The sequence below is a fragment of the Enterobacter sp. ENT02 genome (assembly GCF_019219165.1).
Lineage (GTDB): Bacteria > Pseudomonadota > Gammaproteobacteria > Enterobacterales > Enterobacteriaceae > Enterobacter > Enterobacter mori.
Genome location: NZ_JAHUWD010000002.1, coordinates 403234 through 460904 on the forward strand (window position 1 = coordinate 403234; position 57671 = coordinate 460904).

46 protein-coding genes (2 of these 46 only partly in view) are annotated in these 57671 nt (G+C 54.5%); 32 read left to right on the forward strand and 14 right to left on the reverse strand.

The features are described 5' to 3' along the window. The 9 genes from KW829_RS07845 to KW829_RS07885 form a co-directional block, all read left to right on the forward strand. Positions 1–211: the end of a DNA translocase FtsK 4TM domain-containing protein gene (locus KW829_RS07845; protein ID WP_218307968.1), read on the forward strand. The gene continues 3428 nt to the left of window position 1, outside the view; only the last 211 of its 3639 coding nucleotides appear in the window; its start codon lies beyond the left edge, outside the window; it ends in the stop codon at positions 209–211. Between the two features lie 128 nt (positions 212–339). Continuing rightward, positions 340–954 carry an outer membrane lipoprotein chaperone LolA gene (lolA, locus tag KW829_RS07850; protein ID WP_010429202.1) on the forward strand — a complete coding sequence of 205 codons (615 nt, stop codon included), beginning with the start codon at positions 340–342 and terminating at the stop codon, positions 952–954. Between the two features lie 9 nt (positions 955–963). Continuing rightward, entirely contained in the window at positions 964–2307 is a 1344-nt protein-coding gene (gene rarA / locus KW829_RS07855; protein WP_042717436.1) for a replication-associated recombination protein RarA, read from the forward strand. Positions 2308–2398: 91 nt separating this feature from the next. Continuing rightward, positions 2399–3691: a serine--tRNA ligase gene (gene serS, locus KW829_RS07860; RefSeq protein ID WP_010429208.1), complete on the forward strand. Its 1293-nt coding sequence runs from the start codon at positions 2399–2401 to the stop codon at positions 3689–3691. Positions 3692–3902: 211 nt separating this feature from the next. Continuing rightward, the gene (gene dmsA / locus KW829_RS07865) at positions 3903–6347 is read left to right on the forward strand and encodes a dimethylsulfoxide reductase subunit A (protein ID WP_218307969.1); all 2445 of its coding nucleotides are present in this window, start codon (positions 3903–3905) and stop codon (positions 6345–6347) included. 10 nt (positions 6348–6357) lie between these two features. Beyond that, on the forward strand, positions 6358–6975 hold the full coding sequence (gene dmsB / locus KW829_RS07870) for a dimethylsulfoxide reductase iron-sulfur subunit DmsB (protein WP_089597769.1): 618 nt from the start codon (positions 6358–6360) through the stop codon (positions 6973–6975). A gap of 1 nt (position 6976) precedes the next feature. After that, a complete protein-coding gene (locus KW829_RS07875) occupies positions 6977–7840 on the forward strand; it encodes a dimethyl sulfoxide reductase anchor subunit family protein (protein ID WP_218307970.1) in 864 nt (287 codons plus the stop codon). A gap of 274 nt (positions 7841–8114) precedes the next feature. Beyond that, positions 8115–9263: an MFS transporter gene (locus KW829_RS07880; RefSeq protein ID WP_089597767.1), complete on the forward strand. Its 1149-nt coding sequence runs from the start codon at positions 8115–8117 to the stop codon at positions 9261–9263. A 123-nt stretch (positions 9264–9386) separates the two neighbouring features. After that, positions 9387–9908, forward strand: coding sequence for an anti-virulence regulator CigR family protein (locus KW829_RS07885; protein WP_120158466.1), 522 nt, complete (start codon positions 9387–9389; stop codon positions 9906–9908). 37 nt (positions 9909–9945) lie between these two features. Here the strand turns inward: KW829_RS07885 and pflA are convergent, their stop codons facing one another. The 4 genes from pflA to ycaO all read right to left on the reverse strand — a co-directional run bounded on the left by pflA (position 9946) and on the right by ycaO (position 16394). Beyond that, positions 9946–10686 carry a pyruvate formate lyase 1-activating protein gene (gene pflA, locus KW829_RS07890; protein WP_010429226.1) on the reverse strand — a complete coding sequence of 247 codons (741 nt, stop codon included), beginning with the start codon at positions 10684–10686 and terminating at the stop codon, positions 9946–9948. Positions 10687–11036: 350 nt separating this feature from the next. Further along, positions 11037–13319: a formate C-acetyltransferase gene (gene pflB / locus KW829_RS07895; protein WP_089597765.1), complete on the reverse strand. Its 2283-nt coding sequence runs from the start codon at positions 13317–13319 to the stop codon at positions 11037–11039. Between the two features lie 51 nt (positions 13320–13370). After that, positions 13371–14228, reverse strand: coding sequence for a formate transporter FocA (gene focA / locus KW829_RS07900; RefSeq protein WP_126543592.1), 858 nt, complete (start codon positions 14226–14228; stop codon positions 13371–13373). Positions 14229–14633: 405 nt separating this feature from the next. Then, a complete protein-coding gene (ycaO, locus tag KW829_RS07905) occupies positions 14634–16394 on the reverse strand; it encodes a 30S ribosomal protein S12 methylthiotransferase accessory factor YcaO (RefSeq protein ID WP_218307971.1) in 1761 nt (586 codons plus the stop codon). Between the two features lie 127 nt (positions 16395–16521). Here ycaO and KW829_RS07910 point away from each other — a divergent pair, with 127 nt between their 5' ends. From KW829_RS07910 to KW829_RS07970, 13 genes are all read left to right on the forward strand, one after another. Beyond that, a complete protein-coding gene (locus tag KW829_RS07910) occupies positions 16522–17214 on the forward strand; it encodes a DUF421 domain-containing protein (protein ID WP_023310994.1) in 693 nt (230 codons plus the stop codon). Between the two features lie 162 nt (positions 17215–17376). Next, positions 17377–18465, forward strand: a complete 1089-nt coding sequence (gene serC / locus KW829_RS07915; RefSeq protein WP_218307972.1) for a 3-phosphoserine/phosphohydroxythreonine transaminase — start codon at positions 17377–17379, stop codon at positions 18463–18465. Between the two features lie 69 nt (positions 18466–18534). Beyond that, positions 18535–19818 carry a 3-phosphoshikimate 1-carboxyvinyltransferase gene (gene aroA, locus KW829_RS07920; protein WP_010429243.1) on the forward strand — a complete coding sequence of 428 codons (1284 nt, stop codon included), beginning with the start codon at positions 18535–18537 and terminating at the stop codon, positions 19816–19818. Between the two features lie 185 nt (positions 19819–20003). Continuing rightward, positions 20004–20687, forward strand: a complete 684-nt coding sequence (gene cmk, locus KW829_RS07925; RefSeq protein WP_010429248.1) for a (d)CMP kinase — start codon at positions 20004–20006, stop codon at positions 20685–20687. Positions 20688–20797: 110 nt separating this feature from the next. Further along, the gene (gene rpsA / locus KW829_RS07930) at positions 20798–22471 is read left to right on the forward strand and encodes a 30S ribosomal protein S1 (RefSeq protein WP_010429251.1); all 1674 of its coding nucleotides are present in this window, start codon (positions 20798–20800) and stop codon (positions 22469–22471) included. A gap of 170 nt (positions 22472–22641) precedes the next feature. Beyond that, positions 22642–22929 (forward strand): integration host factor subunit beta, encoded by a 288-nt coding sequence (gene ihfB / locus KW829_RS07935; RefSeq protein WP_003858233.1) that lies wholly within the window; start codon positions 22642–22644, stop codon positions 22927–22929. A 213-nt stretch (positions 22930–23142) separates the two neighbouring features. After that, entirely contained in the window at positions 23143–25407 is a 2265-nt protein-coding gene (locus KW829_RS07940; protein ID WP_218307973.1) for a ComEC family protein, read from the forward strand. Positions 25408–25443: 36 nt separating this feature from the next. Next, positions 25444–27195, forward strand: a complete 1752-nt coding sequence (gene msbA / locus KW829_RS07945; protein WP_089598356.1) for a lipid A ABC transporter ATP-binding protein/permease MsbA — start codon at positions 25444–25446, stop codon at positions 27193–27195. Continuing rightward, the gene (lpxK, locus tag KW829_RS07950) at positions 27192–28169 is read left to right on the forward strand and encodes a tetraacyldisaccharide 4'-kinase (protein WP_218307974.1); all 978 of its coding nucleotides are present in this window, start codon (positions 27192–27194) and stop codon (positions 28167–28169) included. Before msbA ends, lpxK begins: the two co-directional genes overlap by 4 nt. 44 nt (positions 28170–28213) lie before the next feature. Then, positions 28214–29443 (forward strand): winged helix-turn-helix domain-containing protein, encoded by a 1230-nt coding sequence (locus KW829_RS07955; protein ID WP_218307975.1) that lies wholly within the window; start codon positions 28214–28216, stop codon positions 29441–29443. Positions 29444–29488: 45 nt separating this feature from the next. Then, positions 29489–29671: a protein YcaR gene (ycaR, locus tag KW829_RS07960; protein WP_006174474.1), complete on the forward strand. Its 183-nt coding sequence runs from the start codon at positions 29489–29491 to the stop codon at positions 29669–29671. Then, positions 29668–30414: a 3-deoxy-manno-octulosonate cytidylyltransferase gene (gene kdsB / locus KW829_RS07965; protein ID WP_182402769.1), complete on the forward strand. Its 747-nt coding sequence runs from the start codon at positions 29668–29670 to the stop codon at positions 30412–30414. Before ycaR ends, kdsB begins: the two co-directional genes overlap by 4 nt. A 141-nt stretch (positions 30415–30555) precedes the next feature. Further along, entirely contained in the window at positions 30556–31449 is an 894-nt protein-coding gene (locus KW829_RS07970) for a YcbJ family phosphotransferase (protein ID WP_218307976.1), read from the forward strand. Here KW829_RS07970 and elyC read toward each other — a convergent pair. Further along, the gene (gene elyC, locus KW829_RS07975; RefSeq protein ID WP_218307977.1) at positions 31426–32205 is read right to left on the reverse strand and encodes an envelope biogenesis factor ElyC; all 780 of its coding nucleotides are present in this window, start codon (positions 32203–32205) and stop codon (positions 31426–31428) included. The genes KW829_RS07970 and elyC overlap by 24 nt on opposite strands. Positions 32206–32329: 124 nt before the next feature. On the opposite strand from elyC, the gene cmoM reads away from it, so the two are divergent. The 7 genes from cmoM to KW829_RS08010 all read left to right on the forward strand — a co-directional run bounded on the left by cmoM (position 32330) and on the right by KW829_RS08010 (position 42965). Beyond that, positions 32330–33109, forward strand: a complete 780-nt coding sequence (gene cmoM / locus KW829_RS07980) for a tRNA uridine 5-oxyacetic acid(34) methyltransferase CmoM (protein WP_010429276.1) — start codon at positions 32330–32332, stop codon at positions 33107–33109. Between the two features lie 3 nt (positions 33110–33112). Beyond that, complete coding sequence (mukF, locus tag KW829_RS07985) at positions 33113–34435, forward strand: chromosome partition protein MukF (RefSeq protein WP_010429279.1); 1323 nt, start codon at positions 33113–33115, stop codon at positions 34433–34435. After that, positions 34416–35120, forward strand: a complete 705-nt coding sequence (mukE, locus tag KW829_RS07990) for a chromosome partition protein MukE (RefSeq protein WP_216357088.1) — start codon at positions 34416–34418, stop codon at positions 35118–35120. Before mukF ends, mukE begins: the two co-directional genes overlap by 20 nt. Beyond that, the gene (gene mukB / locus KW829_RS07995) at positions 35120–39568 is read left to right on the forward strand and encodes a chromosome partition protein MukB (protein WP_089598362.1); all 4449 of its coding nucleotides are present in this window, start codon (positions 35120–35122) and stop codon (positions 39566–39568) included. Before mukE ends, mukB begins: the two co-directional genes overlap by 1 nt. Positions 39569–39746: 178 nt before the next feature. Continuing rightward, the gene (gene ldtD, locus KW829_RS08000; protein WP_218307978.1) at positions 39747–41570 is read left to right on the forward strand and encodes a L,D-transpeptidase; all 1824 of its coding nucleotides are present in this window, start codon (positions 39747–39749) and stop codon (positions 41568–41570) included. A 175-nt stretch (positions 41571–41745) separates the two neighbouring features. Further along, on the forward strand, positions 41746–42297 hold the full coding sequence (locus tag KW829_RS08005) for a YcbK family protein (protein ID WP_010429293.1): 552 nt from the start codon (positions 41746–41748) through the stop codon (positions 42295–42297). Positions 42298–42317: 20 nt separating this feature from the next. Beyond that, the gene (locus KW829_RS08010; protein WP_218307979.1) at positions 42318–42965 is read left to right on the forward strand and encodes an MBL fold metallo-hydrolase; all 648 of its coding nucleotides are present in this window, start codon (positions 42318–42320) and stop codon (positions 42963–42965) included. A gap of 49 nt (positions 42966–43014) precedes the next feature. Here KW829_RS08010 and KW829_RS08015 read toward each other — a convergent pair whose 3' ends face one another. The 4 genes from KW829_RS08015 to pncB form a co-directional block, all read right to left on the reverse strand. Beyond that, a complete protein-coding gene (locus tag KW829_RS08015) occupies positions 43015–44205 on the reverse strand; it encodes an amino acid aminotransferase (protein ID WP_047648166.1) in 1191 nt (396 codons plus the stop codon). 184 nt (positions 44206–44389) lie between these two features. Next, the gene (gene ompF / locus KW829_RS08020) at positions 44390–45448 is read right to left on the reverse strand and encodes a porin OmpF (RefSeq protein ID WP_305729964.1); all 1059 of its coding nucleotides are present in this window, start codon (positions 45446–45448) and stop codon (positions 44390–44392) included. A gap of 605 nt (positions 45449–46053) precedes the next feature. Further along, positions 46054–47454: an asparagine--tRNA ligase gene (asnS, locus tag KW829_RS08025; RefSeq protein WP_218307980.1), complete on the reverse strand. Its 1401-nt coding sequence runs from the start codon at positions 47452–47454 to the stop codon at positions 46054–46056. 166 nt (positions 47455–47620) lie between these two features. Continuing rightward, positions 47621–48823 carry a nicotinate phosphoribosyltransferase gene (pncB, locus tag KW829_RS08030; RefSeq protein WP_010429311.1) on the reverse strand — a complete coding sequence of 401 codons (1203 nt, stop codon included), beginning with the start codon at positions 48821–48823 and terminating at the stop codon, positions 47621–47623. Between the two features lie 254 nt (positions 48824–49077). Between pncB and pepN the strand changes: the two genes are divergently transcribed. Further along, positions 49078–51690 (forward strand): aminopeptidase N, encoded by a 2613-nt coding sequence (gene pepN / locus KW829_RS08035; protein WP_218307981.1) that lies wholly within the window; start codon positions 49078–49080, stop codon positions 51688–51690. Between the two features lie 51 nt (positions 51691–51741). Here pepN and ssuB read toward each other — a convergent pair whose 3' ends face one another. The 5 genes from ssuB to ssuE are packed head-to-tail and all read right to left on the reverse strand — an operon-like array spanning position 51742 to position 55982. Then, positions 51742–52512 (reverse strand): aliphatic sulfonates ABC transporter ATP-binding protein, encoded by a 771-nt coding sequence (gene ssuB, locus KW829_RS08040; RefSeq protein WP_042716755.1) that lies wholly within the window; start codon positions 52510–52512, stop codon positions 51742–51744. Continuing rightward, positions 52509–53300 (reverse strand): aliphatic sulfonate ABC transporter permease SsuC, encoded by a 792-nt coding sequence (gene ssuC, locus KW829_RS08045; protein ID WP_023311016.1) that lies wholly within the window; start codon positions 53298–53300, stop codon positions 52509–52511. Before ssuC ends, ssuB begins: the two co-directional genes overlap by 4 nt. Positions 53301–53309: 9 nt before the next feature. Next, positions 53310–54455 (reverse strand): FMNH2-dependent alkanesulfonate monooxygenase, encoded by a 1146-nt coding sequence (ssuD, locus tag KW829_RS08050; protein WP_010429320.1) that lies wholly within the window; start codon positions 54453–54455, stop codon positions 53310–53312. Beyond that, positions 54452–55414 (reverse strand): sulfonate ABC transporter substrate-binding protein, encoded by a 963-nt coding sequence (locus tag KW829_RS08055; protein WP_218307982.1) that lies wholly within the window; start codon positions 55412–55414, stop codon positions 54452–54454. Before KW829_RS08055 ends, ssuD begins: the two co-directional genes overlap by 4 nt. Next, positions 55407–55982, reverse strand: coding sequence for an NADPH-dependent FMN reductase (ssuE, locus tag KW829_RS08060; protein WP_010429323.1), 576 nt, complete (start codon positions 55980–55982; stop codon positions 55407–55409). Before ssuE ends, KW829_RS08055 begins: the two co-directional genes overlap by 8 nt. Positions 55983–56230: 248 nt before the next feature. Here ssuE and pyrD point away from each other — a divergent pair, with 248 nt between their 5' ends. Together pyrD and zapC are read left to right on the forward strand one after the other, a co-directional pair. Next, positions 56231–57241 carry a quinone-dependent dihydroorotate dehydrogenase gene (gene pyrD, locus KW829_RS08065; RefSeq protein WP_010429325.1) on the forward strand — a complete coding sequence of 337 codons (1011 nt, stop codon included), beginning with the start codon at positions 56231–56233 and terminating at the stop codon, positions 57239–57241. A gap of 165 nt (positions 57242–57406) precedes the next feature. Continuing rightward, positions 57407–57671 carry the 5' portion of a cell division protein ZapC gene (gene zapC, locus KW829_RS08070; protein ID WP_042716264.1) on the forward strand. It continues 278 nt past the right edge of the window, so 265 of the gene's 543 nt are visible here — the first part of the coding sequence; it begins with the start codon at positions 57407–57409; its stop codon lies beyond the right edge, outside the window.

The following is a 57671-nucleotide window of genomic DNA, read 5'->3' on the forward strand; positions in this document are numbered from 1 at the left end:
CGGCGGTGAAGAGTTGGATCCGTTATTCGATCAGGCGGTTAACTTCGTGACCGAAAAACGCAAAGCGTCCATCTCTGGCGTGCAGCGTCAGTTCCGTATCGGCTACAACCGCGCGGCGCGTATCATCGAGCAGATGGAAGCGCAGGGGATTGTGAGCGAGCAGGGGCATAACGGTAACCGCGAGGTGCTGGCTCCGCCGCCGTTTGATTAACCTTCAGCGATTGCAAAGAAGGGTAAATCAGCCAAAATTAAGCCTTTTCTTCTGTCGCCTGCCTTCGGGCAGGGCCAGAATAGAAGACGGAAACCCCATATCGGGAAGACGTATTTTAAGGAATAACAATGAAAAAAATCGCTATCGCCTGTGCTTTACTCACCAGTTTTGTTGCCAGCAGCGTCTGGGCTGATGCAGCCAGCGACCTTAAAAGCCGACTGGATAAAGTAAGCAGCTTCCACGCCAGCTTCACGCAAAAAGTGACTGACGGCAGCGGCAACGCGGTGCAGGAAGGCCAGGGAGATTTGTGGGTAAAACGCCCAAATCTCTTCAACTGGCACATGACCCAGCCGGATGAGAGTATCCTGGTGTCTGACGGTAAAACCCTGTGGTTCTTCAACCCGTTTGTTGAACAAGCCACGGCGACCTGGCTGAAAGATGCGACCAGCAATACGCCGTTTATGCTGATTGCCCGCAACCAGTCCAGCGACTGGCAGCAGTACAACATCAAACAAAACGGTGATGAGTTTGTCCTGACGCCGAAAGGCAGCAACGGCAACCTGAAGCAGTTCACCATTAACGTGAGCAGCAACGGCACGATCAATCAGTTCGGTGCGGTTGAGCAAGATGACCAGCGCAGCAGCTACCAGCTGAAAACGCAGCAAAACGGCGCTGTTGATGCATCAAAATTCACCTTTACCCCGCCGCAGGGCGTAACGGTGGATGACCAACGTAATAAGTAAGAGGCATGAGTGGGCAATCTGTCGCTCGATTTTTCAGATAATGCGTTTCAACCTCTGGCCGCTCGTATGCGGCCAGAAAATTTAGCGCAGTACATCGGCCAACAGCATCTGCTGGCTGCCGGGAAACCGTTGCCACGCGCCATTGAGGCCGGGCATCTGCACTCGATGATCCTCTGGGGGCCACCAGGCACCGGTAAAACGACCCTCGCTGAAGTGATCGCCCGATATGCAAACGCGGACGTTGAGCGGATTTCTGCCGTGACCTCCGGCGTGAAGGAGATCCGCGAAGCGATCGAGCGTGCGCGGCAGAACCGCAATGCAGGACGCCGGACTATCCTCTTCGTGGACGAAGTTCACCGCTTCAACAAGAGCCAGCAGGATGCCTTCCTGCCACATATTGAAGACGGCACGATCTTCTTCATCGGTGCCACCACGGAAAACCCATCCTTTGAACTTAACTCAGCACTTCTTTCCCGTGCACGCGTTTACCTGCTCAAATCGCTGACTACAGACGATATCGAAAAGGTGCTCACCCAGGCGATGGATGACAAAGCGCGGGGCTACGGCGGACAAGACATCGTTCTACCGGATGAGACGCGCCTCGCGATTGCTCAGTTGGTTAACGGTGATGCGCGTCGGGCATTGAACACGCTGGAAATGATGGCCGATATGGCCGAAATGGATGATTCCGGCAAGCGGGTGCTGAAGCCTGAATTGCTCACTGAAATAGCCGGTGAACGCAGCGCGCGTTTTGATAATAAAGGCGATCGTTTTTACGACCTGATCTCGGCGCTGCATAAGTCTGTGCGCGGTAGTGCCCCCGATGCGGCGCTCTACTGGTACGCGCGCATTATTACCGCAGGTGGCGATCCGCTGTATGTCGCACGTCGCTGTCTGGCGATTGCATCAGAAGATGTCGGTAATGCGGACCCGCGCGCCATGCAGGTGGCTATCTCCGCCTGGGATTGTTTCACCCGCGTCGGCCCTGCGGAAGGCGAGCGTGCGATTGCGCAGGCGATTGTCTATCTGGCCTGCGCGCCGAAAAGTAATGCGGTTTATACCGCCTTCAAAGCAGCAATGTCTGATGCGCGCGAGCGGCCGGACTATGATGTGCCGGTTCATCTGCGTAACGCACCAACAAAGTTGATGAAAGAGATGGGGTACGGTCAGGAGTATCGTTACGCCCACGACGAACCCAATGCCTATGCCGCCGGAGAGGACTATTTCCCGCAGGAGATGGCACAAACCCGCTATTATCACCCCACAAACAGAGGTCTTGAGGGTAAGATTGGCGAAAAGCTCGCCTGGCTTGCCGGACAGGATCAAAATAGCCCTATAAAACGCTACCGTTAGCGCTATCGTTGCGGTAATGTTGGCGTTGTATCCCTGTGACCGCAGGCTGTGGTCACTTTTCCTATTTTAATTCGATAAGCACAGGATAAGCATGCTCGATCCCAATCTGCTGCGTAATGAGCCAGACGCAGTCGCTGAAAAACTGGCACGCCGGGGCTTTAAGCTGGATGTAGATAAGCTGCGCGCTCTTGAAGAGCGTCGTAAAGTTCTGCAGGTACAAACTGAAAATCTGCAGGCAGAGCGTAATTCTCGATCGAAATCCATCGGCCAGGCGAAAGCGCGCGGGGAAGATATTGAGCCATTACGCCTGGAAGTGAACAAACTGGGTGAAGAGCTGGATCAGGCGAAAGCTGAACTGGACGTTCTTCAGACCGAAATTCGTGATATCGCCCTGGCTATCCCGAACATTCCTGACGACAGCGTGCCTGTCGGCAAAGATGAAAACGACAACGTTGAAGTGAAACGCTGGGGCACGCCTCGCGAGTTCGACTTCGAGGTTCGCGATCATGTGACCTTGGGCGAAATGCACGCGGGCCTGGACTTTGCGGCGGCGGTTAAGCTGACCGGTTCTCGCTTCGTGGTCATGAAAGGCCAGATTGCTCATCTGCACCGTGCGCTGGCACAGTTTATGCTGGATCTGCACACCGAGCAGCACGGTTACAGCGAAACCTACGTACCGTATTTGGTTAACCACGATACGCTGTACGGTACGGGTCAGCTGCCGAAATTTGCCGGCGATCTGTTCCACACCCGTCCGCTGGACGAGGAAGCAGACAGCAGCAACTATGCGCTGATCCCAACCGCGGAAGTGCCGCTGACTAACCTCGTGCGTGATGAGATCATCGACGAAGACGACCTGCCAATCAAACTGACCGCACACTCTCCGTGCTTCCGTTCTGAAGCAGGATCTTACGGTCGCGACACGCGCGGTCTGATCCGTATGCACCAGTTCGACAAAGTTGAGATGGTGCAGATCGTCCGTCCGGAAGAGTCTATGGACGCGCTGGAAGAGATGACCGGCCACGCTGAGAAAGTGCTGGAGCTGCTGGGTCTGCCGTACCGCCGTATGGCGCTGTGCACCGGCGACATGGGCTTTGGTGCCTGCAAAACCTTCGACCTGGAAGTTTGGGTACCTGCGCAGAACACCTACCGTGAAATCTCCTCTTGCTCTAACGTCTGGGATTTCCAGGCGCGCCGCATGCAGGCTCGCTGCCGCAGCAAGTCCGACAAGAAAACCCGTCTGGTGCACACCCTGAACGGTTCTGGTCTGGCTGTGGGTCGTACGCTGGTTGCCGTGCTGGAAAACTATCAGCAGGCAGACGGACGTATTGAGATCCCGGAAGTGCTGCGTCCCTACATGAAGGGCCAGCAGTTCATCGGCTAATAATATGTCTTAAAACAAGAAAGCGCCTCAGGGCGCTTTTTTTATGCCTGCTAATTGATACGACTCAATAATCTCTCCCTCTAAAGTAGTAATACTCCTCCGAATGAAAGCCAGCATAAAAAGCTGATAACGAAGAAATTCGTTCTATATAAAACTATATAGCGGTCTGTGCCGCCTCTCTTTTCTTTGTGAGCAACCAAAGTGAGTCTTTATGAAAATCAAAGCGCCTGAAGCGTTAATGGCTGCCGAGGTCACTCGCCGTGGGTTGATGAAAACCACGGCAATTGGCGGCCTGGCTGTAGCCAGCAGCGCCTTCACGCTCCCTTTTACCCGACTAGCATCGGCGGCGGATGCATTATCCCCAGCCTCAGCGCCGGAAAAAGTGGTGTGGAGTGCATGTACCGTTAACTGCGGTAGCCGTTGTCCACTGCGCATGCATGTGGTGGATGGTGAAATTAAATATGTCGAAACCGATAACACCGGGGACGATAACTATGAAGGGTTGCATCAGGTTCGCGCCTGCCTGCGCGGGCGCTCCATGCGTCGCCGCGTCTATAACCCGGATCGTCTTAAATACCCGATGAAGCGTGTCGGTAAGCGTGGGGAAGGGAAGTTCGAGCGCATTAGCTGGAACGAAGCCTACGATATTATCGCGACCAACATGCAGCGTCTGATCAAAGAGTATGGCAACGAGTCCATCTACCTGAACTACGGCACCGGGACGCTCGGCGGCACGATGACGCGATCCTGGCCGCCGGGAAAAACGCTGGTAGCACGCTTGATGAACTGCTGCGGCGGTTATCTCAACCACTACGGCGACTACTCTTCCGCGCAGATTGCGGCAGGTCTCAACTACACCTACGGTGGCTGGGCCGACGGTAACAGCCCGTCTGATATCGAAAACAGTAAGCTGGTCGTACTCTTCGGTAACAACCCGGGTGAAACGCGCATGAGCGGCGGCGGGGTGACCTACTACCTCGAACAGGCCCGCGCCAAATCCAACGCCCGCATGATCATCATCGATCCGCGCTACACCGACACCGGTGCCGGACGTGAAGACGAGTGGATCCCAATCCGTCCGGGTACCGATGCGGCGCTGGTCTCAGCGCTGGCATGGGTGATGATCACCGAAAACCTCGTCGATCAGCCTTTCCTGGATAAATACTGCGTCGGCTATGACGAGAAAACGCTGCCCGCCAGCGCGCCTGCCAATGGCCACTATAAGGCGTATATTCTCGGTCAGGGCAGTGACGGCGTGGCGAAAACACCTGAGTGGGCGTCCACCATTACCGGGATACCGGTTGAGCGTATTGTTCAGCTTGCGCGTGAGATTGGCTCAGCCAAACCGGCTTACATCAGCCAGGGCTGGGGGCCGCAGCGTCACGCCAATGGCGAAATCGCGACCCGCGCAATCTCCATGCTCTCCATTTTGACCGGCAACGTCGGTGTTCACGGCGGGAATACCGGCGCCCGTGAAGGCTCGTATTCGCTGCCGTTTGAACGCATGCCGACGCTGGACAACCCCGTGCAGACCAGCATTTCCATGTTTATGTGGACGGATGCAATCGAACGTGGTCCTGAGATGACCGCGCTGCGCGACGGGGTGCGTGGCAAAGACAAGCTGGATGTGCCGATCAAGATGATCTGGAACTATGCCGGCAACTGTCTTATCAACCAGCACTCCGAAATCAACCGTACCCATGAAATCCTGCAGGATGACAAGAAGTGCGAAATGATTGTGGTGATTGACTGCCACATGACATCGTCGGCGAAATATGCCGATATCCTGCTGCCGGACTGTACCGCGTCAGAGCAGATGGATTTCGCCCTCGATGCCTCCTGCGGCAACATGTCCTACGTGATCTTTACCGACCAGGCGATTAAACCGCGCTTCGAGTGCAAAACCATCTATGAGATGACCTCTGAGCTGGCGAAGCGTCTTGGCGTAGAGCAGCAGTTTACCGAGGGGAGGACGCAGGAAGGTTGGATGCGCCATCTGCACGAGCTCTCTCGTAACGCTATCCCTGACCTGCCGGACTTCGACACCTTCCGCAAGCAGGGGATGTACAAACAGCGTGACCCTGAAGGGCATCACGTGGCGTACAAAGCCTTCCGCGAAGACCCGCAGGCTAACCCGCTGACCACACCGTCGGGCAAAATCGAAATTTACTCCGAAGAGCTGGCAAAAATTGCCTCCACCTGGGAGCTGCCGGAAGGGGATGTTATCGATCCACTGCCAATCTACACGCCGGGTTTCGAAAACTACAACGATCCACTTACCGCGAAATTCCCGCTGCAGCTGACCGGTTTCCATTACAAGGCCCGCGTCCACTCAACCTACGGCAACGTCGATGTACTGAAAGCCGCGTGCCGCCAGGAAATGTGGATCAACCCGATGGATGCCAAAGCACGTGGAATCAACAATGGTGACCGCGTACGCATTTTCAATGGTCGTGGTGAGGTACATATCGAAGCCAAAGTCACTCCGCGCATGATGCCTGGCGTTGTCGCGCTGGGGGAAGGGGCCTGGTATAACCCGGATGCAAACCGCATTGACCAGGCGGGCAGTATTAACGTACTGACCACACAGCGGCCGTCGCCACTGGCGAAGGGCAACCCGTCCCACACGAACCTTGTTCAGGTTGAAAAGGTGTAAGGAGTAACCGATGACAACCCAGTATGGATTTTTTATTGATTCCAGCCGCTGCACAGGGTGTAAAACCTGCGAGCTGGCCTGCAAAGATTACAAAGACCTGACGCCGGACGTGAGCTTCCGCCGTATTTACGAATACGCCGGTGGCGATTGGCAGGAAGATAACGGCGTCTGGCATCAGAACGTCTTTGCCTACTACCTGTCAATTGCATGCAACCACTGCGAAGATCCGGCTTGTACCAAAGTCTGTCCGAGCGGTGCGATGCACAAGCGTGAAGACGGCTTTGTGGTGGTGGACGAAGATGTCTGCATCGGCTGCCGCTATTGCCACATGGCGTGTCCGTACGGTGCGCCGCAGTACAACGAAGCAAAAGGCCATATGACCAAGTGCGACGGCTGCCACTCCCGCGTGGCCGACGGTAAAAAACCGATCTGCGTGGAATCCTGCCCGCTGCGCGCGCTGGACTTTGGCCCAATTGAAGAGCTGCGTAAAAAACATGGCCAGCTTGCTGCCGTTGCGCCGCTGCCGTCCGCGCACTTCACGAAGCCGAGCATTGTGATTAAACCTAACGCCAACAGCCGTCCTACAGGTGATACCACCGGCTATCTGGCAAACCCGAAGGAGGTGTGAGATGGGAAGTGGATGGCATGAATGGCCGCTGATGATCTTCACGGTCTTTGGGCAGTGCGTGGCGGGTGGCTTCATTGTGCTCGCGCTGGCGCTGTTGAAGGGTAATCTCAACGCTGAACAGCAGCAGCGTCTGGTGCTGAGCATGTTTGGCCTTTGGGTACTGATGGGGCTTGGCTTTATTGCTTCTACGCTGCACCTCGGTTCACCAATGCGCGCGTTCAACTCTCTGAACCGCGTGGGGGCATCATCTCTCAGTAACGAGATTGCCAGTGGGGCGATTTTCTTTGCTGTTGGCGGACTGGGCTGGCTGCTGGCCGCGCTGAATAAATTGCCTGCGGCTCTGCGTAGCCTGTGGCTGATTGTGACGATGGTGCTGGGCGTGGTGTTCGTGTGGATGATGGTGCGTGTCTATAACACCATTGATACTGTCCCAACCTGGTATAGCATCTGGACACCGATGAGCTTCTTCCTGACGATGTTTATTGGCGGGCCGCTGCTCGGCTACCTGCTGCTGCGCGTCGCGGGTGTGGATGGCTGGGCAATGCGTTTGCTGCCTGCCGTATCGCTGCTGGCTTTGGTCGTGAGCGCTGTGGTTGCTCTGATGCAAGGGGCGGAGCTGGCAACGATTCACAGTTCGATTCAGCAGGCATCTGCCCTGGTCCCGGATTACGGTTCGCTGATGGCCTGGCGCATCGTTCTGCTGGTCGCGGCGCTGGTATTCTGGATCGCCCCTCAGCTTAAAGGTTATCAGCCCGCGCTGCCGCTGCTGTCACTGGCCTTTGTGCTGGTACTGGCGGGTGAACTGATTGGCCGCGGAGTGTTCTACGGGTTGCATATGACCGTTGGTATGGCTATCGCCAGTTAGCGTTGTATTTAGTTCTATCAAGCCGGGCCCGAGCGCCCGGCTTCTCTTTTTTCAATCATGAAATTTTTCGACTGTCGTTTTGTTTTAATTTCGGGCATTAATAAATAAAAACAGAGACATAATTAATATCTATAGCAGGCGTGGCATTAGCAGGATAAGTTTTTTAAATCGACAGGGATCATATTGTGCGTGGCGCTTAAATCAGTGGATTGACTTTGTTTTTGCCAGTGGCATGATGCGCACGAAATCTGAACTTCCTCACGGTTTTTAATCCATGACCACCTATACCCGGCCAGTGCTTCTGTTGCTCTGTGGCCTGCTTCTGTTGACCCTGGCGATCGCAGTGTTAAATACGCTCGTCCCGCTGTGGCTCGCCCATGAAAACTTACCGACCTGGCAGGTGGGTATGGTCAGCTCGTCCTTTTTTACCGGGAATCTGCTGGGCACATTATTAACCGGTAGCCTGATTAAGCGTTTTGGCTTTAATCGCAGCTATTATCTGGCTTCGCTGATTTTTGCCGCCGGATGTGCCGGGCTGGGACTGATGGTTGGTTTCTGGAGCTGGATGGCATGGCGCTTTATCGCTGGCGTAGGCTGCGCGATGATTTGGGTGGTGGTTGAAAGTGCGCTGATGTGCAGCGGCACGTCACGTAACCGCGGACGCCTGCTTGCCGCCTATATGATGGTTTACTACGTCGGCACCGTGCTGGGGCAACTGATGGTGAGCAAGCTGCCAACCGACCTGATGAGCGTTCTGCCGTGGGTAACGGGCATGGTGCTGGCCGCAATCCTGCCTCTGCTGTTTACGCGCATTGTGAACCAGAACAGTGAGCATCAGGAAGCGACCCACATCTGGCCGATGCTGAGGCTGCGCCATGCGCGCCTGGGGATTAACGGCTGTATTATTTCCGGGATTGTGCTGGGTTCGCTCTATGGCCTGATGCCGCTCTACCTGAATCATCAGGGCGTGAGCGATTCCGGAATAGGGTTCTGGATGGCGGTGATGGTCAGCGCCGGGATTGTAGGGCAGTGGCCTGTCGGTCGTTTGGCTGACCGCTTTGGTCGCCTGCTGGTGCTGCGCGTTCAGGTCTTCGTGGTGATCATGGGATGCCTTGCGATGCTCAGCAATGCCGCCATGGCACCGGCCCTGTTTATACTTGGGGCTGCGGGCTTTACGCTCTATCCTGTTGCGATGGCCTGGGCCTGTGAGAAAGTTGAACATCACCAGCTGGTGGCGATGAATCAGGCGCTGTTACTGAGCTATACCATCGGCAGTTTATTAGGGCCGACGTTTACCGCGATGCTGATGCAGAATTATTCCGATAACCTGCTGTTTATCATGATCGCCAGCGTATCGTTTATTTATCTCTTAATGCTACTGCGCAAAGCGGGCGAGCACCCAACGCCAGTGGCACATGCCTGATTAAATAAAAGCCTGTCGATGACAGGCTTTTTTGTCCCCATCACAACTAAGAGTTTTACTTATTGTGTGTTTATCTCACCAGGCGATAATTCACAGGAGTCCTACCACAATAAGGCAGTCATCATGTCTATTCGTCGTTTTTCCACTACTGCGCTTGCCGTAGTGTTGTCTTTAACGTTTGCAACCGCTCCGGTCATGGCTAATCCTGGAAATGGGAATGGCGGTGGTCACGGAAACGGTGGTGGACAAGGTAATAGCGGCAATCATGGCAACGGGAATTCTGGTGACCATGGTAATAAGCAAAATAACGGTAAGGACAATCCGGGAAAATCGGATAAGAGCTTCAAAAACAGCAAAGATGTCAGTAATGATGTCGACGTTCGTGTGAGCTTCGATCATGCCCGCCATCTGGCACTGAATTACGGCTTAACGGGCTATGATTCTCTGCCTCCGGGGATCGCAAAAAACCTGGCGCGCGGTAAACCGCTGCCTCCGGGAATTGCGAAGAAAACTGTGCCAGCTTCTATGCTGGGCCAACTTCCTTCTTATCCGGGCTATGAATGGCGGGTGGTGGGGGATGACCTGGTCTTAATCGCATTGAGTACCGCGATTGTGACCTCCGTTATTAACGGCGTCTTCAAATAGAATATAGAAAAGGCCCGGTTTTCACCGGGCCTTTTCTTTAATACATCACCTTGTGGCCGTACTGTTCAAGAATACCTTTGACGCGTTCCATCGTCTCTTTTTTCGGCGGCTTCACGCCATCAAGCTTATATTCTTCACCCATAGCCACCCATTTGTGTTTACCGAGTTCGTGATAGGGCAGAAGCTCAATTTTCTCCACGTTGCCCATATCACGGGTAAATTCGCCCAGACGGTGCGCGGAATCATCATCATCTGACCAGCCCGGCACGACCACATAGCGGATCCAGGTTTTGATGCCTTTGTCGGCAATGTATTTGGCAAATTCCAGCGTGCGGTGGTTGGAGACGCCAACCAGGTTCTGGTGGATCTCATCATTCATCTGTTTGAGATCGAGCATGACCAGATCGGTCACTTCGAGCAGTTCATCAATAACCGGATCGTAGCGGCGTACAAAGCCATTGGTGTCGAGACAGGTATGGATACCTTCCTTGCGGCAGGCACGGAACCAGTCGCGGACAAATTCAGCCTGCAGGATGGCCTCGCCGCCGGACGCGGTGACACCGCCGCCGGACGCGTTCATAAAGTGGCGGTAGGTCACCACCTCTTTCATCAGATCTTCAACGGTTACTTCTTTACCGCCATGCGTATCCCAGGTGTCACGGTTATGGCAGTACAGGCAGCGCATCAGGCAGCCCTGGAAAAAGGTGATAAAGCGGATGCCCGGGCCATCGACGGTGCCACAGGATTCAAAGGAGTGAATGCGACCAATAATTGACATTGCGGTGATATCTCCAGCATCGGCCCGTCCGGGGCCTGTGTATGCACAGCTCAAAACCGGCTGTGTTACGAGCCAATCCCATTAGGCTATTTTACTTGCCATTTTGAACCTGGGCAGTGCTCACAATCCTCACGTACTATGTGTACGCTCCGGTTGCTGCGCGCTGTCCGTGTTCAAACTGGCTGCGACAATTACGCCTAATGGGAAAGGCTCTTAGTCTGTTTTGGCTGTTATCCATTAAGTATAGATAGCGGACAAAAGAGACTGAGATGGAGAGGGTGCTAAAAAGGCCCCACTGACGTGGAGCCTTTATTGTACGCTTTTTAACGCGTGATTTCAGTCAATTCCAGTTAGATGGACTGAGTGAAAGTACGGGTGATAACGTCCTGCTGCTGTTCTTTAGTCAGGGAGTTAAAACGTACTGCGTAGCCAGATACACGGATGGTCAGCTGAGGATATTTCTCAGGGTGTTCCATCGCGTCGAGCAGCATTTCACGGTTCATTACGTTCACGTTCAGGTGCTGACCACCTTCGATAGACGCTTCGTGGTGGAAGTAACCATCCATCAGACCCGCGAGGTTAGTTTTACGCACTTCGTCGTCTTTACCCAGCGCGTTTGGCACGATAGAGAAGGTATAAGAGATACCATCTTTCGCGTAAGCAAACGGCAGTTTAGCAACGGAGGTCAGAGAGGCAACTGCACCTTTCTGGTCACGACCATGCATTGGGTTAGCACCTGGGCCGAATGGCGCGCCAGCACGACGACCGTCTGGGGTGTTACCGGTTTTCTTACCATACACAACGTTAGAGGTGATGGTCAGAACAGACTGAGTCGGGATAGCGTTACGGTAAGTCGTCAGTTTCTGAATTTTCTTCATGAAACGTTCTACCAGGTCAACCGCCATGTCATCAACGCGAGAGTCGTTGTTACCAAACTGCGGGTATTCACCTTCGATTTCGAAGTCTACAGCCAGGCCGTCTTCGTCACGAATTGGTTTAACTTTCGCATACTTGATTGCAGACAGGGAGTCAGCGGCAACGGACAGACCCGCGATACCACATGCCATGGTGCGAACCACGTCACGGTCGTGCAGCGCCATCAGAGAGGCTTCGTAGCTGTACTTGTCGTGCATGTAGTGGATAACGTTCAGCGCTGTGACGTACTGTTTAGCCAGCCAGTCCATGAAGTGATCCATACGATCCATCACTTCGTCGAAGTTCAGAACGTCGCCTTTGATCGGCTCAGACTTAGGACCAACCTGCATTTTCAGTTTTTCATCAACGCCGCCGTTGATTGCGTACAGCATGGTTTTCGCCAGGTTTGCACGCGCACCGAAGAACTGCATTTGTTTACCAACAACCATTGGGCTTACGCAGCAAGCGATAGCGTAATCGTCGTTGTTGAAGTCCGGACGCATCAGGTCATCGTTCTCGTACTGCAGAGAAGAGGTATCGATAGACACTTTAGCGGCGAATTTCTTGAAGTTCAGAGGCAGTTTTTCTGACCACAGAACGGTGATGTTCGGCTCCGGAGAAGGACCCATGGTGTACAGGGTGTTCAGGAAGCGGAAGCTGTTTTTGGTTACCAGAGTACGGCCGTCAACGCCCATACCACCGATTGATTCTGTTGCCCAGATTGGGTCACCAGAGAACAGCTCATCGTATTCAGGGGTACGCAGGAAGCGAACCATACGCAGTTTCATGACCAGGTGGTCAATCATTTCCTGAGCGTCTTGCTCGGTGATTTTGCCTGCTTTGATATCACGTTCGATGTACGCATCCAGGAAGGTGGATACGCGACCGAAGGACATTGCTGCACCGTTCTGAGACTTAACCGCGGCCAGGTAGCCGAAGTAGGTCCACTGGATAGCTTCCTGAGCGTTGGTAGCAGGACCAGAGATATCGCAGCCATATTTAGCAGCCATCTCTTTGATCTGACCCAGTGCGCGGTGCTGTTCAGCGATTTCTTCACGCAGACGGATAGTCGCTTCCAGGTTTACGCCGTTTTCCAGGTCAGACTGCAGGGAAACGAACTGTGCGTATTTGTCTTTCAGCAGGAAGTCGATACCGTACAGCGCAACGCGACGGTAGTCACCGATGATACGGCCACGGCCATACGCATCTGGCAGACCGGTCAGAACGCCAGATTTACGGCAGTTCAGAATGTCTTTGGTGTAAACATCGAATACACCCTGGTTGTGGGTTTTGCGGTATTCGGTGAAGATTTTTTTCAGCATTGGGTCCAGCTCGCGATTATACGCTTTGCAAGAACCTTCAACCATTTTGATGCCACCGAACGGGATGATTGCGCGTTTCAGTGGTGCTTCAGTCTGCAGACCAACGATTTTCTCAAGGGCTTTGTTGATGTAGCCAGCATCGTGAGAAGTGATGGTGGATGCAACGGAGGTGTCAAAATCAACTGGCGCGTGAGTGCGGTTTTCCAGTTTAACGCCTTCCATTACGCTGTCCCACAGCTTGGTGGTCGCGTCAGTTGCGCCAGCCAGGAAGGATTCGTCACCTTCATACGGGGTATAGTTTTTCTGAATGAAGTCACGTACGTTTACTTCATTCTGCCAGTCACCTTTCGCAAAACCTTCCCAGGCTGTGGCTAACTTTTCATTAAGCTCGGACATGTAACACCTACCTTCTTAAGTGGATTTTTTATTTACTGCCTGAGACAACCATTAATGATGGTCGTCGCCACGCAGGTAAATGACCCAGTATGTCAACCCAACTAACAGACCCCCACCGATAATGTTCCCGATAGTGACAGGGATCAGGTTATCAGTAATGAAGTTCATGATAGTCAGGTGAGAGAAACTTTCCGGATTTGAACCAACTGCGGTCCAGAACTCCGGGCTCGCAAAGTTGCGGATAACAATCCCCATTGGGATCATAAACATATTCGCAATACTGTGCTCGAAGCCGCTCGCAACAAACATCGCAACCGGTAGAACCATAATCATGGCTTTGTCCATCAGGCTACGACCTGAGTAGCTCATCCAGACGGCCAGGCAGACCATCAGGTTTGCGAGGATGCCGAGGGCAACAGCTTCGATAAATGTATGGTGCATTTTGTGGTCAGCGGTTTGCAGGACGTTAAGCCCCCAGCCACCGTTGGCGGTCATGTACTCGCCAGAGAGCCACATCAACAGAACAAAGAGCAGACAGCCAATCAGGTTACCAACATAGACGTTTAGCCAGTTGCGTGCCAGTTGACCCCAGGTAATTCTTCCGCTGGCTTTCGCCACAACAATCAGCACCGTAGAGGTGAAGAGGTCGGCGCCGCAGATGACGCAAAGAATCAGACCCAGTGAGAAGCAAATGCCGCCAATCAGTTTGGCCATGCCGAAAGGCATCCCGGCAGTACCGGTGGTGGCAGTGATGTAGAAGACGAAAGCGATTGAGATGAACACACCGGCCGTGATCGCCAGATAGAACGTCTTCATCGGGTGTTTCGTTGCTTTATAGACACCCGCTTCTTCGGCAACTTTGGCCATTGCAGCTGGGAGTAAAAGATCAAAAGGGTTGTCAGCTTTCACACTAACTCTCTCTTTATTAAGTCGGCGACGAGATACTAACAAAGCATTATAGAAGAGAAATTGATATAGATCATATCTCGCCTGGCTTATAGGCCCGCAATGTGTATGGATTTACAGCGAATGCGGAGTAAGTATTTGATTATCCGTATAAAAATAAATTTTAAAAGTTATGAAAAGAGTTGAATTTTTTCGTTAGGCCTCCCGTAAAACAGTTAATTAAAATGGAGTATTTACCACAAAAAGTAACAGTCCAGCCCAGGTAAGTATTATTATATTTACCCGTAATTAACTTAATTATTACAATCAAACGTCATTACCGAAAAAATAAAAAAAGGGGCAATGAAATTGCCCCGTAATATAGCCCAGACGATTGGATACGCCTACATCTGGTAATGTTATGTGCGCTTATTTTGACCAGTAAGCGGCTTTTGCCTTCTGTAATTTTTCATACGCTTTCAGCAGCGACTGATGTGCCGGGAAGGCTTTCAGATCGCTATCAACAGCCTGCAGGCCATAGAACGGCTCTTCGCCGCTCAGCGCCGCGCTGGCTGCTTCGACGGCATCTGCACCGTACATACGAACAAAGGCATTCAAGTACTGCAGAGGTTCACGGTCCTCTTCCTGAGCGAGCAGCAACAGCGTCTGAAGACAGCGGTAGTAGTTGGTGCGCTCGGCTGAGAAGACGGACTGGTTGAATTCCATGGTCCACTCGGTCCAGGCCAGGGCCTGATCCAGATCGCCACCCGCAAGAGCCAGCATCGCTTTCAGCTCACCAATACGCAGGGTGTACCAGCCATTGTCTTTACCGGTCGCCAGACCCAGCAGTTCACGCACGCGGGTGAAGTCATCGTGGCCTTCTTCGTCCAGTTGGGCGATCAGGTTCAGATAATCTTCTTTCTCCCACTCGCTGCCCGGCAGGGCCAGCAGCGTTTCGCGCAGGTGCGCGCCCATGCTGTTATTCGCCAGCCACAGATCTTCAGCCGGGTAGATGTCGGACATGCCAGGAACGATAATGCGGCACGCGTAGACGCCAAGGTGTTCGTAGTCAGCAATATAGACGTCCTGGTCTTCCGCTTTGAAGATTGCCATCAGCGTGGCGAACTCTTCTTCCGTGGTACCGGCAAAACTCCAGTCCACGAACGGATAGTCTGCATCCTGCTTAAACATGTCCCAGGAGATCAAACCGCTGGAGTCGATGAAGTGGGTTTCGAGGTTGGTATGCTCGGCCACTTCTTCATCGTCAAAGGTTGGCGGGGTGAACACGTCGAGATCTTTCAGGCTACGGCCCTGCAGCAGCTCGGTCACGGTACGCTCCAGCGCCACGCCGAAGTCCGGGTGCGCGCCGAAGGAGGCGAAGCAGGTGCCGTTGGTCGGGTTAAACAGCACGACGCAGATAACGGGATATTTGCCGCCCAGCGAGCCGTCATAGGCAAAGATTGGGAAACCTTCTGCTTCCAGCTTAGCGATGGATTCCACCACGCCCGGATAGCGCGCCAGCACGTCTGCCGGAATTTCAGGCAGGCTAATGGATTCGGCGATGATGCGGTTTTTAATGTGGCGTTCGAAGACTTCAGACAGACCCTGCACGCGCGCTTCATTGCGGGTGTTACCAGCGGACATACCGTTAGATACATACAGGTTACCGACGATGTTCATCGGGATGTAAACGGTCTTTTCGTCAGACTGGCGGGTAAACGGCAGGGCGCAGATACCGCGATCCTCGTTACCGGACTGCAGATCGATCAGCATGCTGGCAGTCAGTTCGTTATCTGGATCGTAGAACGCACGCAGGCGCGCGTCGAGAATGCCTTCCGGCAGTTCGTCGTCTTCGGTCAGCGGGAACCATTTTTCGTTCGGATAGTGAACGAACAGGCCGTTAGCGATGGTTTCGCCCAACCAGAAGTCAGCGAAGAAATAGTTGGTGGACAGACGCTCAAAATACTCACCCAGCGCAGAGGCCAGTGCCGCTTTTTTTGTCGCGCCTTTACCGTTGGTAAAGCACAGGGCACAGTCTTTATCGCGAATATGCACGGACCAGACATGCGGCACCGGATTGAGCCAGGAGGCTTCTTCGATGTTAAAACCCAGGTCGGTCAGTTTCTGCTGGAAGCGAGCGATGGAATCTTCCAGAGCGGCGTCTTTGCCGGGGATAAACGTTTGAGTCATGGCGTTCACTTTTATCGTACGTAAAGCGCGCAATGATACGGGTTTTGCGTGACGGGTGCTATCTTCGGCGAAAATAAAAGGCTGGGCTATGCTTAGTGGCAGTAACTGACTGTTAAGGCATAGAAAAATGAAAGCATTTGATCTCCAGCGGATGGCGTTTGATAAAGTTCCTCCTGAGTTTCTGGGCGAAGTGGCGCTGCGCAGCCTGTATACCTTCGTACTCGTCTTCCTGTTTCTTAAAATCACTGGCCGTCGCGGCGTGCGGCAGATGTCGCTCTTTGAAGTGTTGATCATCCTGACGCTGGGGTCAGCGGCGGGGGACGTCGCCTTTTATGACGATGTGCCGATGGTGCCGGTGTTTATCGTTTTTGTCTCACTGGCGCTACTTTACCGTCTTGTCATGTGGCTGATGTCGAAAAGCGAAAAGCTGGAAGATCTGCTTGAAGGGAAGCCGGTCGTTATCGTCGAGGACGGACAGCTGGCCTGGGAAAACGTGCAAAGCGCCAATATGACCGAGTTTGAGTTCTTTATGGAGCTACGCCTGAACAGCGTTGAACAGCTCGGGCAGGTGCGGCTGGCGATCATGGAAACCAACGGGCAGATCAGCGTCTATTACTATTCTGACGACGAGGTGAAGCCGGGACTGTGTATCTTGCCGGATATGCTGATTGAGCGTTTCAGAACGGTACCTGAATCAGGTGAATATGCTTGCGTAAGATGTAGCCACGTTGTGGCGATGCAGCCGGGGGATCGTCAATTATGCCCCCGCTGTGCAAATCCGGAATGGACGAAGGTTAGCCGGGCCAAACGTATCACCTGACAGGCATTTTGTCGGTTTTGTCTTAGCGAGGCGGCAGATTGTTTTGTGTGACGCGGGGCACATTTCATGGGGCATAAGTTTTAGACATTGCGGCGCGTGTCACTGAATGATAAAACCGATATCCACAGTTATAACTTATGGCTTTTAGCGTGGTGAGGGGAAATGGCTCAAGTCTTTAATTTCAGTTCAGGTCCGGCAATGTTACCGGCAGACGTGCTTAAACAGGCTCAACAGGAGCTGTGTGACTGGAACGGTCTGGGTACGTCGGTGATGGAAGTTAGCCACCGTGGTAAAGAGTTTATTCAGGTGGCGGAAGAGGCAGAAAAGGATTTTCGCGATCTGCTGAACATTCCCTCGAACTACAAAGCATTGTTCTGCCACGGCGGTGGGCGAGGTCAGTTTGCCGGTATCCCGCTCAACCTGCTGGGAGACAAAACTACCGCTGATTATGTGGACGCGGGCTACTGGGCGGCCAGCGCTGTCAAAGAAGCGCATAAGTACTGCACACCGAATGTTATCGACGCCAAAGTGACCGTTGACGGCCTGCGCGGCGTTAAGCCGATGAGCGAGTGGCAAGTTTCTGATAACGCAGCCTATCTCCACTATTGTCCGAATGAAACCATTGACGGTATCGCCATCCATGAAGAGCCAAACTTTGGTGAAAACGTGGTTGTTACCGCGGACTTCTCTTCGACCATTCTTTCCACGCCGCTGGACGTTAGCCGTTACGGTGTGATCTACGCTGGCGCACAGAAAAATATCGGCCCCGCGGGGCTGACTATTGTGATTGTGCGTGAAGACCTGCTGGGCAAAGCACACAAATCCTGCCCGTCGATTCTCGATTACACCGTGTTGAACGATAACGATTCTATGTTCAACACGCCACCAACGTTTGCCTGGTACCTTTCCGGCCTGGTCTTCAAATGGCTGAAGCAAAACGGCGGCGTGGCGCAGATGGATAAGGTTAACCAGCAGAAGGCTGAACTGCTGTATGGCGTGATCGACAAGAGCGATTTCTACCGTAACGATGTGGCCATCGCTAACCGTTCCCGCATGAACGTGCCGTTCCAGCTGGCCGACAGCAACCTGGATAAAGCCTTCCTGGATGAATCCTTCGCTGCGGGTCTGCACGCGCTGAAAGGCCACCGTGTGGTGGGCGGCATGCGTGCCTCCATCTATAACGCTATGCCGCTTGAAGGCGTCAAAGCGCTGACCGATTTCATGATCGACTTCGAACGTCGTCACGGTTAATTTGCTGTTATTCACCCCCGCAGCATCCCTGCGGGGTTTTTATTATGTTGAGTTGAGAGTTTAGTTTTCATGGAATCCCTGACGTTACAACCTATCGCGCGGGTAGATGGCACCATCAATCTGCCTGGTTCAAAAAGTGTCTCGAACCGCGCTCTGCTGCTGGCAGCTCTGGCAAACGGCACCACCGTCCTCACAAACCTGCTGGACAGCGATGACGTGCGCCATATGCTCAATGCACTGAAAGCGTTGGGCGTTCATTACACTCTCTCTGACGATCGTACCCGGTGTGAAGTCACCGGCAACGGCGGCGCATTACGTTCCGCTGAAGAGCTTGAGCTGTTTCTGGGTAACGCGGGTACTGCGATGCGTCCGCTGGCGGCAGCCCTGTGTCTGGGCAGCAACAATATTGTGCTGACCGGCGAACCGCGTATGAAAGAGCGTCCGATTGGCCATCTGGTCGATGCCTTACGCCAGGGCGGCGCGCAGATTGACTATCTGGAGCAGGAAAACTATCCACCACTGCGTCTGCGCGGTGGTTTTACCGGCGGTAACGTTGAGGTGGACGGCAGCGTTTCCAGCCAGTTCCTGACGGCACTGCTGATGACCGCGCCGCTGGCACCGCAGGATACGGTGATCGCGATTAAAGGCGATCTGGTTTCTAAACCGTACATTGATATCACGCTGCACCTGATGAAAACCTTCGGCGTTGAGGTGGAAAACCAGTCTTATCAGCGCTTCGTGGTGCGCGGGGCACAGCAGTACCAGTCTCCGGGCAACTACCTGGTTGAAGGGGATGCGTCATCCGCGTCCTACTTCCTGGCCGCGGGTGCGATTAAAGGCGGCACGGTAAAAGTGACCGGTATTGGCCGTAACAGCGTACAGGGCGATATCCGTTTTGCGGACGTGCTGGAAAAAATGGGCGCGGTTGTTACCTGGGGCGATGACTTTATCTCCTGTACCCACGGCGAGCTGAATGCCATCGACATGGACATGAACCATATCCCGGATGCGGCGATGACCATCGCCACGGCGGCGCTGTTTGCCAAAGGCACTACCACGCTGCGTAATATCTACAACTGGCGCGTAAAAGAGACGGACCGCCTGTTCGCGATGGCGACCGAGCTGCGTAAGGTCGGCGCAGAGGTGGAAGAGGGCGAAGACTACATTCGCGTGACCCCGCCGGCAAAACTGCAGTTTGCGGAAATCGGCACCTATAACGATCACCGTATGGCGATGTGCTTCTCGCTGGTGGCGTTGTCAGACACGCCTGTGACCATTCTTGATCCGAAATGTACGGCGAAAACGTTTCCGGACTACTTCGAGCAGCTGGCGCGCATTAGTACGCTGGCCTGATACCCTCATGCCGCATCATCCGATGCGGCATTTCCTTACGCTTCCTGACGAACACTCTCGCTCATTTCTTCTACACTCTGCTTCTATCATTCTGTAATTTGCACGCAAAGGTAACAGTTGCGCACGTTGGCGCGTATAATGCGCGGCGTTCATGTAAACGGTATGCCTTATTTAAGGAGAAAAAGATGACGGCACTTGCCCCGGTAATCACCATTGATGGGCCTAGTGGCGCAGGGAAAGGTACTCTGTGCAAAGCGATGGCAGAAGCATTGCAATGGCATCTTTTAGATTCGGGAGCAATCTATCGCGTGCTGGCTCTGGCTGCGCTGCATCACCATGTGGATGTCGCCTCTGAAGAAGCGCTGGTACCGCTGGCTGCGCATCTGGATGTGCGTTTTGTTTCGACTGATGGCAACCTTGAAGTGATCCTGGAAGGAGAGGACGTCAGCGGGGAAATTCGTACTCAGGAAGTCGCTAACGCGGCCTCCCAGGTCGCGGCCTTCCCGCGCGTTCGCGAAGCCTTGCTGCGCCGCCAGCGTGGTTTCCGTGAAGCCCCAGGTCTGATCGCTGACGGACGCGATATGGGAACGGTGGTATTCCCTGATGCGCCAGTGAAAATTTTCCTCGACGCCTCTTCGGAAGAACGTGCGCAACGGCGCATGCTTCAGTTGCAGGAAAAGGGGTTTAGTGTTAACTTTGATCGCCTTTTATCCGAGATAAAAGAGCGCGATGACCGCGATCGTAACCGCGCCGTCGCCCCACTTGTTCCTGCAGAAGATGCATTAGTGCTGGATTCAACCAGTTTAACTATTGAGCAAGTGATTGAAAAAGCGCTACAATATGCGCGCCAGAAATTGGCACTCGCGTAATCGCGACCGATTTAGTAGTACCCCCGCTGCAATGGATTGACGGCGGGTATGTGAAACAACCCCATCCGGCATGGAGCCAGGTGGACGTTATCTTAACCTGAAGATTAAACATGACTGAATCTTTTGCTCAACTATTTGAAGAATCCTTAAAAACAATCGAAACCCGTCCGGGTTCCATCGTTCGTGGTGTTGTTGTTGCTATCGACAAAGACGTAGTACTGGTTGACGCCGGTCTGAAATCTGAGTCCGCCATTCCGGCAGAGCAGTTCAAAAACGCCCAGGGCGAGCTGGAAATCCAGGTTGGTGACGAAGTTGACGTTGCTCTGGATGCAGTGGAAGACGGCTTCGGTGAAACCCTGCTGTCCCGTGAGAAAGCTAAGCGTCACGAAGCTTGGATCACGCTGGAAAAAGCTTACGAAGAAGCTGAAACTGTGGTCGGTGTTATCAACGGCAAAGTTAAAGGCGGCTTCACTGTTGAGCTGAATGGTATTCGTGCGTTCCTGCCAGGTTCACTGGTAGACGTTCGTCCAGTCCGTGACACCCTGCACCTCGAAGGCAAAGAGCTTGAGTTCAAAGTAATCAAGCTGGACCAGAAGCGTAACAACGTTGTTGTATCCCGTCGTGCCGTTATCGAATCCGAAAACAGCGCAGAACGCGATCAGCTGCTGGAAAACCTGCAGGAAGGCATGGAAGTCAAAGGTATCGTTAAGAACCTCACTGACTACGGCGCATTCGTTGACCTGGGCGGCGTTGATGGTCTGCTGCACATCACCGACATGGCGTGGAAACGCGTTAAGCACCCAAGCGAAATCGTGAACGTTGGCGACGAAATCACTGTTAAAGTGCTGAAGTTTGACCGCGAACGTACTCGTGTATCCCTCGGCCTGAAACAGCTGGGCGAAGATCCATGGGTAGCTATCGCTAAGCGTTACCCAGAAGGTACTAAACTGACTGGTCGCGTTACCAACCTGACTGACTACGGCTGCTTCGTTGAAATCGAAGAAGGCGTTGAAGGCCTGGTGCACGTTTCCGAAATGGACTGGACCAACAAAAACATCCACCCATCCAAAGTTGTTAACGTTGGTGATGTAGTGGAAGTGATGGTTCTGGATATCGACGAAGAACGTCGTCGTATCTCCCTGGGCCTGAAACAGTGCAAAAACAACCCATGGCAGCAGTTCGCGGAAACCCACAACAAGGGCGACCGTGTTGAAGGTAAAATCAAGTCTATCACTGACTTCGGTATCTTCATCGGCCTGGACGGCGGCATCGATGGCCTGGTTCACCTGTCTGACATCTCCTGGAACGTTGCAGGCGAAGAAGCAGTACGTGAATACAAAAAAGGCGACGAAATCGCTGCAGTTGTTCTGCAGGTTGACGCAGAGCGTGAGCGTATCTCCCTGGGCGTTAAACAGCTCGCAGAAGATCCGTTCAACAACTGGGTTGCACTGAACAAGAAAGGCGCAATCGTAAACGGTAAAGTGACTGCAGTTGACGCTAAAGGCGCAACCGTAGAACTGGCTGACGGCGTTGAAGGTTACCTGCGCGCTTCCGAAGCTTCACGTGACCGCGTTGAAGATGCCACTCTGGTTCTGAGCGTTGGCGACGACGTTGAAGCTAAGTTCACCGGTGTTGACCGTAAGAACCGCGCAATCAGCCTGTCTGTTCGTGCTAAAGACGAAGCTGATGAGAAAGATGCAATCGCAACTGTTAACAAACAGGAAGATGCAAACTTCTCTAACAACGCAATGGCTGAAGCTTTCAAAGCAGCTAAAGGCGAGTAATATCAAGTTCTCACCATCATTTGAGCTGTAACGTATTTACAGCGAGAAGGATGAGGAGCAGACTTGACAGATTGCAGGATTCGTCCTGTAATCAATAACAAAGGGCGGCTACGGCCGCCCTTGTTTAATGAGCTGTCCAGCTAATTGGTTTGAAAGGAACCGGAGGAATCATGACCAAGTCAGAATTGATTGAAAGACTTGCCAGTCAGCAACCGCACATCCCTGCAAAGGCTGTGGAAGATGCTGTTAAAGAGATGCTGGAGCATATGGCCACCACTCTTGCCCAGGGCGAGCGCATTGAAATCCGCGGTTTCGGTAGTTTTTCTCTGCACTATCGTGCTCCACGTACCGGGCGTAACCCGAAGACTGGCGATAAAGTTGAGCTGGAAGGCAAGTACGTTCCGCACTTTAAGCCGGGTAAAGAACTGCGCGATCGCGCCAATATTTACGGCAACTGAGTTTTAGCCATAATGGCTAAACTGGGTTTAAAAGAAAGCACCTGCGGGTGCTTTTTTTGTGCCTCTCGTCTGCATTTCTGAATGCGTCACGCATTTCCATGCTGGCTTTTCTGCAAACCGCTAAAAACGTTGCAGCGCCCGCCGTAACGCCCCTTTTTCCTGTCTGACGACACGCTATTCTCACGGCATACTGCCCGAAACCGGGAGGTATAAATGGGGATCCACATTGTCAGTGCTTGCGCCATTCTGGCCATTATTCCGCTCTATTGGTTACCTGTTGTACCGGAGCCAGAGAGCGTCTGGATGATGATTGCCGCAGGTATCGCGTTAGCCGCGCAGCAAAGACGATGGCTAACGTTCTCAGGTATCGGGTTGCTCTTTTTTTGCTGGGGCGTATTAGCGGCGCAGGAGAGCATTTGGCCTTTGAATCATCTCACGACAGGGCCGCAGCAGGCGGAGGTGGTCATTACAGCAACCGACGGCGCAACAATGCATCAAGGAAACATTGTCAGCCTCAACGGAAAACGCTGGTGGGGCGTCACTGGGGTGACGCTGTATGGCAATTACCTGCCCCAAAAAGCGTGTGCTGGTCAACGCTGGGCCATGGTGCTGCGTCTTAGAGCGGTACATGGTGAATTAAACGATGGTGGCTACGATTCGCAGAAAAATGCTTTTGCCCGACATCAAACGCTGAGCGGGCGTTTTACGCATGCTGAGGTTGTTGACGCACGCTGTAGCCTGCGTTCACGGTACCTGGGCTCACTGCAAAACGTACTCACAGCATATCAGTGGGGGCCGGTGATCCTTGGGCTAGGGATGGGGGAGCGCCTGAATGTACCACGTGAGATAAAAAATCTCATGCGCGAGACAGGAACAATACACCTGATGGCGATTTCGGGTCTGCACATCGCGCTGGCTGCGTCCATCGTCTGGTTACTGGCAAGAGGGTTGCAATATTTCCTGCCGAGCCACGCTATCCATTGGCAATTTCCCATGCTTGCAGGTCTGTGCTTTGCGGCTTTTTATGCATGGTTAACGGGGATGCAGCCGCCCGCAATGCGCACGGTTGTCTCTCTCTCAGTGGTGGCTGTGCTGCGGATTAGCGGCCGTCAATGGTCTCCCTGGCAGATCTGGTTAGCCTGCGTGGCGGCAATTCTGATTTTTGACCCTGTGGTTGTTCTGTCGCAAAGCTTTGCGCTGTCGGCGTTTGCGGTTGCGGCATTAATTTTTTGGTACCAGTGGCTACCGCTTCCGAACGGGCTCTGGATCCGCCGAATAAAACCTCTGGCAAATCTCATACATCTGCAGACAGGGATGCTGTGCCTGCTGCTTCCGCTGCAGGTGCTGATATTTCATGGTTTCAGCCTGTCTTCATTTCTCGCGAATCTGTTTGCTGTTCCGATGGTCACGTTTATTTCCGTGCCGCTGATCCTTCTCGGTATGCTGCTCCATCTTTTTCCGCTGGCGTTACTGGAGAACGCTGTCTGGTATGCGGCCGATAAGTCTCTGGCAGGGTTATTCGGGTTGCTGACTCGTTTGCCGGACGGCTGGCGAGATGTTGATGAACGTTGGCAATACCTGACGCTGCTACCCTGGCTTGCCATTATCGGCTGGCGTTTTCGAAGCTGGAAGGTTCTACCGGCTGTATGTCTGACAGCAAGTATTATGCTCGCACTTCCTTTGTGGCGAACGGATAAAACTAACGGCTGGACGCTGCACATGCTGGATGTCGGGCAGGGGCTGGCAATGGTAATTGAACGTCAGGGGAGGGCTATTTTATACGATACCGGGCTGGCCTGGCCGGGGGGTGATAGCGGGCAGCAGTTGATCATTCCATGGTTACGCTGGCATCACCTGAAGCCAGAAGGGGTGATCCTGAGTCATGAGCATCTCGACCACGCGGGAGGACTGGCATCGCTGCAAAAAACCTGGCCCGAAATGTGGGTGAGGAGTCCGCTGCATCAGGATGGACATCTTCCTTGTTTTCGAGGGCAGCGATGGCAGTGGCAGGGACTAACGTTCAGCGTTCACTGGCCGCCTGAAGAAGAGCACGCCAAAGGTAACAACCGCTCCTGCGTGGTTAAGATCGATGACGGTGAGCAGAGCATCCTGCTGACCGGTGATATTGAAGCACAGGCTGAAATGGCAATGCTGAGCCACCGCTGGCGCAATCTTGCGTCTACACTCATTCAGGTACCTCACCACGGCAGCAACACCTCATCTTCTATGCCGTTGGTGCAGCGTGCAGAAGGGAAAATAGCGCTGGCCTCTGCAGCCCGCTATAACGCGTGGCATTTTCCATCCGCGAAAGTGGTGCGGCGCTACGGGAAAGAGGGATATACCTGGCTAGACACCCCTCATTCTGGACAAATATCGGTGACATTTTCGCAACATAACAGGCAGATCCGACGCCTGCGTGAGCACAATTTACCGCGTTGGTATCATCAGTGGTTTGGCGCGCCCGTAGATAACGGGTAGAATATGCGGCTATTTCAACAAATGCTGGTTTTTTGAATGCATAACGACAAAGATCTCTCCACGTGGCAAACGTTCCGCCGACTCTGGCCGATGATTGCCCCTTTCAAAGCAGGCTTGATCGTGGCGGGCGTAGCGTTAATCCTCAACGCAGCCAGCGATACTTTTATGCTATCGCTCCTCAAACCGTTACTGGATGACGGTTTTGGTAAAACGGATCGCTCAGTGCTGCTATGGATGCCGCTGGTGGTTATTGGGCTGATGATCTTACGCGGTATTTCCAGCTATATCTCCAGCTACTGTATCTCCTGGGTATCAGGAAAAGTGGTAATGTCCATGCGTCGCCGACTCTTCGGTCACATGATGGGCATGCCGGTCTCATTCTTTGATAAACAGTCTACGGGCACGCTGCTGTCACGTATTACCTACGATTCAGAGCAGGTGGCATCATCGTCCTCCAGCGCGCTGATTACCGTGGTCCGTGAAGGCGCATCGATCATCGGCCTGTTTATCATGATGTTCTATTACAGCTGGCAGCTGTCGCTCATCCTCATCGTGCTGGCACCGGTTGTCTCCATTGCTATCCGCGTCGTCTCAAAGCGTTTCCGCAATATCAGTAAGAATATGCAGAATACAATGGGGCAGGTCACGACCAGCGCTGAACAGATGCTGAAAGGCCACAAAGAAGTGTTGATCTTTGGTGGTCAGGAAGTCGAAACCAAGCGCTTTGATAAGGTCAGCAATAAAATGCGCCTGCAGGGAATGAAAATGGTGTCGGCCTCCTCTATCTCCGATCCTATCATTCAGCTGATTGCCTCACTGGCACTGGCATTTGTTCTGTATGCAGCGAGTTTCCCGAGCGTTATGGAGACCCTGACTGCAGGGACCATCACCGTAGTGTTCTCCTCCATGATTGCGCTGATGCGCCCGCTGAAATCCCTGACCAACGTGAACGCGCAGTTCCAGCGCGGGATGGCAGCATGCCAGACGTTGTTCAGCATTCTGGATTCCGAGCAGGAAAAAGATGAAGGTACGCGCGTGATTGAGCGTGCAAACGGAGACGTTGAATTCCGCAACGTGACCTTTACCTATCCAGGCCGCGAAGTGGCTGCACTGCGTAATATCAACCTGACGATTCCAGCAGGTAAAACCGTTGCGCTGGTGGGCCGTTCCGGCTCGGGTAAATCAACCATCGCCAGCCTGATTACGCGCTTCTACGACATTGATGAAGGCGAAATCCTGTTAGATGGCCATGACCTGCGGGAGTATACCCTGCAGTCGCTGCGTAACCAGGTTGCACTGGTTTCTCAGAACGTGCATCTGTTCAACGACACGGTTGCCAACAACATCGCCTATGCGCGTACCGAAGAGTACAGCCGCGAGCAGATCGAGAATGCCGCACGCATGGCGTATGCGATGGACTTCATCAACAAGATGGATAACGGTCTGGATACCATCATTGGTGAAAACGGCGTGCTCCTTTCCGGTGGTCAGCGTCAGCGTATCGCCATTGCGCGTGCGCTGCTGCGCGACAGCCCAATCCTGATTCTGGATGAAGCGACGTCCGCGCTGGATACTGAATCTGAACGCGCTATTCAGTCAGCGCTGGACGAACTGCAGAAGAACCGCACCTCTCTGGTGATTGCGCACCGTCTCTCGACCATCGAACAGGCTGATGAAATCGTGGTGGTAGAGGACGGCGTGATTGTCGAGCGGGGCAGCCATGCCGATCTGCTCGCCCACCGTGGCGTCTACGCTCAGCTTCATAAGATGCAGTTCGGTCAACAATGATTGCACGCATCTGGTCCGGTGAATCACCGCTGTGGCGACTGCTTCTGCCGCTCTCCTGGCTCTATGGCCTGGTGAGCGGTGCCATTCGTCTGATGTACCGCCTGGGGCTGAAGCGCGCCTGGCGCGCACCGGTTCCGGTTGTGGTGGTCGGTAACCTGACCGCTGGTGGGAACGGCAAAACGCCGGTGGTGATCTGGCTGGTGGAGCAGTTGCAAAAACGCGGTATTCGCCCAGGGGTTGTATCGCGCGGCTACGGTGGTAAAGCGACGCACTATCCGCTTCTGCTTACGGCTGATACAACAACGGCCGAAGCGGGTGATGAACCTGTCCTGATCTATCAGCGGACAGGTGTGCCGGTTGCGGTCTCACCCGTGCGCAGCGACGCCGTTCAGGCGCTTCTTGCCGGGCACGCTGTGGACATCATTATCACCGACGATGGCCTTCAGCATTACGCACTGGCGCGTGATAAAGAGATTGTGGTTATCGACGGCGTGCGCCGTTTTGGCAACGGCTGGTGGCTGCCTGCCGGCCCGATGCGTGAACGCGCGTCGCGTCTTCAGTCCGTTGATGCGGTCATTGTTAACGGTGGCCAGGCTAAGCCAGGGGAAATCCCTATGCATCTTCAGCCTGGCATGGCGGTTAACCTGTTAACGGGCGAGCGTAAGGCGGTTGAACAGCTGTCTGCACTGGTGGCGATGGCGGGTATTGGTCACCCTCCGCGCTTCTTCGCGACGCTGGAGCAGTGTGGTGCCCGGCCAGAAAAACGCGTTCCGCTGGCAGACCACCAGGCGCTGGTGGAAGGTCAGGTAGACGCCCTGACCGTACCCGGGCAGTCGCTGATCATGACCGAAAAAGATGCGGTGAAATGCCGCGCCTTTGCGAAAGAAAACTGGTGGTATCTGCCGGTTGACGCTGAATTCAGCGGCGAGCAGCCGGAACACTTGCTCAAGGAACTGATTGCGTTGGTGCGATAAACGCTTACGCGGTTCTGGTGGCGCTTTGACTGACAGGAAAACGCATGTCTTTACCGCAACTCTCGCTTTCAGCCGCACGTCATTTACACCTTGCTGCCCAGGGGCTGCTTAAAAAGCCTCGCCGTCGCGCACAACCCTCTGACATTCTCTCCACCGTACAGCGCATGTCGTTGCTGCAAATCGATACCATCAACATCGTGGCGCGAAGCCCTTACCTGGTGCTCTTCAGCCGCCTGGGAAATTATCAGCCGCATTGGCTGGACAATGCGCTTAGCCAGGGTGAGCTAATGGAATACTGGGCACATGAAGCCTGTTTCCTGCCCCGCAGTGATTTCGCGCTGATTCGTCACCGCATGCTCTCTCCGGATAAGATGGGCTGGAAATATCGTCAGGAGTGGATGCATGAACACGCCGCTGAAATTGAGCAGCTTATCGCGCATATTCAGGAAAAGGGTCCGGTGCGTTCGGCTGATTTTGAGCATCCGCGAAAAGGGGCGAGCGGATGGTGGGAGTGGAAGCCGCATAAACGTCATCTGGAGGGGCTGTTTACATCCGGTAAAGTGATGGTTGTGGAACGACGTAACTTTCAGCGCGTATACGACCTGACGCACCGCGTGATGCCGCACTGGGACGACGAGCGTGACCTGCTTACGCAGGAAGCGGCCGAAGCCATCATGCTGGAGAACAGCGCCCGCAGTCTGGGTATTTTTCGTCCGCAATGGCTGGCAGACTACTACCGACTCCGTCAGCCCGCGCTAAAACCGTTGCTGGAGATGTGGCAGCGCGAGCAGCGCGTCATACCTGTCGCTGTCGAAACGCTGGGCGAGATGTGGCTGCATGCCGATTTGCTCCCGCTTTTACCACAGGCGCTGGAAGGTAAGCTCCAGGCCACGCACAGCGCGGTACTGTCACCTTTCGACCCGGTCGTCTGGGACAGAAAACGGGCCGAGCAGCTGTTTAATTTCAGCTACCGGCTTGAGTGTTACACCCCCGCGCCAAAACGCCAGTACGGCTACTTCGTTTTGCCTATGCTGCATAAAGGGCAACTGGTGGGACGCATGGATGCCAAAATGCACCGCAAAACCGGGACGCTTGAAATCATCGCGCTGTATCTTGAAGACGGGGTTAAGGCGACGGCTACCCTGGAGAAAGGATTATCATCCGCCATTAGCGAATTTGCGCGCTGGCAAGGGGCGAGCAGCGTGACGCTGGGCCATATGCCGGACGGGCTGTTTACAACCTGCCGAAGTGGTTCGAAAACAGACACTCCCTGAAAAGGGAATGTGTTAAGCTTTAGCGATTACCCATACGGAGGAACTATGGATCACCGTTTACTTGAAATTATTGCCTGCCCGGTGTGCAACGGCAAACTCTACTACAGCCAGGATAAACAAGAGCTGATTTGCAAGCTGGACAGTCTGGCTTTCCCGTTGCGGGACGGTATTCCGGTCCTGCTTGAAAATGAAGCCCGTTCCCTGGTGGCAGAAGAGAGCAAGCCATGAGTTTCGTTGTCATTATTCCGGCGCGCTATGCATCAACGCGTCTGCCGGGTAAACCGTTGGTAGATATCAACGGTAAGCCAATGATTGTGCATGTTCTGGAGCGTGCGCGTGAATCGGGTGCAGACCGCGTCATCGTGGCAACCGATCACCCGGACGTGGCGCAAGCGGTTGAAGCGGCGGGGGGGGAAGTGTGCATGACTCGCGCCGATCACCAGTCCGGCACTGAGCGTCTGGCGGAAGTGGTTGAGAAATGCGGTTTCAGCGATGATACGGTCATCGTCAACGTGCAGGGCGACGAGCCGATGATCCCGGCGGTTATTATTCGCCAGGTAGCGGAAAATCTGGCGCAGCGACAGGTTGGCATGGCCACCCTCGCGGTACCCATTCATCATGCGGAAGAAGCATTCAACCCGAATGCGGTTAAAGTGGTTATGGATGCCGAGGGCTATGCGCTCTATTTCTCTCGCGCGACAATCCCCTGGGATCGCGATCGCTTTGCGGTATCGAAAGAGACCATCGGTGATTCATTCCTGCGCCACATTGGGATCTACGGCTATCGTGCGGGCTTCATTCGCCGCTATGTCAACTGGGCACCAAGCCCGCTGGAACATATTGAAATGCTTGAGCAGCTCCGCGTGCTCTGGTATGGCGAAAAAATCCACGTAGCCGTTGCCAAAGAAGTTCCCGGAACGGGCGTTGATACGCCGGAAGATCTTGAGCGCGTTCGCGCCGAACTGCATTAATTTTGCCTCCATCCCTCCTTTCGGGGGGATGTTCTCACCCCACAATTTTTCCTTTCTTACTCTTAATTGATCTCTTCCGGGTGACATCCGATGCTCACGCGCTCATTATAAAAGCAGTAGCCTTAATGGGGGTAATCTCATATGGAACAGCTGCGTGCCGAACTGAGCCATCTGCTTGGCGAGACGTTGAGCCGGGTCGAGTGTGTGAATGAAAAGGCGGATACCGCACTTTGGGCGCTGTATGACAGTCATGGAAACCCAATGCCTCTCATGGCCAGAAGCTTTACCTCACCCGGCGTCGCCAGACAGCTGGCATGGAAAATGTCGATGCTGGCAAGGGAAGGTACGGTGCGAATGCCGACGGTTTACGGTGTCATGACGCATGAGGAACACCCCGGCCCGGATATCCTGCTTATTGAGCGCCTGCGTGGCGTCTCTGTTGAAGCCCCGGCGCGCACGCCGGACCGCTGGGAACAGCTGAAAGATCAGATCGTCGAGGCGTTGCTGGCCTGGCACCGGCAGGATAGCCGCGGGCTCGTCGGCCCCGTCGACAGCACCCAGGAAAACCTGTGGCCGCTCTGGTATCGTCAGCGGGTGGAAGTGCTGTGGGGAACGCTTAACCAGTTCAACAACACCGGTTTAACCATGCAGGACAAACGCATTCTGTTTCGCACCCGCGAGTGCTTGCCTGCGCTGTTTGACGGCTTTAATGACAACTGCGTGCTGATACACGGCAATTTTACCCTGCGCAGTATGCTGAAAGATCCCCGCAGCGACCAGCTGTTGGCGATGGTTGGGCCGGGCATTATGCTCTGGGCACCGCGCGAGTACGAACTGTTCAGACTATGCGACAGCGCCTCTGCGGAAGGTTTGCTCTGGCATTATCTGCAACGGGCACCTGTCGCGGAGGCGTTTCTCTGGCGGCGCTGGCTCTATTTGCTCTGGGATGAAGTGGCGCAACTGGTGAATACCGGACGGTTCAATCGCGCCAACTTCGACCTGGCGACAAAATCACTCTTGCCCTGGCTCGCCTGACGCGCCTTTCAGCCATTGCCAGAGGCGTCCAAGCGTCTCGTAACCGACACGATCGCTGTGCATCAACCAGACCGGGGACGGGATTGCTCGTTCCCACGGGTTAAGCGGCGCGTTGATCGCTATCTGGTTGGCCGGTGCGGGTAGGGGGTGTAATCCCTGTTTCTCGAAGAAAATCATCGCTCTCGGTAAATGCGATGCCGATGTCACGAGCAGGAACGGCACGTCGCCGATGGCCTGCTTCACCGCGGCGGCTTCCTCTTCGGTGTCTTTTGGGCTGTCCAGGGTGACGATAGACGAACGTGGCACGCCCAGTGATTCAGCGACGCGTGCGCCAGCCTCCGCCGTACTCACCGGGTTTGTTTTGGCTGCGGCTCCGGTGAAGATCATTTTCGAACCCGGATTAGCAAGCCACAGGCGAATACCTTCGTTCAGGCGCGGCAGGCTGTTGTTGATCAGATTAGAGCTGGGTGCCCAGTTCGGATCCCAGGTATACCCGCCACCCAATACCACGATGTACTCCACTTTCTGATTACCCTGCCAGGTCGGGTACTTATTTTCGATGGGGCGTAACAGACCATCCGCGACCGGCTGCAGGCTCAGCAGCAGCATCATCAGCCAGCCGAGGGTGATAAGCGTTTTGCCACTTTTCTGAAAGCGGCTGAACCACACCAGTGCCAGCCCCAGCGCGATGAGAAGCAGCAGCAGGGGAAGGGGAAGCATCATGCCTCCGATGTATTTTTTTAGGGTAAAAAGCATCCTTTTTGGTTCCTTTTTTAACCATACAGCAGGCGATTACCCGTGATATTACACCAGAGTGGTTCATTCTCCGCGCGGGTGTGACAAAATAGCGGTTTTGCAGTTAGCGAGTGGAACCTTCCCAATGCGGGATCGCAATTTTGATGACATCGCGGAAAAGTTTTCGCGCAACATTTATGGCACCACCAAAGGTCAGCTTCGGCAGACGATCCTCTGGCAGGATCTGGACAAGCTGTTGGCGGAATTGGGTGACCGGCGGTTGCGCGTGCTCGATGCCGGTGGCGGGGAAGGTCAGACTGCAATTCTGATGGCGCAGCGGGGGCACCACGTCACGCTTTGCGATCTTTCTGCTGAGATGGTTACTCGCGCCGAACGCGCGGCAGAAGAGAAAGGTGTGAGCGACAACATGCATTTTATACATTGCGCCGCTCAGGACATTCCCCAGCATTTGGAAACGCAGGTTGATCTGATATTGTTTCATGCTGTGCTCGAATGGGTCGCCGAACCGCAAGCCATGTTAAAAACGCTGTGGTCGATGTTGCGTCCGGGCGGTGCGTTATCGCTGATGTTCTACAATGCAAACGGTCTGCTGATGCGAAACGTGCTGGTGGGCAATTTTGGCTACGTGCAGCAGGGTATGTATAAAAAGAAACGACGCACGCTATCGCCGGATTTCCCACGTGAACCGCAGCAGGTCTATGGCTGGCTGGAGGAGATAGGTTGGGAGATCACCGGTAAAACAGGCGTGAGGGTGTTTCATGATTATCTGCGTGATAAACAAAAACAGCATGACTGTTTAGACGCCTTAACAGAAATAGAAACGCGGTATTGCCGCCAGGAGCCTTATCTGAGCCTTGGCCGCTATATACACGTCACCGCGCGCAAGCCGCAGAAGCAAGGATAATCTATGAGTGAATTTTCCCAGACAGTCCCCGAACTGGTTGCCTGGGCCAGGAAAAACGATTTCTCCATCACGCTGCCGGTAGACAGACTCTCCTTCCTGCTGGCGGTTGCCACGCTGAACGGCGAACGGCTGGATGGTGAAATGAGCGAGGGTGAACTGGTGGATGCGTTCCGCCATGTCAGTGATGCGTTTGAGCAAACCAGCGAAACCATTAGCGTGCGTGCCAACAACGCAATCAACGATATGGTGCGTCAACGTCTGCTGAACCGCTTTACCAGCGAGCAGGCGGAAGGAAACGCCATTTATCGTCTGACGCCTCTGGGGATCGGCATTACCGATTACTACATTCGCCAGCGCGAGTTTTCGACGCTGCGTCTCTCCATGCAGCTCTCGATCGTGGCGGGCGAGCTTAAGCGCGCCGCCGACGCGGCAGATGAAAACGGTGACGAATTCCACTGGCACCGTAACGTCTACGCGCCGCTGAAGTACTCGGTGGCAGAGATTTTCGACAGCATTGATCTGACCCAGCGTCTGATGGATGAACAGCAGCAGCAGGTGAAAGACGATATCGCTCAATTGCTGAATAAAGACTGGCGTGCAGCCATCTCCAGCTGTGAACTTTTATTGTCAGAAACCTCCGGTACGCTGCGTGAACTGCAGGATACGCTGGAAGCCGCAGGCGACAAGCTGCAGGCCAATCTGCTCCGCATCCAGGATGCGACCATGGCGCACGACGACCTCCATTTTGTCGACCGTCTGGTCTTCGATCTGCAAAGCAAACTCGACCGTATTATTAGCTGGGGCCAGCAGTCGATCGACCTGTGGATCGGCTACGACCGACACGTGCATAAATTTATCCGTACCGCAATCGATATGGATAAAAACCGCGTCTTCGCTCAGCGTCTGCGCCAGTCGGTACAAACCTATTTCGATGCCCCATGGGCGCTGACCTACGCGAATGCCGACCGTCTGCTGGATATGCGCGACGAAGAGATGGCGCTGCGTGATGAAGAGGTGACCGGTGAATTGCCACCGGATCTGGAATACGAAGAATTTAACGAAATTCGCGAACAACTTGCGGCGATGATCGAAGAACAGCTCGCTGTCTACAAAACCAGACAAGCACCGCTGGATCTTGGTCTCGTGGTGCGCGACTATCTGGCGCAATATCCTCGCGCGCGGCACTTTGACGTTGCCCGCATCGTGGTAGATCAGGCGGTACGCCTGGGCGTCGCGCAAGCAGATTTCACCGGACTGCCGCCGAAGTGGCAGCCGATCAACGATTACGGAGCCAAGGTACAGGCGCATGTCATTGACAAATATTGAACAAGTGATGCCAGTAAAGCTGGCACAGGCGCTGGCGAATCCGTTATTTCCGGCGCTGGACAGCCAGCTGCGTGCCGGTCGTCACATTGGTCTTGACGAGCTGGATAATCACGCTTTTTTGATGGATTTCCAGGAATACCTGGAAGAGTTCTACGCGCGCTACAACGTGGAGCTGATTCGCGCGCCGGAAGGGTTTTTCTACCTGCGCCCGCGCTCAACCACGCTGATTCCGCGTTCCGTACTCTCCGAGCTGGATATGATGGTCGGCAAAATTCTCTGCTACCTCTACCTCAGCCCGGAACGTCTGGCGAACGAAGGGATTTTCACTCAGCAGGAACTCTACGACGAACTGCTGTCGCTGGCAGATGAAAGCAAACTGCTGAAGCTGGTGAACAACCGTTCGACAGGTTCCGATCTTGACCGTCAGAAATTACAGGAAAAAGTTCGCTCTTCCCTGAACCGTCTGCGTCGTTTGGGCATGGTCTGGTTTATGGGTCACGACAGCAGCAAATTCCGCATTACGGAATCTGTCTTCCGCTTCGGCGCCGACGTGCGCGCGGGTGATGACGCCCGTGAAGCGCAGCTGCGCATGATCCGCGACGGTGAAGCGATGCCGGTAGAAAACCATTTGCAGCTCAATGATGAGCATGAAGAGAATCTGCCGGATAGCGGGGAGGAAGAGTAATGATTGAACGCGGTAAATTTCGCTCACTAACGCTGATTAACTGGAACGGCTTCTTTGCCCGAACCTTCGATCTGGATGAGCTGGTTACGACGCTCTCCGGCGGTAACGGTGCGGGTAAATCCACCACCATGGCGGCATTTGTGACGGCGCTGATCCCCGATCTGACACTGCTGCACTTCCGTAACACCACCGAAGCGGGCGCGACAAGCGGCTCTCGTGATAAGGGTCTGCACGGTAAGCTGAAGGCCGGTGTCTGTTATTCGGTGCTGGACGTGATCAACTCTCGTCACCAGCGCGTGGTAGTGGGCGTGCGTCTGCAGCAGGTTGCCGGTCGCGACCGTAAAGTGGATATCAAACCGTTCGCCATCCAGGGGCTGCCAACATCCGTGCAGCCGACGGCGCTGCTGACGGAAACGCTGAACGAACGTCAGGCGCGCGTGCTGACGCTGCAGGAGCTGAAAGACAAACTCGAAACTATCGAAGGCGTGCAGTTCAAGCAGTTCAACTCCATTACCGACTACCACTCCCTGATGTTCGATCTGGGCGTGGTGGCGCGTCGTCTGCGCACGGCATCAGACCGTAGCAAATACTACCGTCTGATCGAAGCGTCCCTGTACGGCGGTATCTCCAGCGCCATTACCCGCTCCCTGCGCGACTACCTGCTGCCGGAAAACAGCGGCGTGCGTAAAGCCTTCCAGGATATGGAAGCCGCGCTGCGTGAGAACCGCATGACGCTGGAAGCCATTCGCGTGACCCAGTCTGACCGCGACCTGTTTAAACACCTTATCAGCGAAGCCACCAACTATGTGGCCGCAGACTATATGCGTCACGCCAACGAGCGCCGCATTCATCTCGATCAGGCATTAGAGTACCGCCGCGAGCTGTTTACCTCGCGTAAGCAGCTGGTGGCCGAGCAGTATAAGCACGTCGAAATGGCGCGCGAGCTGGGTGAGCACAACGGTGCCGAAGGTGACCTGGAAGCGGATTATCAGGCCGCCAGCGATCACCTCAACCTGGTGCAGACCGCGCTGCGTCAGCAGGAAAAAATCGAGCGTTATGAAGCGGACCTCGATGAGCTGCAAATTCGCCTCGAAGAGCAAAACGAAGTGGTGGCCGAAGCCGCCGACATGCAGGAAGAGAACGAAGCCCGCGCCGAAGCCGCCGAGCTGGAAGTGGATGAGCTGAAAAGCCAGCTCGCCGATTACCAGCAGGCGCTGGACGTGCAGCAGACGCGTGCTATTCAGTACACTCAGGCCCTGCAGGCGTTACAGCGTGCCAAAGAGCTGTGTCATCTGCCTGACTTAACGCCAGAAAGCGCCGACGAATGGCTGGATACCTTCCAGGCCAAAGAGCAGGAAGCCACTGAGAAACTCCTGTCACTCGATCAGAAAATGAGCGTCGCGCAAACGGCGCACAGCCAGTTTGAGCAGGCTTACCAGCTGGTCGTGGCGATTAACGGCCCGCTGGCGCGTAATGAAGCCTGGGACGTCGCCCGTGAACTGCTGCGTGACGGGGTGAACCAGCGCCATCTGGCCGAGCAGGTTCAGCCGCTGCGTATGCGTCTCAACGAGCTGGAACAGCGTCTGCGCGAGCAGCAGGAAGCCGAGCGTCTGCTGGCGGAATTCTGCAAGCGTCAGGGGAAAAATTACGATTTCGACGAGCTTGAGGCTCTGCATCAGGAGCTTGAAGCGCGTATTGCGGCACTTTCAGACAGTGTCTCTAACGCCAGCGAACAACGTATGACGCTGCGCCAGGAGATGGAGCAGCTTCAGTCCCGCTCGCAAAAACTGTTGCAGCGTGCGCCGGTCTGGCTGGCAGCTCAAAGCAGCCTGAGCCAGCTCAGCGAACAGTGCGGCGAGCAGTTTGAATCCAGTCAGGAAGTGACCGAATACCTGCAGCAGCTGCTGGAGCGCGAGCGCGAAGCGATTGTTGAGCGTGATGAAGTTGGCGCCCGCAAGCGTGAAGTCGACGACGAAATTGAGCGCTTAAGCCAGCCGGGCGGTGCGGAAGATCCGCGTCTCAATACGCTGGCAGAGCGGTTTGGCGGCGTACTGCTGTCCGAAATTTACGACGATGTTGGTCTGGACGATGCGCCGTATTTCTCCGCGCTGTACGGTCCGTCGCGTAATGCAATTGTCGTCCCGGATCTGTCGCTGATTTCTGAGCAGCTGGCAGGACTGGAAGATTGCCCGGAAGATCTCTACCTGATCGAAGGGGATCCGCAGTCGTTTGATGACAGCGTATTCAGCGTCGACGAGCTGGAAAAAGCGGTGGTGGTGAAAATCGCCGACCGGCAGTGGCGCTATTCCCGCTTCCCGGAACTGCCGCTGTTTGGCCGTGCCGCGCGTGAAAACCGTATTGAAAGCCTGCACGCCGAGCGTGAAACGCTCTCCGAACGCTTTGCGACGCTGTCGTTTGACGTTCAGAAAACCCAGCGTTTGCATCAGGCATTCAGCCGCTTTATCGGTAGCCATCTTGCCGTGGCCTTTGACGCGGATCCGGAAGCAGAGATTCGCAAGCTCAATACTCGCCGTGGTGAACTTGAGCGCGCGATTGCCAATCATGAAAGTGACAACCAGCAGAGCCGCGTCCAGTTTGAACAGGCGAAAGAGGGCGTCGCCGCCCTTAACCGCATCCTGCCGCGCCTGAATCTGCTGGCTGATGACACGCTGGCTGACCGCGTAGATGAAATCCAGGAACGCCTGGATGAAGCGCAGGAAGCCGCGCGTTTTGTGCAGCAGCACGGTAATCAGCTGGCGAAGCTGGAGCCGGTCATCTCCGTTCTTCAAAGCGACCCGGAGCAGTTCGAGCAGTTAAAAGAGGATTACGCCTGGTCACAGCAGGTGCAGCGCGAAGCGCGTCAGCAGGCGTTTGCCCTGACGGAAGTCGTACAGCGTCGCGCCCACTTCGGCTACTCCGATTCAGCAGAAATGCTGAGCGGAAACAGCGATCTGAATGAAAAGCTGCGTCAGCGCCTGGAGCAGGCTGAAGCCGAGCGTACCCGCGCTCGTGAAGCCATGCGTACGCATGCCGCACAGCTGAGCCAGTACAGTCAGGTCATGGCCTCGCTGAAAAGCTCCTTCGATACCAAGAAAGAGCTGTTGAACGATCTGCACAAAGAGCTGCAGGATATTGGCGTGCGTGCCGACAGCGGTGCGGAAGAGCGTGCGCGCATTCGTCGCGATGAACTGCACAGCCAGCTCAGCAACAACCGCGCGCGCCGCAACCAGCTGGAAAAAGCACTGACCTTCTGCGAAGCGGAGATGGACAACCTGACGCGTCGCCTGCGCAAGCTGGAGCGCGACTATCACGAAATGCGCGAGCAGGTCGTGACCGCGAAGGCGGGCTGGTGCGCGGTGATGCGCATGGTGAAAGACAATAACGTTGAGCGTCGTCTACACCGTCGCGAGCTGGCCTATCTTTCCGGGGACGAATTGCGTTCCATGTCGGATAAAGCGTTGGGTGCGCTGCGTCTGGCGGTGGCGGATAACGAACACCTGCGTGATGTGTTGCGCATGTCGGAAGATCCGAAGCGTCCAGAGCGCAAAATCCAGTTCTTCGTGGCCGTTTATCAGCACCTGCGCGAACGTATTCGTCAGGACATCATCCGTACCGACGATCCGGTCGAAGCCATCGAACAGATGGAAATCGAGCTGGGTCGCCTGACGGAAGAGTTGACCTCCCGCGAGCAGAAGCTGGCTATCAGCTCCCGCAGCGTGGCGAATATCATCCGTAAGACCATTCAGCGCGAGCAGAACCGTATCCGCCAGCTGAACCAGGGCCTGCAGAGCGTGTCGTTTGGCCAGGTTAACAGCGTACGTCTGAACGTGAACGTGCGTGAGGCTCACTCTACGCTGCTGGACGTGCTGTCTGAACAACATGAACAGCACCAGGATCTGTTCAATAGCAACCGTCTGACCTTCTCTGAAGCGCTGGCGAAGCTGTATCAGCGCCTGAACCCGCAGATCGATATGGGCCAGCGTACGCCGCAAACCATTGGTGAAGAACTGCTGGATTACCGTAACTATCTGGAGATGGAAGTTGAGGTTAACCGTGGCTCCGACGGCTGGCTGCGTGCGGAGTCTGGTGCGCTGTCGACGGGTGAGGCTATCGGTACCGGTATGTCGATTCTGGTGATGGTTGTCCAGAGTTGGGAAGATGAAGCGCGTCGCCTGCGCGGGAAAGACATCTCGCCATGTCGTCTGCTGTTCCTTGATGAAGCGGCGCGTCTTGATGCCCGTTCCATCGCCACGCTGTTTGAGCTTTGCGATCGCCTCGATATGCAGCTCATCATCGCGGCACCGGAGAACATCAGCCCGGAAAAAGGGACGACGTACAAACTGGTACGTAAAGTGTTCCAGAACAGCGAACACGTTCACGTTGTCGGGTTACGCGGTTTTGCACCGCAACCACCTGAGTCTTTACCGGGTACGGCAGACGCCTCCTGAGGTGTTTTGTTACAAAGCGCGGCGCAGTAGCGCCGCTTTTTTTTTACTCTTAGCTTGTGCTTACGGCTGCGTTATCTTTAAACTTCTTTACATAAGGTAAGCCAACAGCATGTGTGCCTACCTATAATGAAAGAAAGCCCCAATGTGATGGGCGTGTCGTGAAAACAGGGGGCAAGGGATGTTGCTAAAGAAAAATCGTGGTCGTCAGCTGTCAGCGCTGAGTTTGTGTCTGGCAGTGATGTTTGCTCCACTGTTCACCGCACAGGCTGATGAGCCTGAGGTTGTACCGACTGACAGCTCTGCAACGATGGGCGCTCAGCCGACATCGTTGTCGCAGCCGCTGGAGCAGTCGCCAGCAACGGCCATTATGGCCGGTATTACGCCGTTACCTGAAGGTATCGACACAGAGTCTGTTCGTCAGCAGCTGCAGTCCGGGCTGCCATCAGGATATACGCCTGCTTATCTCAATCAGCTCACGCTGCTCTATGCCGCGCGTGATATGAAACCGATGTGGGATAATCGTGATGCGGTGCGTGCTTTCCAGCAGCAGCTGGCAGAAGTGGCCATCGCGGGCATTCAGCCGCAGTTTACGACCTGGGTTGAGCTGTTGACCGATCCAGCCGTGACGGGGAAGGCGCGTGACGTGGTTCTCTCGGATGCCATGATGGGGTATCTCCAGTTTGTGGCGGGTATTCCGGTGAATGGCAATCGTTGGTTATACAGCGAAAAACCGTACAAACTGGCGACGCCAGCCCTGTCGGTCATAAACCAATGGCAACTGTCACTGGATAATGGCGACCTGCCGCGCTTTATCGCAAGCCTTGCGCCTGCACATCCGCAATACGCCACAATGCATCAGTCGCTGCTTGAACTGGTTACGGATTCGCGCCCGTGGCCGCAACTCCGAGCGGCGGCCACGCTGCGTCCGGGGCAGTGGAGCAGTGATGTTCCCGCACTGCGCGAAATTCTCAAACGTTCCGGCATTCTGGATAATGGGCCAAAAATTGCGCTTCCTGGCGATGACGGTCAAAGCGTGGCGGTGAGCCCGTCGGCACCGGTAAAAGAGACCAGCGCAGCTCCGCTAAGCTCGAAGCCAGCCGCGTATGATCGCGAGCTGGTTGCAGCAGTTAAGCAGTTCCAGGCTATTCAGGGGCTGGGTGCCGATGGCGTAATTGGTCCGTCAACGCGCGACTGGCTGAATGTTTCTCCGGCACAACGGGCGGGTGTACTGGCGCTGAATATCCAGCGTTTGCGCTTGCTGCCAGGCACGCTGTCTACCGGCATCATGGTAAATATACCGGCGTATTCGCTGGTCTATTACCAGAACGGGAGTGAAGTGCTGGCTTCGCGTGTGATTGTCGGGCGTCCCGATCGTAAAACGCCAATGATGAGCAGCGCGCTGAATAACGTGGTGGTTAACCCGCCGTGGAACGTCCCGCCGACGCTGGCTCGTAAGGATATCCTGCCTAAGGTCTGGAACGATCCAGGATATCTGGAGCGCCACGGGTATACCGTGATGCGCGGATGGAACAGTAAAGAGGCGATAGATCCCTGGATGGTTGACTGGTCAACGATAACGGCGTCGAATTTACCGTTCCGCTTCCAGCAGGCTCCGGGCGCCCATAACTCGCTGGGGCGCTATAAATTCAACATGCCAAGTTCAGATGCAATCTATCTGCATGATACGCCGAACCACAACCTGTTCCAGAAGGATACGCGCGCGCTCAGTTCGGGTTGCGTCCGTGTGAATAAGGCCTCCGAGCTGGCAAATATGCTGCTGCAGGATGCGGGCTGGAACGATACGCGGATTTCAGATGCGTTGAAACAAGGTGATACCCGTTACGTTAATATTCGACACAACATTCCGGTCAATCTTTACTATCTGACGGCGTTTGTCGGCGAGGACGGGCGCACCCAGTACCGTACAGATATTTACAATTATGATCTCACTGCGCGATCCGGCGCACAAATTTTGCCAAAAGCTGAACAATTAATCAGGTAAATGAAGTAGTTCGGGCAAATTGATTGTCGTAAGTTATGGTGAATACGGGGCGATCTGGCTGTAAGCCGCGTATTCACTGGGGTTGGGCGCCTTGACGTAAGCTGTTTTGACAGTTAAGGTGCCCTTCGTGCGCTAAGCATATTTACGATTTCATTGACCTGTAGACCTGATTATCATGGACAAATTTGACGCTAATCGCCGCAAATTGCTGGCGTTAGGTGGTGTTGCGCTCGGCGCTGCGGCCATCCTTCCGACGCCAGCATTTGCCACCCTCTCGACACCACGTCCGCGTATTTTAACGCTCAACAATCTTCATACCGGTGAGTCGCTTAAAGCGGAGTTTTTCGATGGCAGAGGCTATATTCAGGATGAATTAGCAAGACTTAACCATTTTTTCCGTGATTTCCGCGCGAATAAAATAAAAGCCATCGATCCAGGACTGTTTGATCAGATTTTCCGCCTTCAGGGCCTGCTGGGAACCAGCAAGCCGGTGCAGCTAATTTCAGGATACCGTTCACTCGATACCAACAATGAACTGCGCGCCCACAGCCGTGGGGTAGCGAAAAAAAGCTATCACACGAAAGGGCAGGCAATGGATTTCCACATTGAAGGCGTTTCGTTAGCCAATATTCGCAAAGCCGCGTTATCTATGCGCGCAGGTGGTGTAGGATACTACCCACGTAGCAACTTTGTGCATATTGATACCGGGCCGGTTCGGCACTGGTAATAACGAAACACAGGAGCAGTATGAACTATCGTATTATTCCGGTTACCGCGTTCTCCCAGAACTGTTCATTGATCTGGTGCGAGCAAACTAAACTGGCCGCGCTTGTCGATCCCGGCGGTGACGCTGAGAAAATCAAGCAGGAAGTCGCAGCAAGCGGCGTTACGCTGATGCAGATTTTGCTCACTCATGGTCATCTTGACCATGTGGGTGCTGCGGCTGAACTGGCTGAACACTACGGTGTGCCGGTGATCGGCCCGGAAAAAGAAGATGAGTTCTGGCTGCAGGGGTTACCCGCCCAAAGCCGCATGTTTGGCCTTGATGAGTGTCTGCCATTGACGCCCGATCGTTGGTTAAACGAAGGAGATCGCGTTACCGTAGGGAATGTGACTTTACAGGTGTTGCATTGTCCTGGGCATACGCCAGGCCATATCGTCTTCTTTGATGGCCAGTCACGTCTGCTGATTTCCGGCGATGTTATTTTCAAAGGTGGCGTAGGACGCAGCGATTTCCCGCGCGGCGATCACGGTCAGCTGATTCAGTCGATTAAACAAAAGTTATTGCCGCTGGGTGATGACGTCACGTTTATCGCAGGACACGGTCCGATGTCGACGCTGGGCTATGAACGGCTCCATAACCCGTTCCTTCAGGACGAAATGCCTGTCTGGTAACCCGAATAAAAAAAAGCCTGCATAATGCAGGCTTTTTTATGGGCGCAACTTACAGTACGGCGACAATCGCTTCGCACAGTGGCGCCATGTTGTCAGGCGTCATGCCTGCAACGTTCACGCGGCCAGACGCTACGGCGTACACGCCAAACTCTTCACGCAAACGCAGAACCTGCTCTTTGGTCAGGCCGCTGAAAGAGAACATGCCGTTCTGTTTGATGATAAAGCTGAAGTCGCGGTCAGCGCCTTTCTCAGCCAGCGTGTTCACGAACAGCAGGCGCATACGCTGAATGCGCTGGCGCATATCGTTCAGCTCTTGTTCCCAGATCGCACGCAGGGCATCGTTGCTCAGGATGGTGGCAACAACAGACGCACCGTGTGCCGGTGGGTTAGAGTAGTTGGCGCGGATCACGGACTTCATCTGGCTGAACGCACGATCGACGGTCTCTTCGTTTGCCGCGACCAGCGTACAGGCACCTACGCGCTCATTGTACAGGCCGAAGTTCTTGGAATAGGAACTCGCCACGATCAGTTCCTGATGCACGGCTGCGAACGCGCGCAGGCCTTCCGCATCTTCTTCCAGACCACGGGCAAAGCCCTGATAGGCGAAGTCAAACAGCGGCAGCCAGCCTTTCTCCACGGACAACTTAGCCAGGTGTTCCCACTGCTCAAGCGTCGGGTCGATACCGGTTGGGTTATGGCAGCAACCGTGGAACAGCACCACGTCACCTGCCTGCGCTTCGCTCAGGCTTGCCAGCAGGCCGTCAAAGTCGAGAGAGTGATTTGCCGCGTCGTAGTAAGCATATTCACGTACTTCCAGACCCGCAGAGTTAAAGACGCTCTTGTGGTTTGGCCAGCTTGGGTTGCTCACCCATACGCGCTTAACAGAGGTATTTTTCGCCAGGAAATCCGCCGCAACGCGCAGCGCGCCGGTACCGCCAGGGGTTTGTGCTGTGCGAGCGCGTTTGCTGCTCACAATTTCGCTGCCTTTACCGAACAGCAGCTCCTGGGTGCAGCGACCAAATTCAGGGATACCATCAATACCGAGGTAGTTTTTGGTGGTTTCGTTTTCCAGCAGATACTGTTCAGCTTTTTTAACGCTGGTCAGGACCGGGGTTTTGCCGGTTTCATCTTTATATACACCAATACCCAGGTTGATTTTGCCAGGGCGGTCGTCGGCACGAAACAGATCGGCCAGGCCCAGAATAGGGTCGGCAGGAGCGGCGGTAATGTTCTCAAACATGACGAAGTTCCATTGTGATTACAGAAGTGAAATCCGCTATCAGGTTAACGGTAGATTTACAAAATGCCAACCGTTTGCGACGAAAAGCGTGCGGCTTTTCAAAAGTCGCCATTATTTTCTGTCGGGCATAAAAAAACAGGGCCGAAGCCCTGTTCATTAAGCATATAACAACGTGGTGTACTGATTAGAACTGGTAAACCAGACCTACAGCAACGGTATCATCGTTATTGATGCCCAGTTTGTTGTCGTCTTTCAGCTGGTTGATCTGGTAGTCAACATAGGTGGACATGTTTTTGTTGAAGTAGTAAGTCGCACCGATGTCGATGTAGTTGATGTAATCTTCATCACCCACGCCTTCTACGTCTTTCGCTTTAGATTTGTAGTAAGCGATGGATGGACGCAGACCGAAATCGAACTGGTACTGTGCAACAACAGAGAAGTCCTGAGTTTTGTTAGCGAAGCCGTTGCTGCCCAGACGAGCCGCGTTACGCATTTCACCGTACAGCGCTGCCAGGTAGATGTTGTTCGCATCGTATTTCAGACCGGTTGCCCACTGCTCAGCTTTATCGCCTTTACCCCACTGCAGAGTCTGCTGGTTGTTGGTACGGTCAGCTGCGCCGTAAGCACCTACAACACCGAAGCCGTCGAAATCGTAGCTAACAGAAGTTGCCCAGCCGTCGCCGTTGGAACGTACTGCATCAGTACGCTCGTTTTTGCCCAGGTACTGAACGCCAAAGTTCAGACCGTCAACCAGGCCGAAGAAGCCGCTGTTACGGTAAGTCGCCAGGCCACCGGTACGGCCTGAGAAGAAGTTGTCGCTCACGCCGGTGTCGCCGCCGAATTCTGGCAGCATATCGGTGATGCCGATGGCGTCATAGACCAGACCGTAGTTACGACCGTAGTCGAAGGAGCCTGCGTCACCGAATTTCAGACCTGCGAATGCCAGACGGGTTTTGTTACCGGTCTGTGCATCGGAGCCTTCAGAGTTGTTACCCTGGAAGTTGTATTCCCACTGACCGTAACCGGCCAGCTGGTCGTTGATCTGGGTTTCGCCTTTGAAGCCCAGACGCGCGTATGTCATGTCGCCATCGTTGCCGTCATTATCAGAGAAGTAATGCAGACCAACAGCTTTCCCGTAAAGATCTAATTTGTTGCCGTCTTTGTTATAGATTTCTGCAGCGTTTGCTGCACCGGCTACCAGCAGGGCAGGGATAACCACTGCCAGGATATTGCGCTTCATCATTATTTATTACCCTCATTGGTTTTTTTATGACACTCGCCACTGCCGTCAATAAATTCTGTCAATAAATATTTCCGGAACTATTGATGAGAGTTAGGTGTCTTTATGTATCTGACAGGCATCTTTCCATTCATAGAACCGTTTCGCTAGCCTGAAAGTGCTACAATTCTCAAGATTGGGTAACAAAAAGAAATAATGTGTAACTAGATGTGTATTTTTGGGAACTTTGTGAACCATCTCAAATTTCAGAGAGACTTGGTTAATTAAGCGGCGGTTTCATTCCTATATATATGAATTGCTTATGTTTAATTTGGCTAAAGGCAATTCATATAAACAGCGGTTAAACGGCTCATCTTTTCTTATGACCGCGAAAGGCCTTCTGGATGGCTGTGGAATTGAATAAAAAATATGCTATTGCTTGAGAATTAAATAAGCACAATAAGAATGCGGGATATTTTTCATTCACAGATATTTCATGGAAACAAAACGTAACAGCTAGTGCTTTTGACGGGGTTGTCTTTTAAAGAGGCTGACTTTGCACTGACATAAACTGACATTGCAGAATAAAATAATGGCCAGCATGTGCTGGCCATTATCATTGAGGCGGGTTAGAAGCTTGCGTTACGCGGCGTACGTGGGAACGGAATCACATCACGGACGTTCTGAACACCGGTTACGTAGGCAATCAGACGCTCGAAGCCCAGGCCGAAGCCTGAATGCGGAACAGTACCGTAACGGCGCAGATCGCGATACCAGCTGTAGTCAGCCGGGTTGAGACCCATCTCTTCCATACGGGCATCCAGGACGTCCAGACGCTCTTCACGCTGAGAACCCCCGATGATTTCACCGATGCCAGGTGCCAGGACATCCATTGCGGCAACGGTTTTACCGTCTTCGTTAAGGCGCATATAGAAGGCCTTAATGTCTTTCGGGTAGTTTTTCACGACAACCGGTGCTTTGAAGTGTTTCTCTGCCAGATAGCGTTCGTGCTCAGAAGAGAGATCCACGCCCCAGTAAACCGGGTTCTCGAACTTCTCACCGCACTTCTCGAGGATGGCAACCGCATCGGTGTAATCCACCTGCGCGAAGTCAGCGGATACAAAGCGCTCCAGACGGGCAATCGCGTCGTTATCCACGCGCTCAGCGAAGAATTTCATGTCGTCGGCACGTTCTTCCAGAACGGCTTTAAACACGTATTTCAGCATGGCTTCCGCCAGGCCTGCCACATCATTGAGATCGGCAAAGGCCACTTCTGGCTCCAGCATCCAGAATTCCGCCAGGTGGCGGCTGGTGTTGGAGTTTTCTGCGCGGAAGGTTGGGCCAAACGTGTAGATCTTAGACAGCGCACAGGCATAGGTTTCACCGTTGAGCTGGCCGGATACCGTCAGGAAGGCTTCTTTACCAAAGAAGTCTTTGTCGTAATCCACTTTACCTTCCGGCGTACGCGGCAGGTTTTCCATATCCAGCGTGGAAACGCGGAACATCTCACCCGCACCTTCAGTGTCGGACGCGGTGATCAGCGGCGTGGATACCCAGAAGTAACCCTGCTCATCGAAGAAACGATGCAGCGCCTGCGCCAGCGTGTGACGCACGCGGGCCACCGCACCGATCAGGTTGGTGCGTGGACGCAGGTGTGCCACTTCGCGAAGATACTCAATGCTGTGGCGTTTTGCCGCCATCGGGTAGGTATCTGGATCTTCCACCCAACCGGTAACTTCAATCGCCGAAGCCTGAATTTCGAAGCTCTGGCCCTGACCAGGCGATGCGACAACCACGCCGGTAACAATGACGGAGCAACCTGTGGTCAGGTGCAGAACGTCATCATTGTAATTGGGCAGAGAATTATTAATGACGGCCTGTACAGGATCAAAGCAGGAACCGTCATAGACGGCGAGGAAGGAGATGCCAGCTTTAGAATCTCGGCGGGTACGCACCCATCCGCGCACGGTGACTTCTTGGTCAACGGCGACACGGCCCTGGAGTACGTCGGCTACAGGCACAACGCTCATAATATTCTCTCTGTTAATTGTCGGAAATGATAAACACTTGTCCGCCCTTATGGGGGGATATCTATGTTACCTGGCATCCGCCATCAGACAAGCAGATTTCGCAGTCTTAAGAGAAGAAATAAGAAATAAATAAGAAGTGGGGAGCCTTTACGGCTCCCGAATGCGGTTAACTGGCTTTTTTAACCTGCGGCAGATCGAAGGCTTTACGCAATGCGCGGACGAAAGCTTTGTCATGACAGATGGTTTTACCCGGACTATCAGAGAGTTTCGCCACCGGCTTGCCGTTACATTCCACCAGCTTTATGACGATGTTCAGAGGTTTTACCTGAGGAATATCGCAGGTCAAACGGGTGCCAATACCAAAGCTCAGATTCACTCTGGAGGAGAAGTGGCGGTAAAGATCCACCGCTTTGGCTAAATCAAGGTTATCAGAGAAGACCAGGACTTTCGTCATCGGATCAATGCCCAGCTTCTCGTAATGGGCAATGGCCTTTTCACCCCATTCCACCGGGTCTCCGGAGTCATGGCGTAAACCCTGATAACGCTCAGCAAATTCAGGACCGAAGTCGCGAAGGAAGGCATCCATTGTGATGCAGTCGGTGAGGGCGATCCCCAGTTGATTCGGATACTCATCAAGCCATGCGGCCAGAGCCGCGCGCTGGCTATTGGCCAGGTCAGGGCTGATCTGCTGATGCGCCTGGAACCACTCGTGCGCCTGGGTGCCCATTGGCGTCAGGTCCAGACGACGTGCAAGGTCGTAATTGCTGGTGCCCACAAACCACGGCTCTTGCTGAAGACGTTTAACGATAGCCTGCTGTACTTCGCGAGAGAAACGGCGGCGGGTGCCAAAGTCCATCAGGCGGAAGCGGGACATATCCAGCCCTTCGGTCAGGTGGGAAAATTCAACCAGCTTATTCTCCAGTGAGGCAACCGCCTGCTCAACGCCGGTTTCCGGCGAACGGTAGCGGTGGGCCAACTCGCTGATCACCGCCAGAAGCGGCACTTCCCACATGATCACTTCACGCCACGGACCGGCAAGGCGGATATTCAGCTTGCCATTATCGTTAGTCACCGTGACCTGCTCTGGCTTGTAGCGGAAGTCGCGCAGCCAGGTAAGGTAGTCAGCTTTAAAGAAGGGCAGGCCGGAAAGCCAGTGATATTCGTCGTCCTGCAGCGCCAGATGCTGCATGGCATCGACCTGTTCACGAATGGAATCCGCGTAGATACCCAGCAAGTCGTCGCCCCGGCAGCGAAACTCCGCCGCAACATGAACGTCATGGTAATGGTGGAAAACGGCTTGCTGCATATGCAGTTTATACGCGTCGGTATCCAGCAATGTATGCAGAACAGGAGAAGCGAATTGAGTCATAGGTGCGCAGTAGCATCCTCTCACGGGAGCGTTTAGTACAATAAACAACTCCGGAGTATACCTGTTTTAGTGATTTATTGAACCCCGATCACAACATAAGCGCTCTTTATGGTCGAGGGCATTTTGTGCCTCGTGTTATACAAATGTAGCGAAAAAGGTGTTTGTACCTGAAAAGATGAACATTCTGCATAGCGCGTTTTAGACAACAGGAATATATTGAAACGTTACTCGACAAACGATGCATAAGGTTTTCTATGACACAACAGCCACAAGCCAAATACCGCCACGACTACCGTGCGCCGGATTACCTGATTAGCGATATCGATCTGACTTTTGACCTGGATGCCACTAAAACCGTCGTGACAGCGGTGAGCCAGGTGACGCGCCAGAGCGCGACGGCTGTACCGCTGCGTCTTGATGGTGAAGACCTGACGCTGGTTTCCCTGCATATTAATGATGAAGCGTGGGCTGATTATAAAGAAGAAGGCAACCAACTGGTTATCGACAACCTGCCGGAACGCTTTACGCTGCGCATCGTCAACGAAATCAGCCCGGCCGCGAATACCGCGCTGGAAGGGCTCTACCAGTCAGGCGTGGCGCTGTGTACCCAGTGTGAAGCAGAAGGCTTCCGCCACATTACCTGGTATCTGGATCGCCCCGATGTACTGGCGCGCTTTACCACCAAAATCATTGCCGATAAAACCCTCTATCCGTTCCTGCTCTCGAACGGCAACCGCGTGGGCGAAGGCGAGCTGGAGAACGGTCGTCACTGGGTACAGTGGCAGGATCCGTTCCCGAAACCCTGCTATCTGTTTGCGCTGGTGGCGGGTGATTTCGATGTCCTGCGCGACACCTACAAAACCCGCTCTGGCCGCGACGTTGCGCTGGAACTGTTTGTTGACCGCGGCAACCTTGACCGCGCGCCGTGGGCGATGACCTCGCTCATCAACTCCATGAAGTGGGACGAAGAGCGCTTCGGCCTCGAATACGATCTCGACATTTATATGATCGTCGCCGTCGACTTCTTCAACATGGGCGCGATGGAGAACAAAGGTCTTAACGTCTTTAACTCCAAATACGTGCTGGCGCGTACCGATACCGCCACCGATAAAGACTATCTCGATATCGAACGCGTCATCGGGCACGAATATTTCCATAACTGGACCGGTAACCGCGTCACCTGCCGGGACTGGTTCCAGCTGAGCCTGAAAGAGGGCTTAACCGTCTTCCGCGACCAGGAGTTCAGCTCCGATCTGGGCTCCCGCGCCGTGAACCGCATCAACAACGTGCGCACCATGCGCGGCCTGCAGTTTGCGGAAGATGCCAGCCCAATGGCGCACCCGATTCGTCCGGATAAAGTCATCGAGATGAACAACTTCTACACCCTGACGGTGTACGAAAAGGGCGCTGAAATCATCCGCATGATCCACACCCTGCTGGGCGAAGAGAATTTCCAGAAAGGGATGCAGCTCTACTTCGAGCGTCACGACGGCAGCGCCGCCACCTGCGACGACTTCGTCCAGGCGATGGAAGACGCGTCCAACGTGGATCTGTCCCATTTCCGCCTCTGGTACAGCCAGGCCGGTACACCTGTCGTGACCGTTAAAGACGACTACAATCCGGAGACCGAGCAGTACACCCTGACCATCAGCCAGCGCACGCCGCCAACGGCCGAGCAGGCGGAGAAACAGCCGCTGCACATTCCGTTCAGCATTGAGCTGTACGATAACGAAGGCAAAGTGATCCCCCTGAAGAAGGGCGGTCACCCGGTACACAGCGTGCTAAATGTCACTCAGGCGGAGCAGACGTTTATTTTCGATAATGTTTACTTCCAGCCGGTACCTGCGCTGCTGTGCGAATTCTCTGCGCCGGTAAAACTGGAGTACAAGTGGAGCGATCAGCAGTTGACGTTCCTGATGCGTCACGCGCGCAATGACTTCTCTCGCTGGGATGCAGCGCAGAGTCTGCTGGCAACCTACATCAAGCTGAACGTGAACCGCTATCAGCAGGGCCAGCCGCTGACGCTGCCGGTTCATGTTGCGGATGCCTTCCGCGCGATCCTGCTGGACGAGAACATTGACCCGGCACTGGCGGCTGAAATTCTGACCTTACCGTCCGCGACTGAAATCGCCGAGCTGTTCGAGATTATCGACCCGATTGCGATTGTCGCAGTGCGTGAAGCGCTAACCCGCACGCTGGCTGCCGAACTGGCGGATGAGTTCCTGGCCATTTACAACGCCAACAAGCTGGATGCGTATCGTGTTGAGCATGCCGATATCGGCAAACGTTCCCTGCGCAATACCTGTCTGCGCTATCTGGCCTTTGGTGAGGTGGAACTGGCGAACACGCTGGTCAGCAAGCAGTATCACGAAGCCGATAACATGACCGACGCGCTGGCTGCACTCGCCGCAAGCGTTGCCGCCGAGCTGCCGTGTCGTGATGCGCTAATGCAGGAGTACGATGACAAATGGCATCAGGATGGTCTGGTGATGGACAAATGGTTCATTCTGCAGTCCACCAGCCCGTCCGCCGATGTGCTGAGCACCGTACGTCGTCTGCTGAAGCACCGCTCGTTCACCATGAGCAACCCGAACCGCGTTCGCTCGCTGATTGGCGCGTTTGCCAGCAGCAACCCGGCTGCCTTCCACGCGGAAGACGGCAGCGGCTATCAGTTTATGGTGGAAATGCTGACCGAGCTGAACAGCCGTAACCCGCAGGTGGCGTCGCGACTGATTGAGCCGCTGACCCGCCTGAAACGCTACGATGCGAAGCGTCAGGCGAAGATGCGCGCCGCGCTTGAGCAACTGAAAGGGCTGGAGAACCTGTCTGGCGATCTGTACGAGAAGATTGCTAAGGCGCTGGCCTGATAGAAAGCTTAACCCTCCCTCTCCCTGTGGGAGAGGGCCGGGGTGAGGGCATCAGGCATTAGCTTTAATCAACGCGCGCTCATTCACCCCGCGCTTCATCACCCGATCTAACACTTCCGCCTCCAGCTCCGCCAGTTTTGCCGAGCCCACGCGGCGAGGGCGCGGGATATCCACCGTCAAATCCAGACCAATCTTCCCGTCCTCTATCAGCAGCACCCGGTCCGCCATCGCGACGGCCTCGCTCACGTCATGCGTCACCAGCAGTACCGTAAAGCCATGCTCCTGCCACAGGGACTCAATCAAATCCTGCATTTCAATCCGCGTCAGCGCATCAAGCGCGCCGAGCGGTTCATCAAGCAACAGCAGGCCGGGACGGTGAATCAACGCGCGCGCCAGCGCCACGCGCTGTTTCTGCCCCCCTGACAGCGCAGCAGGCCACTCGCCTGCGCGGTTTTCCAGCCCGACGGCGGCCAGCGCCTGACGCGCGTTATCCCGCCAGTTGCCCTTCAGACCGAGACCGACGTTGTCGATAACCGTTTTCCACGGCAGCAGGCGCGCGTCCTGAAACATCATGCGCGTATCGTCCTGAATATTGGCCAGCGGCGTTGAGCCTGCCAGGATTTCACCGCCGTTGGGGGCTTCCAGCCCGGCCAGAAGGCGTAGTAGCGTACTCTTGCCACCGCCGCTGCGTCCGACAACGGCCACAAATTGTCCGGCGGGAATATGCAGATCCAGCCCGTTGAGAATAGTATTTTCGCCGTAGCGTTTGGTGACGCCGTTAAGCAGTAACGGCGTCCCCTGGTTCAGTCGTGCAGTATTCATGCTTTTGCCTCCTGAAGGGTATAGGCCGGGTTCCAGCGCAGCCAGCTGCGCTCCAGCCACTGGGCGCTGACGTCGGCGAGTTTGCCGAGCAGGGCGTAAAGAATGATGGCTACCACCACTACGTCGGTTTGCAGGAATTCACGGGCGTTCATCGCGAGATAGCCAATGCCGGAGTTAGCCGAAATGGTTTCCGCCACAATCAGCGTCAGCCACATCAGGCCGAGCGCAAAACGCACCCCAACCATAATCGAGGGCAGGGCGCCCGGCAGGATCACGTGTATAAAGAGAGAAAAACCGGACAAACCATAGCTCCGCGCCATTTCGACCAGACCGCGATCGATATTGCGGATGCCGTGCCAGGTGTTGATGTAAATCGGGAACAGCGTGCCCAGCGCCACGAGGAAGATCTTGGCGCTCTCATCAATGCCAAACCACAGGATAACCAGTGGGATCAGCGCCAGATGCGGCACGTTGCGCAGCATCTGTATAGACGTATCAAGCAGCCGCTCACCCCAGCGTGAAAGGCCGCTGATCAGACCCAGAACCAGACCGATACTGCCGCCAATGGAAAACCCAATCACGGCGCGCCATGAGCTGATCGCCAGATGCTGCCACAGCTCTCCGCTCACGCTCAGCGACCAGAACGCTTCAACAACGCCCTCCGGAGAGGGCAGAATGCGGCTCGACAGCCAGCCGGTGGACGACGCGAGCTGCCAGAGGGCCACAATGCCGACGGGTAAAAACCACGGCGCGGCGCGCAGCAGCCATTTTTGTGAGGTGGCAGACATGGTCACTCCTTAGCTCTGCGCGGCTTTTCGCGGAATAAATTCGTTCGCCACGGCTTCGCCCTGAAGCTGGAGTTGCTGCGGCTGCGGAATTTCCGGGATGGCGACATCCAGGTGCGGGAATAACAGTTCGCCTACCTTGTAGGCCTCTTCCAGATGCGGATAGCCGGAGAGGATAAAGCTGTCGATGCCCAGGTCTGCGTATTCATTAATCCGTGCGGCCACCGTTGGACCATCGCCGACCAGCGCCGTACCTGCGCCGCCGCGTACCAGACCGACACCCGCCCACAGGTTCGGGCTGATCTCCAGGTTCTCGCGCTTGCCGTTATGCAGGGACGCCATCCGGTGCTGCCCGACGGAGTCGGTTTTAGCAAACGCGGCCTGCGCCTTCGCGATGGTCTCATCGTCCAGATGCGAGATCAGCCGGTCGGCGGCCTGCCAGGCTTCTTCATTGGTTTCGCGCACAATCACATGAAGGCGAATACCGAAACGCACCTTGCGACCGTGGGCTGCTGCTTTGGCACGGACCTGGGCAATTTTCTCTTTCACCAGCTCAGGCGGTTCGCCCCAGGTCAGGTAGAGATCGACCTGCTCGGCGGCCAGATCCTGGGCCACATCCGACGATCCGCCAAAATAGAGGGGAGGGCGCGGCTGCTGCACCGGCGGGAAGTAGAGTTTCGCGTCGCGAACGTGAATATGTTTGCCTTCGAAGGTGACGGTTTCTCCTTCCAGCAGGCGTCGCCAGACGCGGGTGAATTCGGCGGAGGCCTCGTAGCGCTCCGTGTGATCGAGGAACACGCCATCGCCCGCCAGCTCCTGCGGATCGCTACCGGTGACAAGGTTAAACAGGGCGCGGCCGTTGGACAGTCTGTCCAGCGTTGCCGCCTGACGCGCCGCCACGGTGGGGGAAACCACGCTTGGACGTAACGCGACCAGGAACTTCAGACGCTGGGTGACCGGGATCATCGACGCGGCGACCAGCCAAGCATCCTCGCACGACCGTCCCGTCGGGATCAGCACGCCGGTGAAGCCGATTCGGTCCGCCGCCTGCGCAATCTGCTGCAGATAGCCATGGTCAACCGGGCGTGAACCCTCTTCTGTACCAAGATAGTGTCCATCACCGTGGGTGGGTAAAAACCAGAAAAGATTCAGACTCATGATTTAGCTCCTTCTTTGCCTGCGGGCTGCCAGATGCGTTCGCGAATATTGACCTGTTTTGGCACCAGGCGGTTTTGATAGAAGAGGTCGGCGGTTTGTTGCTGAAGGGCGGCGACCTGCGCATTAACAGGCGCAATGGTGGTCGGCGGACGGTGGCTGAGATAGCTCGCGATCACCGGTTCAGGTAAGCCCATGGTTTTTGCCAGCAGGGTAATGCTTTCCTGACGCTGGCTCTGGGTCAGGGCATCGGCCTGGGTAAAGGTATCCAGTACGCCCTGAATGAATGAGCCGTTTTTCTCCGCGTAAGGACGTGCAGCAAGATAGAACGAACCGGTTTGTTCCAGCGTGGTGCCATCTTTCAGCACCCGCACGCCACCCTGCAGTAAGGCTGCAGAGTAGTACGGATCCCAGATGGCCCAGGCATCCACGTTCTTCTGCTGGAATGCGGCGCGCGCGTCGGCAGGCGTCAGGTAAACGGGCTGAATGTCTGTGAACTTAAGCCCGGCCTCTTGCAGGGCGCGCAGCAGCAGGTTGTGTGAGCTGGAACCTTTCTGGAAAGCCACTTTATGGCCTTTAAGATCGGCAACGCTTTTAATCTCGCTATTTTCAGGGACCAGAATCACCTCGGCTTTCGGTTTAGCGGGTTCAACGCCCACATAGACCAGATCGGCTCCGGCAGCCTGAGCAAAGATAGGCGGTATATCGCCCGTGCTGCCCAAATCGATACTGCCGACGTTCAACGCCTCCAGCATCTGTGGGCCTGCAGGGAACTCCACCCAGGAGAATTTGGTGTCCGGGAAGCGTTTTTCCAGAAGCTGGTGGCTTTTCGCCAGCACCATGCTGACGCTGCCTTTCTGATAGCCGATGCGCAGGCTTTCCGGCGCGGTTTCCGCCGCATGAGCCAGCGACGACAGAGCCATCAGCCCTGCCAGCCCGATACGTGTCAGTGTTTTAAACATGAGCGACTCCTTGCGACGGATTAAAAGCGGGAACCTGGATATCCCGGCGATGCAGCGCATGCCAGAACGTTTCCAGCGCGGCATCAAGGCGGGTTTGCAGATTTGGCGTAAAGTGGGGTTTGTGTTGATAGTCGATGACCTGTGAATCATCTGCGAAAACGCCATGCAGGATTTCCTGTGCTTTCAGGGCGTTCAGCACCGGTTTCAGGGCGTAATCCACCGCCAGTAAATGGGCAACCGTACCGCCCGTAGCCAGCGGTAGCACCACTTTGCCGTCCAGCGCGCGCTCCGGAAGCAGGTCAAGCAGGGTTTTCAGTGCGCCAGAAAAAGAGGCTTTATAAATGGGCGTCGCCACAATTAAGCCATCTGCCCCCTTGAGCTGCTCGATCAGGGTTTTCAGCGCGGGGCTGTCGAAGCGGGCGTAGAGCAAATCTTCAGGTTCGAAGTTATGTAGATTCCAGTGGCACACTTCCACATCCAGAGCAGTGAGCTTTTCGCGGGCATATTCCAGCAGGGCGCTGGAACGCGAGGGGAACCGTGGACTACCGGCCAGGGTGATGACGCGCATGTTTGCTCCTTATAACTAATTGTTTGCTTTTATCTAACATTCATAACAATTTTAAGGAGTGTGACATCGCCGGGTTATTCCACTAAATGATTTATCTGCAATTTAAATGCGAAAAAGTGCATAAGAAACAGGCGCGCAGGTAAACGTTTGCGTTTTGCGCGATTTTTTTGCCGCAGGTCAATTCCCTTTCCGGGCGGGATCGCACATAATCCCCTCCCGGTTTGCACACCGGGAATCCAGGAGAGTTCATGTACTACCCCTTCGTTCGTAAAGCCCTTTTCCAGCTCGATCCTGAGCGCGCTCATGAATTTACATTCCAGCAATTACGTCGTATTACAGGCACGCCTCTGGCTGCGCTGGTGCGTCAAAATGTGCCGGAAAAACCTGTCCAATGCATGGGCCTGACCTTTAAGAATCCGCTGGGCCTGGCGGCCGGTCTGGATAAAAATGGCGAATGTATTGATGCCCTGGGCGCGATGGGGTTTGGCTCCATCGAAATCGGTACCGTTACGCCGCGTCCGCAGCCGGGTAACGACAAGCCGCGTCTGTTCCGCCTGGTCGAAGCTGAGGGGTTGATCAACCGCATGGGCTTCAACAACCTCGGTGTCGATCATCTGGTTGAGAACGTTAAAAAATCCCATTTTGATGGCGTATTAGGCATCAATATTGGTAAAAATAAAGACACGCCGGTGGAGCAGGGCAAAGATGACTATCTGATTTGTATGGAAAAAGTCTATGCCTATGCCGGTTATATTGCGGTGAATATTTCGTCACCCAATACCCCTGGCCTGCGCTCATTACAATATGGCGATGCGCTGGACGATCTTCTGAGTGCCATTAAAAATAAACAAAATGAGCTCCAGGCGATCCACCATAAATATGTTCCTGTCGCGGTTAAGATCGCGCCGGATCTTTCTATTGAAGAATTGATCCAGGTTGCCGACAGTTTAGTACGTCATAATATTGATGGTGTGATAGCAACCAATACAACGCTCGATCGTTCTCTCGTTCAGGGAATGAAAAACTGTGACGAAGCGGGTGGGTTAAGTGGCCGTCCGGTACAATTAAAAAGTACGGAAATTATTCGCGCACTCTCTGCTGAATTACAGGGACGTCTGCCCATTATTGGCGTGGGCGGTATCGACTCTGTTATTGCTGCCCGCGAGAAGATGGCTGCCGGGGCATCACTGGTGCAAATTTATTCCGGCTTTATTTTTAAAGGCCCGCCATTGATTAAAGAAATCGTTACTCATATCTAATCTTTTCTCCTAATCAGACAACCAGGGCTTTATTTCCGGCCCTGGTTGTTTTATATTCCGTCACTGTTGCTTATTTAGTCATTATAGTCTTTTATTAATGGTGTTATAAACGAGGCGGCAAACAGGACATTTTTAGTACAGGACGTTTGGGGACGGGAGAGACACATGCGAATTAAACCTGACGATAACTGGCGCTGGTATTTTTGCGACGAGCACGATCGAATGATGCTCGATTTAGCCAATGGCATGTTGTTTCGTTCACGTTTTCCGCGTCGAATGTTAACCCCGGATGCTTTCTCGCCGTCAGGCTTTTGTGTGGACGATGCTGCGCTTTATTTTTCCTTCGAAGAAAAATGCCGCGACCTGATGCTCTCCAAAGAACAGCGTGCTGAGCTGGTCCTGAATGCGCTGGTGGCTATCCGTTTCCTGA

Excerpts from the sequence above, each read along its gene's own strand:
- kdsB (WP_182402769.1), top strand. The coding sequence starts at position 29,668 with ATGAGTTTCGTTGTCATTATTCCGGCGCGCTATGCATCAACGCGTCTG.
- serC (WP_218307972.1), top strand. The coding sequence starts at position 17,377 with ATGGCTCAAGTCTTTAATTTCAGTTCAGGTCCGGCAATGTTACCGGCA.
- KW829_RS07940 (WP_218307973.1), top strand. The coding sequence starts at position 23,143 with ATGGGGATCCACATTGTCAGTGCTTGCGCCATTCTGGCCATTATTCCG.
- ycaR (WP_006174474.1), top strand. The coding sequence starts at position 29,489 with ATGGATCACCGTTTACTTGAAATTATTGCCTGCCCGGTGTGCAACGGC.
- mukE (WP_216357088.1), top strand. The coding sequence starts at position 34,416 with ATGTCATTGACAAATATTGAACAAGTGATGCCAGTAAAGCTGGCACAG.
- KW829_RS08055 (WP_218307982.1), bottom strand. The coding sequence starts at position 55,414 with ATGTTTAAAACACTGACACGTATCGGGCTGGCAGGGCTGATGGCTCTG.
- dmsB (WP_089597769.1), top strand. The coding sequence starts at position 6,358 with ATGACAACCCAGTATGGATTTTTTATTGATTCCAGCCGCTGCACAGGG.
- cmk (WP_010429248.1), top strand. The coding sequence starts at position 20,004 with ATGACGGCACTTGCCCCGGTAATCACCATTGATGGGCCTAGTGGCGCA.
- pyrD (WP_010429325.1), top strand. The coding sequence starts at position 56,231 with ATGTACTACCCCTTCGTTCGTAAAGCCCTTTTCCAGCTCGATCCTGAG.
- mukF (WP_010429279.1), top strand. The coding sequence starts at position 33,113 with ATGAGTGAATTTTCCCAGACAGTCCCCGAACTGGTTGCCTGGGCCAGG.
- elyC (WP_218307977.1), bottom strand. The coding sequence starts at position 32,205 with ATGCTTTTTACCCTAAAAAAATACATCGGAGGCATGATGCTTCCCCTT.
- KW829_RS07885 (WP_120158466.1), top strand. The coding sequence starts at position 9,387 with ATGTCTATTCGTCGTTTTTCCACTACTGCGCTTGCCGTAGTGTTGTCT.
- dmsA (WP_218307969.1), top strand. The coding sequence starts at position 3,903 with ATGAAAATCAAAGCGCCTGAAGCGTTAATGGCTGCCGAGGTCACTCGC.
- KW829_RS08010 (WP_218307979.1), top strand. The coding sequence starts at position 42,318 with ATGAACTATCGTATTATTCCGGTTACCGCGTTCTCCCAGAACTGTTCA.
- ompF (WP_305729964.1), bottom strand. The coding sequence starts at position 45,448 with ATGATGAAGCGCAATATCCTGGCAGTGGTTATCCCTGCCCTGCTGGTA.
- ssuE (WP_010429323.1), bottom strand. The coding sequence starts at position 55,982 with ATGCGCGTCATCACCCTGGCCGGTAGTCCACGGTTCCCCTCGCGTTCC.
- rpsA (WP_010429251.1), top strand. The coding sequence starts at position 20,798 with ATGACTGAATCTTTTGCTCAACTATTTGAAGAATCCTTAAAAACAATC.
- lpxK (WP_218307974.1), top strand. The coding sequence starts at position 27,192 with ATGATTGCACGCATCTGGTCCGGTGAATCACCGCTGTGGCGACTGCTT.
- KW829_RS07910 (WP_023310994.1), top strand. The coding sequence starts at position 16,522 with ATGAAAGCATTTGATCTCCAGCGGATGGCGTTTGATAAAGTTCCTCCT.
- lolA (WP_010429202.1), top strand. The coding sequence starts at position 340 with ATGAAAAAAATCGCTATCGCCTGTGCTTTACTCACCAGTTTTGTTGCC.
- msbA (WP_089598356.1), top strand. The coding sequence starts at position 25,444 with ATGCATAACGACAAAGATCTCTCCACGTGGCAAACGTTCCGCCGACTC.
- pepN (WP_218307981.1), top strand. The coding sequence starts at position 49,078 with ATGACACAACAGCCACAAGCCAAATACCGCCACGACTACCGTGCGCCG.
- cmoM (WP_010429276.1), top strand. The coding sequence starts at position 32,330 with ATGCGGGATCGCAATTTTGATGACATCGCGGAAAAGTTTTCGCGCAAC.
- KW829_RS07955 (WP_218307975.1), top strand. The coding sequence starts at position 28,214 with ATGTCTTTACCGCAACTCTCGCTTTCAGCCGCACGTCATTTACACCTT.
- ssuC (WP_023311016.1), bottom strand. The coding sequence starts at position 53,300 with ATGTCTGCCACCTCACAAAAATGGCTGCTGCGCGCCGCGCCGTGGTTT.
- KW829_RS07970 (WP_218307976.1), top strand. The coding sequence starts at position 30,556 with ATGGAACAGCTGCGTGCCGAACTGAGCCATCTGCTTGGCGAGACGTTG.
- mukB (WP_089598362.1), top strand. The coding sequence starts at position 35,120 with ATGATTGAACGCGGTAAATTTCGCTCACTAACGCTGATTAACTGGAAC.
- serS (WP_010429208.1), top strand. The coding sequence starts at position 2,399 with ATGCTCGATCCCAATCTGCTGCGTAATGAGCCAGACGCAGTCGCTGAA.
- KW829_RS08015 (WP_047648166.1), bottom strand. The coding sequence starts at position 44,205 with ATGTTTGAGAACATTACCGCCGCTCCTGCCGACCCTATTCTGGGCCTG.
- ycaO (WP_218307971.1), bottom strand. The coding sequence starts at position 16,394 with ATGACTCAAACGTTTATCCCCGGCAAAGACGCCGCTCTGGAAGATTCC.
- ldtD (WP_218307978.1), top strand. The coding sequence starts at position 39,747 with ATGTTGCTAAAGAAAAATCGTGGTCGTCAGCTGTCAGCGCTGAGTTTG.
- KW829_RS08005 (WP_010429293.1), top strand. The coding sequence starts at position 41,746 with ATGGACAAATTTGACGCTAATCGCCGCAAATTGCTGGCGTTAGGTGGT.
- KW829_RS07875 (WP_218307970.1), top strand. The coding sequence starts at position 6,977 with ATGGGAAGTGGATGGCATGAATGGCCGCTGATGATCTTCACGGTCTTT.
- asnS (WP_218307980.1), bottom strand. The coding sequence starts at position 47,454 with ATGAGCGTTGTGCCTGTAGCCGACGTACTCCAGGGCCGTGTCGCCGTT.
- pncB (WP_010429311.1), bottom strand. The coding sequence starts at position 48,823 with ATGACTCAATTCGCTTCTCCTGTTCTGCATACATTGCTGGATACCGAC.
- ssuD (WP_010429320.1), bottom strand. The coding sequence starts at position 54,455 with ATGAGTCTGAATCTTTTCTGGTTTTTACCCACCCACGGTGATGGACAC.
- aroA (WP_010429243.1), top strand. The coding sequence starts at position 18,535 with ATGGAATCCCTGACGTTACAACCTATCGCGCGGGTAGATGGCACCATC.
- KW829_RS07880 (WP_089597767.1), top strand. The coding sequence starts at position 8,115 with ATGACCACCTATACCCGGCCAGTGCTTCTGTTGCTCTGTGGCCTGCTT.
- pflB (WP_089597765.1), bottom strand. The coding sequence starts at position 13,319 with ATGTCCGAGCTTAATGAAAAGTTAGCCACAGCCTGGGAAGGTTTTGCG.
- ihfB (WP_003858233.1), top strand. The coding sequence starts at position 22,642 with ATGACCAAGTCAGAATTGATTGAAAGACTTGCCAGTCAGCAACCGCAC.
- pflA (WP_010429226.1), bottom strand. The coding sequence starts at position 10,686 with ATGTCAATTATTGGTCGCATTCACTCCTTTGAATCCTGTGGCACCGTC.
- ssuB (WP_042716755.1), bottom strand. The coding sequence starts at position 52,512 with ATGAATACTGCACGACTGAACCAGGGGACGCCGTTACTGCTTAACGGC.